The sequence below is a fragment of the Natrarchaeobius oligotrophus genome, from assembly GCF_003841465.1.
GTDB lineage: Archaea > Halobacteriota > Halobacteria > Halobacteriales > Natrialbaceae > Natrarchaeobius > Natrarchaeobius oligotrophus.
In genome coordinates, this window is record NZ_REFZ01000019.1 from 1 (window position 1) to 56,163 (window position 56,163).

55 protein-coding genes and 2 pseudogenes (1 of these 57 only partly in view) are annotated in these 56,163 nt (G+C 65.9%); 26 read left to right on the forward strand and 31 right to left on the reverse strand.

From position 1 onward, the window contains the following. The 3 genes and pseudogenes from EA472_RS23090 to EA472_RS18530 form a co-directional block, all read left to right on the forward strand. A pseudogene (locus tag EA472_RS23090) lies at nt 1-128 on the forward strand (CoA transferase); the annotation flags it as partial. Between the two features lie 2 nt (nt 129-130). Next, nucleotides 131-1,006, forward strand: a pseudogene (locus EA472_RS18525) (helix-hairpin-helix domain-containing protein); the annotation flags it as partial. Between the two features lie 976 nt (nt 1,007-1,982). Continuing rightward, nucleotides 1,983-2,255: a hypothetical protein gene (locus EA472_RS18530; protein ID WP_243637900.1), complete on the forward strand. Its 273-nt coding sequence runs from the start codon at nt 1,983-1,985 to the stop codon at nt 2,253-2,255. Nucleotides 2,256-2,359: 104 nt separating this feature from the next. Here the strand turns inward: EA472_RS18530 and EA472_RS18535 are convergent, their stop codons facing one another. Then, entirely contained in the window at nt 2,360-2,968 is a 609-nt protein-coding gene (locus EA472_RS18535) for an IMPACT family protein (protein WP_124192995.1), read from the reverse strand. A 287-nt stretch (nt 2,969-3,255) separates the two neighbouring features. On the opposite strand from EA472_RS18535, the gene EA472_RS18540 reads away from it, so the two are divergent. Beyond that, the gene (locus tag EA472_RS18540; RefSeq protein ID WP_124192996.1) at nt 3,256-3,651 is read left to right on the forward strand and encodes a DUF7522 family protein; all 396 of its coding nucleotides are present in this window, start codon (nt 3,256-3,258) and stop codon (nt 3,649-3,651) included. Between the two features lie 9 nt (nt 3,652-3,660). Here the strand turns inward: EA472_RS18540 and EA472_RS18545 are convergent, their stop codons facing one another. Further along, nucleotides 3,661-4,164 carry an amino acid-binding protein gene (locus EA472_RS18545; RefSeq protein WP_124192997.1) on the reverse strand — a complete coding sequence of 168 codons (504 nt, stop codon included), beginning with the start codon at nt 4,162-4,164 and terminating at the stop codon, nt 3,661-3,663. Between the two features lie 140 nt (nt 4,165-4,304). On the opposite strand from EA472_RS18545, the gene EA472_RS18550 reads away from it, so the two are divergent. Next, complete coding sequence (locus tag EA472_RS18550) at nt 4,305-5,090, forward strand: hypothetical protein (protein WP_124192998.1); 786 nt, start codon at nt 4,305-4,307, stop codon at nt 5,088-5,090. Between the two features lie 72 nt (nt 5,091-5,162). On the opposite strand, the gene hisB is transcribed toward EA472_RS18550, so the two are convergent. Beyond that, entirely contained in the window at nt 5,163-5,750 is a 588-nt protein-coding gene (gene hisB / locus EA472_RS18555) for an imidazoleglycerol-phosphate dehydratase HisB (protein ID WP_124192999.1), read from the reverse strand. Between the two features lie 341 nt (nt 5,751-6,091). Between hisB and EA472_RS18560 the strand changes: the two genes are divergently transcribed. Together EA472_RS18560 and EA472_RS18565 are read left to right on the forward strand one after the other, a co-directional pair. Continuing rightward, nucleotides 6,092-6,358 (forward strand): hypothetical protein, encoded by a 267-nt coding sequence (locus EA472_RS18560; RefSeq protein ID WP_124193000.1) that lies wholly within the window; start codon nt 6,092-6,094, stop codon nt 6,356-6,358. A gap of 190 nt (nt 6,359-6,548) precedes the next feature. Beyond that, the gene (locus EA472_RS18565) at nt 6,549-8,078 is read left to right on the forward strand and encodes a TrkH family potassium uptake protein (protein ID WP_124193001.1); all 1,530 of its coding nucleotides are present in this window, start codon (nt 6,549-6,551) and stop codon (nt 8,076-8,078) included. Nucleotides 8,079-8,097: 19 nt separating this feature from the next. Here EA472_RS18565 and hisA read toward each other — a convergent pair whose 3' ends face one another. Next, nucleotides 8,098-8,838, reverse strand: coding sequence for a 1-(5-phosphoribosyl)-5-[(5-phosphoribosylamino)methylideneamino]imidazole-4-carboxamide isomerase (gene hisA, locus EA472_RS18570; RefSeq protein WP_124193002.1), 741 nt, complete (start codon nt 8,836-8,838; stop codon nt 8,098-8,100). Between the two features lie 196 nt (nt 8,839-9,034). Here hisA and EA472_RS18575 point away from each other — a divergent pair, with 196 nt between their 5' ends. The 9 genes from EA472_RS18575 (at nt 9,035) to EA472_RS18615 (ending at nt 19,815) form a co-directional block, all read left to right on the forward strand. After that, on the forward strand, nt 9,035-10,891 hold the full coding sequence (locus tag EA472_RS18575) for an SLC13 family permease (protein WP_124193003.1): 1,857 nt from the start codon (nt 9,035-9,037) through the stop codon (nt 10,889-10,891). A 284-nt stretch (nt 10,892-11,175) separates the two neighbouring features. After that, the gene (locus EA472_RS18580; protein WP_124193004.1) at nt 11,176-11,652 is read left to right on the forward strand and encodes a hypothetical protein; all 477 of its coding nucleotides are present in this window, start codon (nt 11,176-11,178) and stop codon (nt 11,650-11,652) included. Nucleotides 11,653-11,814: 162 nt separating this feature from the next. Next, nucleotides 11,815-12,996: an inorganic phosphate transporter gene (locus tag EA472_RS18585; protein ID WP_124193005.1), complete on the forward strand. Its 1,182-nt coding sequence runs from the start codon at nt 11,815-11,817 to the stop codon at nt 12,994-12,996. A gap of 127 nt (nt 12,997-13,123) precedes the next feature. Then, nucleotides 13,124-13,546: a universal stress protein gene (locus tag EA472_RS18590; protein WP_124193006.1), complete on the forward strand. Its 423-nt coding sequence runs from the start codon at nt 13,124-13,126 to the stop codon at nt 13,544-13,546. A gap of 314 nt (nt 13,547-13,860) precedes the next feature. Then, nucleotides 13,861-15,039 carry an inorganic phosphate transporter gene (locus EA472_RS18595; protein ID WP_124193007.1) on the forward strand — a complete coding sequence of 393 codons (1,179 nt, stop codon included), beginning with the start codon at nt 13,861-13,863 and terminating at the stop codon, nt 15,037-15,039. Between the two features lie 37 nt (nt 15,040-15,076). Next, nucleotides 15,077-15,505, forward strand: a complete 429-nt coding sequence (locus EA472_RS18600; RefSeq protein WP_124193008.1) for a universal stress protein — start codon at nt 15,077-15,079, stop codon at nt 15,503-15,505. Nucleotides 15,506-15,715: 210 nt separating this feature from the next. Beyond that, a complete protein-coding gene (locus tag EA472_RS18605) occupies nt 15,716-17,245 on the forward strand; it encodes a sulfatase-like hydrolase/transferase (RefSeq protein WP_124193009.1) in 1,530 nt (509 codons plus the stop codon). A 100-nt stretch (nt 17,246-17,345) separates the two neighbouring features. Continuing rightward, the gene (locus EA472_RS18610; protein WP_124193010.1) at nt 17,346-17,762 is read left to right on the forward strand and encodes a hypothetical protein; all 417 of its coding nucleotides are present in this window, start codon (nt 17,346-17,348) and stop codon (nt 17,760-17,762) included. Between the two features lie 181 nt (nt 17,763-17,943). Beyond that, nucleotides 17,944-19,815: a PINc/VapC family ATPase gene (locus EA472_RS18615; RefSeq protein WP_124193011.1), complete on the forward strand. Its 1,872-nt coding sequence runs from the start codon at nt 17,944-17,946 to the stop codon at nt 19,813-19,815. Nucleotides 19,816-19,891: 76 nt separating this feature from the next. Here EA472_RS18615 and EA472_RS18620 read toward each other — a convergent pair whose 3' ends face one another. Further along, the gene (locus EA472_RS18620; RefSeq protein WP_124193012.1) at nt 19,892-21,148 is read right to left on the reverse strand and encodes an outer membrane protein assembly factor BamB family protein; all 1,257 of its coding nucleotides are present in this window, start codon (nt 21,146-21,148) and stop codon (nt 19,892-19,894) included. Then, complete coding sequence (locus EA472_RS18625; protein ID WP_243637901.1) at nt 21,145-22,230, reverse strand: M48 family metalloprotease; 1,086 nt, start codon at nt 22,228-22,230, stop codon at nt 21,145-21,147. The genes EA472_RS18620 and EA472_RS18625 overlap by 4 nt, the downstream gene beginning before the upstream one ends. Before the next feature lie 196 nt (nt 22,231-22,426). Here EA472_RS18625 and EA472_RS18630 point away from each other — a divergent pair, with 196 nt between their 5' ends. Then, nucleotides 22,427-23,329, forward strand: coding sequence for an NAD+ synthase (locus EA472_RS18630; protein ID WP_124193051.1), 903 nt, complete (start codon nt 22,427-22,429; stop codon nt 23,327-23,329). Between the two features lie 130 nt (nt 23,330-23,459). Here EA472_RS18630 and EA472_RS18635 read toward each other — a convergent pair whose 3' ends face one another. The 6 genes from EA472_RS18635 to EA472_RS18660 form a co-directional block, all read right to left on the reverse strand. Next, nucleotides 23,460-23,873, reverse strand: a complete 414-nt coding sequence (locus EA472_RS18635; protein WP_124193013.1) for a hypothetical protein — start codon at nt 23,871-23,873, stop codon at nt 23,460-23,462. A 162-nt stretch (nt 23,874-24,035) separates the two neighbouring features. Beyond that, the gene (locus EA472_RS18640) at nt 24,036-24,329 is read right to left on the reverse strand and encodes a MarR family transcriptional regulator (protein ID WP_124193014.1); all 294 of its coding nucleotides are present in this window, start codon (nt 24,327-24,329) and stop codon (nt 24,036-24,038) included. A gap of 181 nt (nt 24,330-24,510) precedes the next feature. After that, nucleotides 24,511-25,701: a DUF5305 domain-containing protein gene (locus EA472_RS18645; protein ID WP_124193052.1), complete on the reverse strand. Its 1,191-nt coding sequence runs from the start codon at nt 25,699-25,701 to the stop codon at nt 24,511-24,513. Nucleotides 25,702-25,869: 168 nt separating this feature from the next. Beyond that, nucleotides 25,870-27,039, reverse strand: a complete 1,170-nt coding sequence (locus EA472_RS18650) for a signal peptidase I (RefSeq protein WP_124193015.1) — start codon at nt 27,037-27,039, stop codon at nt 25,870-25,872. A 121-nt stretch (nt 27,040-27,160) separates the two neighbouring features. Further along, nucleotides 27,161-28,063 carry a CARDB domain-containing protein gene (locus EA472_RS18655; protein ID WP_124193016.1) on the reverse strand — a complete coding sequence of 301 codons (903 nt, stop codon included), beginning with the start codon at nt 28,061-28,063 and terminating at the stop codon, nt 27,161-27,163. Between the two features lie 132 nt (nt 28,064-28,195). Then, nucleotides 28,196-28,762 (reverse strand): hypothetical protein, encoded by a 567-nt coding sequence (locus tag EA472_RS18660; RefSeq protein WP_124193017.1) that lies wholly within the window; start codon nt 28,760-28,762, stop codon nt 28,196-28,198. Nucleotides 28,763-29,020: 258 nt separating this feature from the next. On the opposite strand from EA472_RS18660, the gene EA472_RS18665 reads away from it, so the two are divergent. Then, entirely contained in the window at nt 29,021-29,578 is a 558-nt protein-coding gene (locus tag EA472_RS18665) for a DUF7344 domain-containing protein (protein ID WP_124193018.1), read from the forward strand. Nucleotides 29,579-29,620: 42 nt separating this feature from the next. On the opposite strand, the gene EA472_RS18670 is transcribed toward EA472_RS18665, so the two are convergent. Continuing rightward, a complete protein-coding gene (locus EA472_RS18670) occupies nt 29,621-30,817 on the reverse strand; it encodes a hypothetical protein (RefSeq protein ID WP_124193019.1) in 1,197 nt (398 codons plus the stop codon). Nucleotides 30,818-31,022: 205 nt separating this feature from the next. On the opposite strand from EA472_RS18670, the gene EA472_RS18675 reads away from it, so the two are divergent. Together EA472_RS18675 and EA472_RS18680 are read left to right on the forward strand one after the other, a co-directional pair. Then, complete coding sequence (locus EA472_RS18675; protein ID WP_124193020.1) at nt 31,023-31,346, forward strand: EMC6-like membrane protein; 324 nt, start codon at nt 31,023-31,025, stop codon at nt 31,344-31,346. A 1-nt stretch (nt 31,347) separates the two neighbouring features. Then, nucleotides 31,348-33,183 carry a ribosome biogenesis/translation initiation ATPase RLI gene (locus EA472_RS18680; protein WP_124193021.1) on the forward strand — a complete coding sequence of 612 codons (1,836 nt, stop codon included), beginning with the start codon at nt 31,348-31,350 and terminating at the stop codon, nt 33,181-33,183. Here the strand turns inward: EA472_RS18680 and EA472_RS18685 are convergent. The 3 genes from EA472_RS18685 to EA472_RS18695 form a co-directional block, all read right to left on the reverse strand. After that, nucleotides 33,171-33,962, reverse strand: a complete 792-nt coding sequence (locus EA472_RS18685; RefSeq protein WP_124193022.1) for a hypothetical protein — start codon at nt 33,960-33,962, stop codon at nt 33,171-33,173. The two genes, EA472_RS18680 and EA472_RS18685, sit on opposite strands and share 13 nt — an antisense overlap. A 50-nt stretch (nt 33,963-34,012) precedes the next feature. Next, nucleotides 34,013-34,669 carry a class I SAM-dependent methyltransferase gene (locus tag EA472_RS18690; protein ID WP_124193023.1) on the reverse strand — a complete coding sequence of 219 codons (657 nt, stop codon included), beginning with the start codon at nt 34,667-34,669 and terminating at the stop codon, nt 34,013-34,015. A gap of 70 nt (nt 34,670-34,739) precedes the next feature. Then, a complete protein-coding gene (locus EA472_RS18695; RefSeq protein WP_124193024.1) occupies nt 34,740-35,261 on the reverse strand; it encodes an archaemetzincin family Zn-dependent metalloprotease in 522 nt (173 codons plus the stop codon). A gap of 39 nt (nt 35,262-35,300) precedes the next feature. Here EA472_RS18695 and EA472_RS18700 point away from each other — a divergent pair, with 39 nt between their 5' ends. The 3 genes from EA472_RS18700 (at nt 35,301) to EA472_RS18710 (ending at nt 37,403) form a co-directional block, all read left to right on the forward strand. After that, entirely contained in the window at nt 35,301-35,714 is a 414-nt protein-coding gene (locus tag EA472_RS18700; RefSeq protein WP_207891187.1) for a UPF0146 family protein, read from the forward strand. A 118-nt stretch (nt 35,715-35,832) separates the two neighbouring features. Beyond that, nucleotides 35,833-36,462 carry a metalloprotease family protein gene (locus EA472_RS18705; RefSeq protein WP_124193025.1) on the forward strand — a complete coding sequence of 210 codons (630 nt, stop codon included), beginning with the start codon at nt 35,833-35,835 and terminating at the stop codon, nt 36,460-36,462. 65 nt (nt 36,463-36,527) lie between these two features. After that, nucleotides 36,528-37,403, forward strand: a complete 876-nt coding sequence (locus EA472_RS18710) for a TIGR01548 family HAD-type hydrolase (RefSeq protein WP_124193026.1) — start codon at nt 36,528-36,530, stop codon at nt 37,401-37,403. Nucleotides 37,404-37,421: 18 nt separating this feature from the next. Here the strand turns inward: EA472_RS18710 and EA472_RS18715 are convergent, their stop codons facing one another. Beyond that, nucleotides 37,422-38,207: an SDR family oxidoreductase gene (locus EA472_RS18715; RefSeq protein ID WP_124193027.1), complete on the reverse strand. Its 786-nt coding sequence runs from the start codon at nt 38,205-38,207 to the stop codon at nt 37,422-37,424. Nucleotides 38,208-38,350: 143 nt separating this feature from the next. Next, nucleotides 38,351-38,809, reverse strand: a complete 459-nt coding sequence (locus EA472_RS18720) for a Tfx family DNA-binding protein (protein ID WP_124193028.1) — start codon at nt 38,807-38,809, stop codon at nt 38,351-38,353. Between the two features lie 189 nt (nt 38,810-38,998). Between EA472_RS18720 and EA472_RS18725 the strand changes: the two genes are divergently transcribed. Both EA472_RS18725 and EA472_RS18730 read left to right on the forward strand, forming a co-directional pair. After that, nucleotides 38,999-40,963, forward strand: coding sequence for a molybdopterin biosynthesis protein (locus EA472_RS18725; RefSeq protein WP_124193029.1), 1,965 nt, complete (start codon nt 38,999-39,001; stop codon nt 40,961-40,963). Nucleotides 40,964-41,046: 83 nt separating this feature from the next. Then, complete coding sequence (locus EA472_RS18730; protein WP_124193030.1) at nt 41,047-41,706, forward strand: helix-turn-helix domain-containing protein; 660 nt, start codon at nt 41,047-41,049, stop codon at nt 41,704-41,706. Between the two features lie 77 nt (nt 41,707-41,783). Here EA472_RS18730 and EA472_RS18735 read toward each other — a convergent pair whose 3' ends face one another. The 11 genes from EA472_RS18735 to EA472_RS18785 all read right to left on the reverse strand — a co-directional run bounded on the left by EA472_RS18735 (nt 41,784) and on the right by EA472_RS18785 (nt 52,566). Continuing rightward, a complete protein-coding gene (locus EA472_RS18735; protein ID WP_124193031.1) occupies nt 41,784-43,025 on the reverse strand; it encodes an MBL fold metallo-hydrolase in 1,242 nt (413 codons plus the stop codon). A 455-nt stretch (nt 43,026-43,480) separates the two neighbouring features. Then, nucleotides 43,481-44,653 (reverse strand): M20 family metallopeptidase, encoded by a 1,173-nt coding sequence (locus tag EA472_RS18740; RefSeq protein WP_124193032.1) that lies wholly within the window; start codon nt 44,651-44,653, stop codon nt 43,481-43,483. Between the two features lie 51 nt (nt 44,654-44,704). Then, nucleotides 44,705-45,955, reverse strand: coding sequence for a Zn-dependent hydrolase (locus EA472_RS18745; RefSeq protein ID WP_124193033.1), 1,251 nt, complete (start codon nt 45,953-45,955; stop codon nt 44,705-44,707). Between the two features lie 228 nt (nt 45,956-46,183). Next, complete coding sequence (locus EA472_RS18750) at nt 46,184-47,128, reverse strand: nitrilase family protein (protein WP_124193034.1); 945 nt, start codon at nt 47,126-47,128, stop codon at nt 46,184-46,186. A 268-nt stretch (nt 47,129-47,396) separates the two neighbouring features. Next, nucleotides 47,397-48,830 carry a sodium:solute symporter family transporter gene (locus EA472_RS18755; RefSeq protein ID WP_124193035.1) on the reverse strand — a complete coding sequence of 478 codons (1,434 nt, stop codon included), beginning with the start codon at nt 48,828-48,830 and terminating at the stop codon, nt 47,397-47,399. A gap of 608 nt (nt 48,831-49,438) precedes the next feature. Then, nucleotides 49,439-49,615 (reverse strand): hypothetical protein, encoded by a 177-nt coding sequence (locus EA472_RS22640; RefSeq protein ID WP_165874941.1) that lies wholly within the window; start codon nt 49,613-49,615, stop codon nt 49,439-49,441. A gap of 672 nt (nt 49,616-50,287) precedes the next feature. Beyond that, nucleotides 50,288-50,725, reverse strand: a complete 438-nt coding sequence (locus tag EA472_RS18770) for a PIN domain-containing protein (RefSeq protein WP_124193037.1) — start codon at nt 50,723-50,725, stop codon at nt 50,288-50,290. Then, on the reverse strand, nt 50,722-51,027 hold the full coding sequence (locus EA472_RS18775) for an AbrB/MazE/SpoVT family DNA-binding domain-containing protein (protein WP_124193038.1): 306 nt from the start codon (nt 51,025-51,027) through the stop codon (nt 50,722-50,724). The genes EA472_RS18770 and EA472_RS18775 overlap by 4 nt, the downstream gene beginning before the upstream one ends. A gap of 360 nt (nt 51,028-51,387) precedes the next feature. Continuing rightward, the gene (locus EA472_RS22645) at nt 51,388-51,564 is read right to left on the reverse strand and encodes a hypothetical protein (RefSeq protein ID WP_165874942.1); all 177 of its coding nucleotides are present in this window, start codon (nt 51,562-51,564) and stop codon (nt 51,388-51,390) included. Between the two features lie 322 nt (nt 51,565-51,886). Next, the gene (locus EA472_RS18780; RefSeq protein ID WP_124193039.1) at nt 51,887-52,309 is read right to left on the reverse strand and encodes a type II toxin-antitoxin system VapC family toxin; all 423 of its coding nucleotides are present in this window, start codon (nt 52,307-52,309) and stop codon (nt 51,887-51,889) included. Continuing rightward, nucleotides 52,309-52,566 carry a hypothetical protein gene (locus tag EA472_RS18785; protein ID WP_124193040.1) on the reverse strand — a complete coding sequence of 86 codons (258 nt, stop codon included), beginning with the start codon at nt 52,564-52,566 and terminating at the stop codon, nt 52,309-52,311. Before EA472_RS18785 ends, EA472_RS18780 begins: the two co-directional genes overlap by 1 nt. Nucleotides 52,567-52,675: 109 nt before the next feature. Here EA472_RS18785 and EA472_RS18790 point away from each other — a divergent pair, with 109 nt between their 5' ends. After that, entirely contained in the window at nt 52,676-53,629 is a 954-nt protein-coding gene (locus EA472_RS18790) for an AAA family ATPase (protein WP_124193041.1), read from the forward strand. A gap of 27 nt (nt 53,630-53,656) precedes the next feature. On the opposite strand, the gene EA472_RS18795 is transcribed toward EA472_RS18790, so the two are convergent. Beyond that, nucleotides 53,657-55,351 (reverse strand): hypothetical protein, encoded by a 1,695-nt coding sequence (locus EA472_RS18795; protein ID WP_124193042.1) that lies wholly within the window; start codon nt 55,349-55,351, stop codon nt 53,657-53,659. Beyond that, a protein-coding gene (locus EA472_RS18800; RefSeq protein WP_124193043.1) for a DUF58 domain-containing protein crosses the window boundary here: on the reverse strand, nt 55,348-56,163 show its 3' portion. The gene runs 519 nt beyond the window's last position; only the last 816 of its 1,335 coding nucleotides appear in the window; its start codon lies off the right edge, out of view; it ends in the stop codon at nt 55,348-55,350. Before EA472_RS18800 ends, EA472_RS18795 begins: the two co-directional genes overlap by 4 nt.

Below are 56,163 nucleotides of genomic sequence, written 5' to 3' on the forward strand. Positions count from 1 at the left end.
CCCCGGTCCAGACGACCGACGACATCTTCGACGATCCTCACGTTCACACACGAGGAATGCTGGTTGCCGTCGACCAGCCCGGTGCCGACGCCGACGTCGAAATCGCGGGCAATCCGATCAAGATGACGGCGAACGCGGCGGCGTCCCCGCGGTGCTCGCGGCCTTCCTCGTGCAGTACTACGCCGAGCGCGAGCTCCCCGACGCCCTCCTGTTGCCCGAACGCCACGGCGACGACGAGGTGGCCGCCTGGCTCGAGGCCGAAGGCGTCGCGGTTCGGGTCCCCGGCGCGGGCCGGGAGGCGAAACTCGTCGAACTCGCGCTGAAGAACGCTCGGCGGAACGTCGGCGGCCGCGACGAGTGCGGGATGCTCGCCGACGCCCTCGAGATCGACGCCGCCAGCCGGATCGAGGGCTTCGACGTGAGCCACGCCCAGGGGAAGGCCGCGGTCGGCAGCAACGTGACGTTCGTCGACGGCAGCGCCGAAACGGCCGACTACCGCCGGAAGAAGCTCCTCGAGCAGAACGACGACTACGACAACATGCGCGAACTCCTCGCGTGGCGCGCGCGCCGGGCCGTCGAGGGTCGCGACGACCGCCCCGATCCCGACCTGCTGGTGATCGACGGCGGCGAGGGCCAGCTCGAGGCCGCCCGGACGGCGCTTTCCGACGTCGGCTGGGACGTGCCCGCGATCGCGCTCGCGAAGGCCGAAGAGCGGGTGATCACGCCCGACCGCGAGTTCGCCTGGCCGTCGGACGCCCCCCACCTGCACCTCCTCCAGCGCGTGCGCGACGAGGCCCACCGCTTTGCGGTGCAGTACCACCGGACGGTCCGCGACGAGGTGAAGACGGTCCTCGACGACGTCCCCGGCGTCGGCCCCGAGACGCGAAAGCGGCTGCTCGGGCGCTTCGGCAGCGTCGAGAACGTCCGCGAGGCGTCGATCGAGGACCTCACGAGCGTCCCCGGCGTCGGGACGAAGACCGCCGAGACGATCCACTCGAGGTTGTGAGAGGGACCGGTACAACGCATTAACGCTCCCCACGACGCACTTCTCGAGACTATAGAACGGTCGTGCATTCGAGTGAGAAGATCCCGACTGGTGGCTCGAGCCGTCCTGACGGACCGATCCCCGTAAGCGAACCGCCGTGCGACACGACGGTGCGAGGCTGCGACGATCCGCCCGTGCTCGCACGTCCGTTCTCCCCGGCGCGCGCTGGCTCGCGGCGAGCGATCGCGAGGCGCGAGGCGACATCGCGCGAGGGTGAGCGACCGCAGGGAGCGACCGGCTGGGGAGGACGAGGCTGCTCCCCGTGTTTCGTGCGAGCAGAACGCTCGAGCGGACGATACCTCGACTCCTCCAGCCATTACTTTGACTTTCGAAGTATTTGTGGATCCGTCTCTGCCGGCTCCGTTGTACCCCGATCCGTAGCCTTCGTAAGACGAAGGACGCGTGAGCCACAACTGAGCCTCTCGAGCCAATACTTTGATTTTCGAAGTAATAGATGGTGGCGCTTCTACTACCGATTTCACCCGATATTTCTCTACTCGAGTATCCTCGAGTCCCCGGAAAATCCGTCGGCCGTGATCGCGAACTCGAGTCTTCGGTCCGACATCGCCAACAATTATTCACTCATTCATCGGAAATTATAATAGCCATTACGTGGAATTCTACGATGGAAGTCAGTTCCAACGAGCCGCGAGGGCGTGCGCTGAAACGCCCCGGGTGCGGGAACACCCGAAGCTGGCTTCCAAGCTCATCCGGCTTCGAAAGCCATGTTTGCATTCCTGCTCGCGAGATATAAACGTCTCGCACGACGAGCGTACCGTTCACGAACCAGAAGCGACCGCCAGCGAACCGAAACGCCGCCTCGAGCTGCGACGCCTCGAGCGTCCACGGGGACGCCTCGAGTCACCACGACGCGGTTTCGAACGGCCTCGAAGCGGTCCCGGTCCCCCACAACGCCGTCTCGAGCGCCCGCCCTCGCGTGGCGTCGCGTCCCGCTCGAGCCGCCGCGTTCGTTCCGCTCGACGAATCCGCCTCGAGCCGTGAGGTCTCGATGACGGGCTGTTTCTGGGCGGACGACCCCTTCGAATCCGTCGATCCTGGCGGGGCCGACGAGGACGGCCCGACGCGCTGTCCCCGCTGTGGGACCCCCATCGCCATCGTCTCGAGTACCGGCCCGACCACCCACGTCGCCACCCCCTGTGGCTGTCGGGTCCCCGGCGACGTCCTCGAGCACGACGGCGACGAACCGTAGCGGACCGCTGCCGATTTTTCGACGGCCGGCGCTGGAGGGTCGACTACCAGCCCGCTCGAGCGGCCGACTCCCCACCTCGCTCGAGCGGCAGACTCCCCATCCGTTCACTCGAGGTCGACTCGGCCGCTGGTCGCGCTGTTGAGCCGATCCCGAAGCGACGCGCTCTCCGCGAGCGGGACGCGAACGGAAAAGGAGACGTCGGCCCCGTACTCGGCTTCGAACTCGTAGCCCTCGCTCTCGAGGACGGACCGAACCGTCCCCGAGTCGTCGTACTCGACGGTGACCGAGACGGTCTCGTGTGGGCGGCGCTCGACGATACCCGCCGCCTCGATCGCCTCCTTCGTCGCCCGCGAGTACGCCCGGACGAGGCCGCCGACGCCTAGGTTGGTGCCGCCGTAGTAGCGGGTGACGACGACCGCGCAGTTTTCGAGCTCCCGCTGGACGAGCACGTTCAGCGCCGGCTTTCCGGCCGATCCCGACGGCTCGCCGTCGTCGCTCGAGTACTCCCGCAGGAACTCGCCGTCGTCGCCGGCGCGCACCCGGTAGGCGGGGACGTTGTGGGTGGCGTCGTCGTACTCCTCGCGGACGGCGTCGACGAACGCCTCGGCGTCGTCGACCGAGTCGACCGGCCGGACGCGGCCGAGGAACTCCGAGCCCCGGACGACGAACTCGGCCGTCGCCGGCTCCGCGACGGTGCGGAAGGTTCGGCTCACGGCGACCGACCACCCGGAGCTTCGCCGCCGCTCGAGCGCTCCCGCGGGAGGTCGCCGCCGGGTCCCGCGCCGACGCCGCGTTCGACCATATCCGGGCTACTCCGTCCGGCGAAAAGAGCGCATCGGTCGCCTCGTCCGTCCACTACGGTCGCTCCGTCCACCCGTCTGCGGTCGCCCCGTCCGATCCGCTGCGGTCGCTCCGTCCAGCCCGACCGCGGTTTGCCCGCCCATCCACCGCGGTCGCCGCATCCGCTACGCTATTTACCCCGGGTGTGCTACTGTGGGGCATGAAATCCGAGTCACTCGAGCGGGCGTTCGAGGAGGAACTCCGCAGCGCCTGTCGAACGACCGTCGGCGACGAACTCCGCAGCATCACCTACTTCACCGAGGACCTGGTCGAACAGCTGTACCTCCGGTCGGGCCTCGAGCAGACGGCCGACCTCGTCGGCTTCGCGGATCACGAACGGCTGGGCTTTCGCTCGCAGTCGGCCTACCGGAACACGCAACTCGGGGAGTACGGGGCGACGATCCGGATGTTCGAAAACGGCTACCTGACGCGCGTGATCCGGGGCGACCACGGCGTCTGGGTCACGACGGACGACCTCTCGATGGAGCGATTCGAGGAGCTGTCGAGCACGCTCGCGACGATCCTCGACGACAACGACGTTCCGCGGGTCGAGTGAGAGGACCGCTCACTGAATCTCGATCTTGCGGACGAACTCGAGGTTGCGAATCTGGGTGATCGCCTCGCCGGGCAGCTTCTGGTCGGTGATGAGGTAGAGCCGGGGCTCGTCGGTGAACTCCGGGTCTTCGCTGATCGTCTGGCGAATCGAGACGTCGTTGTCGGCCAGCGTGCCGGTGACGCCGGCGACGATCCCCTTTTGCTCGGCGTCGTCGACCGCGATCGAGAGCACGGTCAGATCCAGCACGGGCGCGAGGTCCATCAGACTCGGCACCTGCGAGATGTTCTGGAAAATTCGCCGGAGTTCGGGATCCTCGAGGATGACGTCCGTCGTCGAGTCGACGACGCGGCGGTCGACGCCGATCTCGCGGGCGATCCCCGTGTTCGGAATCTCGATGCCGCCCGATACGACCCTGCCGTCGTCGTTGACGGAGAAGCCGCGCTCGAGCAACAGTCGAATCACCGCCTGCTGGCTCGGCGATCCCTCGAACTTCTCCATGATCTCGTCGAACATTCGTTCGGATCTACGCGCGCTCGAGTATAACTGCGGTGATCGCCGCTCTCCGTCGTGGCGATCGCCGCCGACACCTCTCGTCGCTCGAGCGCTCGTCCGTCTGACTGACGTTTTTAGGCACCGGCGTACTACCGCCGAGCATGCGCGAACTTCGAAGCTGTGACTTCTGTGACGCCGAGGCCGTCGGTGCCTTCGAGGCCGTTCCGGCGGAACTCGACCCCGCCGACGGCGAGCGACGACGCGTCGTCCTCTGTTTGGACTGTCGGAACCGACTCGAGACGCTGCTCGAACCGCTGCTCGCCCGGTTGGGCGTCGACGCCGACGGCGAGTCGTCCGGAACCGTGGTCGCGTCGGCGGGCGACTCGACGGAACGGCCCGAGCGGACGGGCAGTTCGAACGCGACCGTGTCGTCACCCGACGCCGATCGCTCGGCCGGAGCGTCCTCGAGCGGGGGGATCACGTTCGACGACGATTCCGCGGCCGACGCGACGACGGAGTCGTCGGAAGGCGGCGATCCGACGACTGAGACGACCGAAACCGACTCGTCGCCGACCGCCGCGGATCGATCGACGGCGGCGACCGACGAGTTCGCGGCCGGCCGCTCGTCGGACGCGACGGAGACGATCGAGAGCGTCCGTCCGGATGCGACGGACGAAACAGACGACGAGCGCGACGAAAACGGGGCCGCCGACGCTCGAGCGTCGGCGTCGACCGCGGCCGCGTCGACCCCCGATCGTCCGCCGCGGGCGTACGCGAAAGGCGTCCGATTGCTTCGAAACCGAGACTTCCCGATGGAACGTGACGCCGTCGAACAGCTGATCGCGGGCGCGTACGACCTCGAGGCCGAGGACGCCGGCGCGATCGTCGACCACGCGATCGAGAACGGCGAGTTCGCCGACCGAAACGGAACGCTCCACCGGCCCTGACGTCCGTCCACGGCGGTCGCTGCCCGCGCTCGTCTCCGGAAAACCCGCGATCCCTCCGGCGGAGCGACGTCCCTACAGCGTCCCCTTCGTGCTCGGCGTTCCCGTCCGGCGCTCGTCGATCCTGGTCGCGTCGTCGAGCGCCCGCGCGAGCGCCTTGAACAGCGCCTCGACCTCGTGGTGGGCGTTCTCGCCGTCGACCTCGACGTGCAGCGTCAGTCCGGCGTTCATCGCCAGCGACTCGCCGAAGTGTCTGGCCATGTCGCTCGTGAACTCGCCGATCTGCTCCTGGGAGAACGTCCCCTCGAAGTACCACCGCGGACGGCCGCTGACGTCGACGACGGCCCCGGCGACGGCTTCGTCCAGGGGGACGCGCCGGTCCGCGTACCGGACGATTCCCGATCGGTCGCCGAGCGCCTCGTCGATGGCCGCTCCGAGGACGATGGCGACGTCCTCGACCGTGTGGTGGTCGTCGATCTCGAGGTCGCCGTCGCAGTCGACCTCGAGGTCGAACAGGCCGTGTTTGGCGAACGACGTCAGCATGTGATCGAAGAAGCCGATCCCGGTGTCGACTGCGGCCGTCCCGTCGCCGTCGATCGTCACGGCACACTCGATCGACGTCTCGCCCGTCTCGCGCGTCACGGTCGCCGTTCGCTCGCTCATGCTCGAGCGAAGGCCCTCCCGGTACAAGGTGATTGCGCTCGGCGGTCGCTCCCGATTCGACGCCGGCCGGGACGGCCGATTCCGACGCGTGCCGACTCCGCTCGCCGCCGATTGTTCACCGAACCGATACGAATCGACGCGCGCGTTTTGCAGATTCGGAAACGAATCCGATCGAAAGTCCCAGAAGGTTTTATAAAACGTTTACTCGAATCTAGAACGGTCTCGAAACGTCGGTTACTGCACCCTACCGGGGTAAAACGGGTCGAAACGGAACCAATATTCGTCCGATTATATGATGGATGCGACGAATGTCGTTCGTACTGAAGAGGTGATTCGATTCGATGTCCAACCACTCCCCGCTCCCGAACGAATCCATCGGTCCCTCGAGCCCTGATGCGGACCGTGAATCCGAGGGACGCCGTCCCGGTCGCTCGCTGAAAGGCCCCGCCCAGTTCCTCTCGTTCTGGGTCGCCATCGCGCTGCCGTTCGTCCATCTCCCCCTGCTGGCGCAGGGTCTCGGCGATCCGTCCGTGACGCTCACGTTCGTCACCCTCCTCGGGATCAACGCGGTCGCGCTCTACGCCGGCCACGGCTACAATCGGGAGTGACCGCTCCACGGCGCGCAACCAGCGACCGCCCCCGGCCGGGTGCACTCGAGAACTCGCCTTCCTTCGAACGCCACCGATTTCGCCCTCGATGCCCCTCGACTCCGTCGCCTCGATGCCGATCCGGCACTTCTCGGCGACCGATCGTCTCCGAATCGGTTATTTCGCTCCCGCACTCAGGATGAACTGATCGATGAGGATTCGCGTCGACTGGCGCTCGAGTTGCAGTCTCACCGGAACGGTGCTGAAGTGGCTCGCCGTAGCGCTCGCCGTTCCGCTCGGACTCTCGCTGCTCGACGGCGACGATCCGGTCCCGTTTCTCGCCGCCATCGCCGTCACGATCGCGGTCGGGATCGGCCTCGAGCGACTCAGCACCGACCGCGAGCTCGGCCAGCGCGAGTCGTTTCTGATGGTCGCGCTCACCTGGCTCGGCGTCGCCGCCGTCGGCGCGGTTCCGTTTTTCGTCGCGGGCCTTGGTGCGGGCGGGAATTCGGCGTTCTCCGGGCTCGTCGACGGTCCCGTCAACGCGATGTTCGAGAGCACGAGCGGGCTGACGACGACCGGCGCGACGATCATGAACGGCTGGGACTTCGAGAACCAGTCGCGAGCCATCCTGCTCTGGCGACAGCTCATCCAGTGGCTCGGCGGGCTGGGAATCCTGGTCGTCGCGATCGGGCTCCTCTCGCACCTGATGGTCGGGGGTGCCCAGCTCATGGAGACCGAATCCCAGACGAGAAACGTCCGGAAGCTCCGACCGCACATCTCCGAGACGGCCCGGCTCATCTGGGGGCTCTACGTCGGCATCACGCTCCTTGCGATCGCCGTCTTTTACGGCCTTCACCTGGTCGGACTCGCGCCCAACATGTCGCTGTTCAACGCCGTCTCGCACGCGTTCACGGCCGTCGCGACGGCCGGCTTCTCGCCCGAACCGCAGAGCGTCGGCGCGTTCGAACCCATCGTCCAGTGGTCGATCATGCCCTTCATGATCGTCGGCTCGACGAACTTCGTCCTCCTCTATTACGTCACGCAGGGCGAGTTCGATCGCCCGCTGGGCTCCGAGGAGTTTCGGTTTTACCTGGGCACGCTCGCGTTCTTCGGCGCGATCGTCGTCGCTATCCTCGCGTTCGACCCCGAGATCGACAAGGGCCTCGAGCCGACGATCCGCCACGGCCTGTTCAACGTGGTCTCGCTGGTGACGACGACCGGCTACGCCTCGACGGACTTCGACCTCTGGACGCCCGGCGCGAAACACGTGCTCTTTCTCTGTATGTTCCTCGGCGGGATGGCCGGCAGCACGACCTGTTCGATCAAGTCGCTGCGGTGGTTGATCGTCCTCAAAGCGTTCCGCAGAAACCTCTTCACCTCGGTCCACCCCGAGGCGGTCCGCCCGATCCGCCTCGGCGACGGCGTCGTCGCCGAGGAGACGATCAACGACGTCTTCGGCTACGTCATGCTGGCGCTCGTCATCTTCTTTTTGCTCACCGTCTTCCTCGTCGTCGACGCCGCTCGAGCCGGCGAGTTCGTCGGCGAGTTCGAGGCCCTCGGTGCGGCCGCGTCGATCTTCCTCAACATCGGCCCCGCGTTCGGCATGGCCGGGCCGATGGACAACTACGCCGGCTTTACCACCGCCTCGCGGACCGTGATGATCGTGATGATGTGGATCGGCCGCATCGAGATCGTTCCTGTGCTCGTGCTGTTGACGCCCGCGTTCTGGCGTTCGTAACTCGTTACAGCAGTCCGTCTCACTCGATCGCGGCCCGCGCCTCCTCGAGCGTGAACTTCCCCTCGTACAGCGCGCTGCCGACCACGACGGCGGCGGCACCGGCCTCCTCGAGCGCCCGGACGTCGTCGAGCGTCGCGACGCCGCCGCTTGCGATCACGGGAATCTCGGTCGCCTCGACGAGCTCCCGAACCGGATCCGTCGCGACCCCCTCGAGCCGGCCTTCGACGTCGACGTTGGTAAAGAGGATCGCGGCCGCGCCAAGCTCTTCGTATCGCTCGGCGGCGTCGACGGGCGAGACTCCCGCACCTTCGGTCCAGCCCTCGACGACGACCTCGCCGTCTTTCGCGTCGAGGCTGACGACCACGCTCTCGGGGTGGTCGTCGCTGATCTCCGCGACGATCTCCGGGTTTTCGACCGCCGCGGTGCCGAGGATGACCCGGTCGATGCCGCGCTCGAGCAGGTCGACCGCGTCGGCGACGGTTCGGATGCCCCCGCCCAGTTGCGTCCGGGCGTCGACGGCCTCGGCGACGGCGTCGATGGCGGCGGCGTTCTCGCGTCGGCCTTCGAACGCGCCGTCGAGGTCGATCAAATGGAGCGTCTCGGCCCCCGCGTCGATCCACCGCCGCGCCGCCTCCACGGGGTCGCCGTAGGTCGTTTCCGTGCCGCGTTCGCCCTGGACGAGCTGGACGACCTCGCCGTCCTGTACGTCGACCGCCGGGATCACTTCGAACGTCTCGTCGGCTCCGTCGCTCGCGTTCATACTGGTCCGCGCGAGCGCGACTCGAGTAAAGGCGACGGTTCGTCGCCGCACGAAACCGAACGGTTCGAGCGGCGCGAAGGGGGACGATTCGCGACGGCGCGACCCACCGACGGTTCGTCGCGCGAACGATCATCGACTCGACACTGTCCGCGTTCGGTACAGAATACATACGTGTCGGGACGGTGTGATCCGCGTCATGGCGGTGAGCCTGGTCCTCGCCCAGGAGCCCGCGACCCAACCCGAACTGACGACGGACGTCCTGGTCGTCCTCGGCGTCGTCGCGCTCGCGCTCGTCTTCTTTCTCACCGAGCGGCTGCCGATCGACGTCACCGCGATCTTGCTGATCGTGATCCTGATCCTGCTCGAGCCCTGGACGGGGATCGACCCGGCCACCGGCATCTCGGGGTTTTCGAGCGACGCGACGATCACCGTCCTCGCGCTGCTCATCCTCAGCGGCGGCGTCAGTCGGACCGGCGTCGTCCAGGAACTCGGTCGACGGATGGCAGCGTTCGCGGGAACCAGCATCCGAAAGCAGCTGTTCGCGACGATCGTCGTCACGAGCCCCGTGTCGGGCGTTCTGAACAACACGCCGGTCGTCGCGCTGTTGGTGCCGGTCGTCACCGACGTCGCGAACCGCGGAAACACCTCGCCCTCGAAGCTGCTCATCCCGCTCTCGTACGCCTCGCAGGTCGGCGGCATGCTCACGCTCATCGGCACGTCGACGAACATCCTCGCGAGCGACGTCAGCGCCAGACTCGGAGCCGAGTATCCCGAACTCCACCGGTTTTCGATGTTCGAGTTCACCCAGCTCGGCGCGATCGTCGTGATCGTCGGCGCGCTCTACCTGATCTTCGTCGGCCACTACCTCTTGCCCGAGCGCGTGCCGCCGCGGGCGGACTACCTCGCGGAGTACGAGGTCGGCGATTACGTCGCCGAAGTCGCCGTGGTCCCCGGCTCGCCGCTGGCCGAAGCGACCGTCGGCGACGCGACAGCGTCGCTGGGGGCGGACGTCGACGTCGTCCAGATCGTCCGCGACGCCGATCGGTCGATCGCGCCGCGACAGGTGAGCCGGCTCCGAGAGGGCGACGTGCTCGTCGTGCGCACCGACAGGGACGCGATCGCGACGCTCGAGGATGCGACCGGCGTCGAACTCGTCGGCGACCCCCGGTCGGGTACGGATCTCGAGACGGAGGGGGAGGGTGGCGTGATCACGGAGATCGTCGTCTCGCTCGATTCGCGGCTCGTCGGCGAGCACCTCGATCCCGGGACCTTTCGCGAGGAGTTCGGCGCGGCCGTACTCGGGATGCGTCGCCACGGCGAACTCGTCGAGGAGCGACTCGTGGGCCGCCGGCTCGACGTCGGCGACACGCTGCTCGTCCAGGCACCCCAGGAGACGCTCGATCGGCTCTCGCGGCGCGACGACGTGATCGTCGCCCGCGAACCGCCTCGACCCGGGTACCGGGCGGACAAGGCCCCGATCGCGATCGCCATCATGATCGGCGTCGTCGCGGTCGCCGCCCTCGAGCTCTATCCGATTCTCGTCTCGGCGCTGGCGGGCGTCGTCGCGATGGTCGTCACCGGCGTGCTCGAGCCGAACGAGCTGTACGACGCCGTCGAGTGGGACATCATCTTCCTGCTCGCGGGGGTGATTCCGCTCGGCATCGCCCTCGAGCAGTCGGGCGGAGCGTCGTATCTCGCGTGGCTCGTCGTCTCGACGGCGGGGTTCCTGCCGACGATCGTCGTCCTGTGGCTGTTCTACATCGCCACGGGGTTGATCACCGAGATGATCAGCAACAACGCGAGCGTCGTGCTGTTGATCCCCGTCGCGGCGGCCGCGGCGGCCGGAATCGGAGCGAACCCGTTCGCCTTCGTGATGGCGGTCACGTTCGCCGCGAGCACCGCCTTTCTGGGCCCGATCGGCTACCAGACGAACCTGTTCGTCTACGGGCCCGGCGGCTACCGCTTCACCGACTACTTTCGGGTCGGCGCGCCGCTACAGTTCGTGCTGTCGATCGTGACCGTGCTCGGGATCGCGTTCTTCTGGGGCATCTGAACGGCGGTCGAACGAGAGAATCCTTCCGAGCGCGGCGTCGACGGCGGTGGACGCGACGCGAGGTCGCACCCGCGCGACGGTGCCTCGTCCCTTCTCCCGCGTCACGATCATCGGACCAGTAGACGAGATGCGAGAGACCTACTCCGGATCATCGCGGAAAGACGGAGACCGGAGCGTCCCAAACTGATTTCACGCAGTACGATAAACTGAAACCACGTCATGAATGCGGATATCGATCGTGTCCGAAACGCAGCCGCGATCGTATCGGAGGGGCTCCTCGAGCGATGAACCCGCGTCGCATCGACGCGATCATCGATCTCGCCTACGGCGTCCTGATTTTCGTCTCGATCGTCCTGATCGTCTCGGTCGGAACGCTGGTCGGGTTAGCGTTCGGACTGGGCGTGCTGGTGGCTTACGGGCTACACGTCGTCTGGAAGATGGCCCGGTTCGATCCGGAGTGGATGACGACGACCGTCGAGGAGACGGTCGAGGAAACCGTCGGCGAACAGGTCCAGCAGGTCGAGGAGACCGTCGAGCGGACGGTCGGCGAACAGATCGAGGAGACGGTCGAGGAAACCGTCGGCGAACAGGTCCAGCAGGTCGAACGAACCGTCGAGCAGACGGTCGGCGAACAGGTCGATGCGGTCCAGGAACAGATCGAGACCGTCGATCGACGGATCGATCGCCGGCCGCGCGAGGACGAACTCGAGGAACTACTCGGGGAAACGGTGACAGATGAGAAAGAGACGTCCGACGGGTGACACCGACGGCGTTCGACGGCCGCCGTTCGACCCGCGATCGAGCGGGGGAAGACGCCCGGCGCTCGATCGGAACCTCGCGGAGTCCCGGCCGACTTCGAACCGAGCGCCCCGGACGGCGCGAACCGATCCCCCTGAATACCGGCGTCCGCCTCGCGTCCACGGATGATTTCGACGCTGCTCCTCGTCGGTATCCTCGTCGCGATCTTCGTCGGCTACAACATCGGCGGCGCGACGACCGGTCCCGCCTTCGGGCCGGCCGTCGGAGCCGACGCCATCTCGAAGACGGCGGCCGGTGCGCTGATGTCGATCTTCTTTTTCGTCGGTGCGTGGACGATCGGTCGGCGGGTCGTCGACACCCTCGGCCGGGACCTCGTTTACGATCCCGCCGTCTTCACGCTCGAGGCGAGCGTCGCCGTCCTCTTTTTCATCGGCGTCGCGCTGTTCATCGGGAACTTCTTCGGCGTCCCCGCGTCGACGTCGATGACGGCCGTCGGATCGATCGCGGGCCTCGCTCTCGCGGCCGGCGAACTCAACTGGGCGGTCATGGGCGAGATCGCGATCTGGTGGCTCGTCTCGCCGTTCATCGGCTTCTGGGTCTCGCTGGTCATCGGCCGGTACTTCTACGCCTCGCTCAATCGGCGGCTCGCGATGGATCGAAGCGAGGGGCCGCCGTTCGAGGTCGATCGTTCCGGGATCGTTCCGATGCCGACCCTGAGCGACACCGCGAACGTGCGCGAAGCCGCCGGCGTGGTGTTGGTGATCGTCATCGGCTGTCTGATGGCGTTCAGTTCGGGAACGTCGAACATCGCGAACGCGGTCGCGCCGCTGGTCGGCAGCGGCGAACTCGAGATGAACCCCGCGATTATCCTCGGCTGTCTCGCGGTCGGCATCGGGACGTTCACGATCGCGCGCCGGACCCTCGAGACGATGGGCAACGAACTCACGGAGCTGCCGCTGACGGCGGCGATCGTCACCGCGACGGTCAGCGCCTCGCTGGTCATCTTCCTCTCCGCGATCGGCATCCCCGCGAGTTTCGTCATCATCGCGACGATGTGTATCATCGGCCTCGGCTGGGGCCGGGCGACCCGCCCGATAACGGTCGGCGAAGCCGTCCGCGGCGAGGAGTCGCCGCCGGTTTCGGTCGGTGCGCTGTCCGACGACCGAGAGGGCGAAGAACTGCCGCCGATCGGCGACGAGGAAGAACCCGAACGGATCCCGAAAGCGTCGGATCTCTTCGACCCGGCGACGACGGCCCGCGTGGTTCTCATGCAGAACGTCGTCCCGGCCGTCGCGACGATCGGCGCGTACGCGACGTTCCGATTCGTGCCGATCTTCGGGCTCTGAGACGGTCTACCGTACCGATCTCCCCGACACGACCGCGGCTCGTCCGTGTCGCGTGGCGACGGTTTACACCGGTCCGTACGAATCGACCCACCATCGCGCTTATTCCCGTCGACGTTGGAGGTCGCGTATGGTCGACGCCGTACTCGTTCCCATGGACGGCTCCGAAATGAGCGAACGCGCCCTCGAGTACGCGCTCGAAGTGTTTCCGGACGCCGACATTACCGCCCTCCACGTCGTCGGCGAACCGTCGCCGATGTGGGCGCGGGCGACCGGCATCGCGCTCGCCGACGATATCGAAGCGTCGGCCCGCGAACACGCCGAGGAGGTGTTCGAACGCGCGCGCGAAATCGCGGCGGACGCCGACGACGTCGAACTCGACACTCGGGTCGCCCTCGGACATCCGGTTCGCGCCATCGTCGATCGTGCCGCCGATTACGAGACGGTCGTGATCGGCAGCCACGGCGGCAACGTCGCGGACCGAATTTTCGTCGGCAACGTCGCGGAGAAGGTGTTTCGGCGGTCCCCGGTACCGGTCGTCGTCGTCCGGTGACCCGGCGGTCACGGCCCACCGTCGTCCCGGACGTCACGTCTCGAGATCCCTCGAGTAGAGATCGTTCGATGACCGCTTCCGGCGACTCACGTCCGACTCGAGAACGGTGTGAACGTCAGCCCCGTTCGTGAAGCGCTCGTCGTTCGAGTGTCGATCGCAGTGTCCCGTTCCGATCAGCAGTGGACGGACTGTAGCGCGGGTCGTGTCTCACGTTCGGCGTGGGCGGTGATCGAATACGGAACCGAGAATATACTGTGAGTGATTTATCAGGGATCCCTGTACTTATTTCACCAACAACGATATACTATTCGCCGATGGTCGAAACGGTGCTGTTGGTCGGAGTCGTCGCCTCGATTTTCGTCGGGTTCAACATCGGCGGTTCGTCGACGGGGATCACGTGGGGCCCGTCCGTCGGCGCGGGGATCGTCAAGAAGACGACCGCGGCGGCGATCATGACGTTTTTCGTCTTCCTCGGCGGGTGGACCGTCGGTCGAAACGTGATGGATACGCTCAGCGAGGGGATCATCACGATCGATCTCACGCTGGCGGCGGGCGTCGCCGTCCTCTTTTTCATCGGGCTCGGAATCCTCGTCGCCAACGTCTTCGGCGTCCCCGTCCCGACGTCGATGACGACCGTCGGTGCGATCGCCGGACTGGGGCTGGCGACCGACACCCTCAACTACGAGACGATCGCCGAGATCATCTCGTGGTGGATCGTGACGCCGATCATCGGCTTCTGGATCGGCGCGGTTATCGGGCGCTACGTCTACACCGAAGTCGACCAGCGGATAGGGATCGAAACGTCCGACGGGCCGTTGCTGACGCTCGAGTACGAGGGAACGGTGCCGAAACCGGCGCTCGGTCCGAACACGACGCGACGGGAGCTCGCCACCACGGTAGTCGTCCTCGCCGTCGGCTGTTACATGGCGTTCAGCGCCGGCGCGAGCAACGTTCCGAACGCCGCAGCGCCGCTCGTCGGCGGTGTCGGCGGTCTGGATCGGGACATCGCGATCGTCGTCGCCACGCTCGCGATCGGCCTCGGCGGGTTCACGATCGCCCGCCGAACGATGGAGTCCGTCGGCGGCGAACTGAGCGAAATTCCGCTGCTCGCGGCCCTGTTCGTCATGGTGACGGCGTCCACGATCACGACCATCCTCTCCTGGATCGGGATCCCGATCAGTCTCGTGATGGCGACGGTGATGACGATCGTCGGCATCGGCTGGGGGCGGGCGACGCGTCCGATCACCGTCCGCGAGGCCGTCACCCGCGACGTGGACGACCAGGAGATCGTTCCGGGCGCGATCACGGCCGAGGAGATGAAGGGGGAACCCGCGCCGCCGATCGGCGAGGAAGAGCCCCAGGAGATCCTCGACGCGGGCGACCTCTTCAACCCGCGGGCGGTCATCAAGTACGTCTCGATGTGGATCATCGGGCCGTCGATGTCGACGCTGCTCGCCTACGGCTTTTTCACGCTCGTTCCGGGGGTCGCCTGACACGGAATTTAGGTACCCGGAGGCCGTCTTTCCCGGTGTGCTCTCGACACTCCTCGTTCCGATGGACGACTCCGAACACGCCGAACACGCCCTCGAGTACGCCCTCGACACCCACCCCGACGCCGACGTCACCGTCCTCCACGTCGTCGGCGTCCCGTCGATGATGATGGGCGACGCGGTCGGGCTCTCTCTCGAGGACGACATCAACGAAGCGGCCGCCGAGCGCGCCGAACCCGTCTTCGATCGCGCTCGAGCGGTCGCCGACGAACGGGATCGAGCGCTCGAGACGATCGTCGGCGTCGGTCACCCGGCCCGGAATATCGTCGACCGGGCCGACGGGTACGACACGATCGTCCTCGGCAGCCACGGCGAGGACTGGAACCGCGCGACCCACCGGTTTCTCGTCGGAAACGTCGCGGAGACGGTGGTTCGCCGTGCGACGGTTCCGGTCGTCGTCGTTCGCTAACTTCCGGCGCCGAACTCCCTCGGTCCGCCGAGCGTCGTTTCACCGCCAGCCGTTGTACCGATGATCCGACGACCGGCCAGCGCTCGAGGCAACGGCGATGACCGACGCTCGAGGCCGCTTCGCCGCCGGTCGGTCGACGTGAACCGCCCTCAGCAGGGGTGTCGTCGGCTGGGTCCCACCATTAACTACGGCGACGGTGTACGACGCCCGATGGCCGACACCCACGTGCGTCCGAACGTCCTGTTCGTGCTCACCGACCAGGAACGGTACGACGTCTCCGCTCCCGACGGACCGCCGGTGAAAACCGACGCGATGGACGCTCTCTCGAGCGACGGGATGCGGTTTACGCGGGCGTTCACGCCGATCAGCATCTGCTCGAGCGCTCGCGCGTCGCTGCTGACGGGGCAGTTCCCCCACGGTCACGGCATGCTGAACAACTGCCACGAGGCCGACGCGATCCGGGCGAACCTGCCGTCGGACGTGCCGACGTTTTCGGAACTGCTCGCCGAGAACGGCTACGACTGTACCTACACCGGCAAGTGGCACGTCGGCCGCGACCGAACCCCCGAGGAGTACGGCTTCTCGTACCTCGGTGGCAGCGACACCCACCACGACGACATCGACGAGGCGTTCGAGGAGTACCGGCGCGAGCGAGGCGTTCCGCTCGGCTCGGTCGACCTCGAGGAGGTGCTCTACACCGGCGACGATCCCCGCGACGACGACGGAACCTTCGTCGCCGCGAAGACGTCGATCGACGTCGAGGCGACTCGAGCCTGGTTCCTGGCGGAGCGGACGATCGAGGCGATCGAGGCGCACGCCGATGACGGAGGCGAGTTCGACGGCGTGGACGGGGACGGACCGTTCTTCCACCGCGCGGACTTCTACGGCCCCCACCATCCCTACGTCGTCCCCGAGCCGTACGCCTCGATGTACGATCCGAGCGAGATCGAGTCGCCGGCGAGCTACGCGGAGACGTTCGACGGGAAACCGCGGGTCCACGAGAACTACCTCGCCTATCGCGGCGTCGCCGACTTCGACTGGGAGCTGTGGGCCGAGGCCGTCGCGAAGTACTGGGGGTTCGTCACGCTGATCGACGATCAACTCGGCCGGATCCTCGAGGCGCTCGAAGAGCACGGCCTGGCCGACGAGACGGTCGTCGTCCACGCCTCGGACCACGGCGACTTCGTCGGCGGCCACCGGCAGTTCAACAAGGGACCGCTGATGTACGACGACACCTACCGAATCCCGCTGCAGGTTCGTTGGCCGGGCGTCGTCGATCCCGGCTCGGTCTGCGAGCACCCCGTCCACCTGCACGACCTCGCGCCGACGTTCCTCGAACTGGCCGACGTGGCGGCTCCGGAAACGTTCGACGCCCGCAGCCTCGTCCCCCTGCTCGAGGGCGACGAGGACGGTCACGGCAGGGACGGATCCGGTCGCGACGACGGCGACTGGCCCGACTCCGTTTTCGCCCAGTACCACGGCGACGAGTTCGGCCTCTACAGCCAGCGGATGGTGCGGACGGCGCGGTACAAGTACGTCTACAACGGGCCCGACGTCGACGAACTGTACGATCTCGAGGCGGATTCCGGCGAACTCCAGAACCTGATCGACCACCCCGACTACGAGCGCGTGCGACGGGAGATGCGCAAACGACTGATCGAGTGGATGGACGAGACGGCCGATCCGAACCGGGGCTGGGTGCCCGACGTGCTGCTGCGGGCGTCGCGCGACGGCGGCTGAGGCGGGGATGCGAGGCCGACCCGCCGCGGGACGAAGCAGTTACGGGGCCGAACGCGGTATCTTCACCCATGATCGTCGACGCCGACTGGAGGGACGACCGATGACGAGTGACGCCGGACAACCCGACGACGCCGGGATCGATCCGGAACGGTGCGACGAGATCGCGGACGCGACCGAGGACCTCGTGATCGAACTCCGCGACGAGCCGGTTACCGAATCGCGCCTCGAGGGGTTGTTCGACGAGGCGACCACGAGCGATCCGCGCATCTGGAACACCGTGACGGCGTTCATCGACGTCGAGGACGGCGAGGCCGTCGTCACGGACGAGTCGAAACTGGCGGAAGGAAAGTGGGCCCCGGAGATCGTCGAGGACTGCGATACGATGGTGACGATCGACGTCCAGCCCGGACTGATGCCCGACGACTTCGCGTACCTCGTCGGCAGGGAGCTAACCGACCGGATCGAGGAGTTCCGCGAGCGAGCGGAAGCCGCACGCGACGACCGATGGCGTGAGTGATACGGAGTACCGTACCGGTGCACCCGCCGTCCGGGTCGCGGGTGCGCCGGAACTGACGTACGGTAAACCGTATGACGGCTCGTCCGCATCGGATCACGTTGCGTAGCCCGACGCCGGGAACGCGACTCGCGAGGCGGAATCGACCACGTGGTATATAAAAGCTGTATCCCCTAGTGGCCGTATGAACGTCGTGCCGGACACGAGCGTGGTCATCGACGGCCGCGTGTCGGCGATGATCGAAGACGGGCAGTTCGAGGGAGCGACGATTTCGGTTCCCGAAGCCGTCGTCGCGGAACTCGAGGCGCAGGCCAACGACGGCATCGAGACGGGTTGGGACGGCTTAGAAGAGCTGAAACGGCTGGCCGAACTCGCCGACGAGGCGACCATCGACCTGGTGTACGTGGGCGAGCGCCCCGACGCCATCGAGCGGGGCCACGCCTCCGAGGGCGAGATCGACGCGCTCATCCGCGACCTCGCGGAGGACCTCGAGGCGACGTTCGTGACGAGCGACATCGTCCAGGCCGAGGTGGCGAAGGCGAAGGGACTCGACGTCAGACACGTCTCGCCCGAAACCCGCCGCGTCGGAACGCTCGCCGTCGAGGAGTTCTTCGACGACGAGACGATGAGCGTCCACCTCAAGACCGACGCCGTCCCGCGAGCCAAACGCGGCGAACTCGGCTCGATGCACTACGAGGAGATCGCCGACGAGCCCCTCGATGAGGAGAGGATGGACGAGTACGCCCGCGAGGTCGTCGACGGCGCGAAGGAAGCGCCCGACGGATTCATCGAACTCTCGGAGCCGGGGATGAAGATCGTCCAGTTTCGGGACTACCGGATCGCAATCGGCCGGCCGCCGTTTTCCGACGGGATCGAGATCACCGCCGTCCGTCCGATCGCCCAGACGGACCTCGAGGACTACGAGAACGCCCGGGAGCTGAAGGATCGGTTGCTCGAGCGCCAGCGCGGCGTTCTCATTTCGGGTGCGCCCGGTGCCGGGAAGTCGACGTTCGCCCAGGCCGTCGCTCGCTTCATCTCGGATCACGATTACGCGGTCAAGACGATGGAGAAACCGCGTGACCTCCAGGTCGGTCCCGACATCACCCAGTACACCGAACTGAGCGGCCAGATGGCCAAGACCGCCGACGCGCTGTTGATGGTCCGGCCGGATTACACCATCTACGACGAGGTCAGAAAGACCGACGACTTCGAGGTCTTCGCGGACATGCGGCTGGCGGGCGTCGGGATGATCGGCGTCGTCCACGCGACCCGACCGATCGACGCCCTCCAGCGGCTGGTCGGTCGCGTCGAACTCGGGATGATTCCGCAGGTGGTCGACACGGTCGTCTACATCGAGGCCGGATCGGTCCACACGGTGTACGACGTCCGAACGGAGGTGAAAGTTCCCGCCGGCCTCACCGAGGAGGACCTCGCCCGCCCCGTGATCCAGGTGACGAACTTCGAGACGAACGAGCCGGAGTACGAGATCTACACCTTCAACCGTCAGGTCGTCACCGTCCCGCTAAAAGACGACGACGGCGGACCCGGAACCGACACCGGCGTCGACCGAATCGCCAAACAGGAGATCGAACGCGAGATCCGCTCGATCGCACGCGGCTACGTCGACGTCCAGCTCAAGAGCCAGAACAAAGCCGTCGTCTACGTCGAGGAAGACGACATCTCGAGCGTCATCGGGAAAGGAGGCGGCCGCATCACCGACGTCGAAAACCGGCTGGGGATCGACATCGACGTTCGCACGCACGACGAGAACCCCCACCGCGGGGCCGGCGGCGGAAGCGCGAGCGCGAACGGCGGTGGCGGCGGCCAGGAGGCCGCCGGACAGATGGTCTCCCCGGAGATCACCTCCCGCCACATCGTCATCCCGGTCGACGGCAACCACGGCGAAACCGTCGAGATCCAGGCCGACGGCGACTACCTCTTCACCGCGACGGTGAGCCGCGGGGGCGAGATTCAGGTCTCGCGGGGAAGCGCGATCGCCGACGAGCTCGAGGCGGCGATCGATCGGAAAGCGCCGATCAGCGTCGTGCCGTCGTAATCGGTTCCCTCCCTTCTCGAGCGGTTCGTTTTCGGTGGCTATCGTAGTCGACGTCCGACGGCTCGAGCGGTGGGTATCACAGCCGATGCGCGATCGTGTACCGCCGACCCGGCCGCCGCCGGAACCCGTAGAGCGTGCCGTCGGCGATCACGACGAGTCGGTCGCCGACGAGACGCAGGTCGCCGGCGCAGCCGAGTTCCTCGAGCGGCGGCACGTGCCACCACGGTTCGCCCTCGTGCGTGATCGCGACCAGTCCGCAATCGGTCGCTCCGGGACCGGTTCCGCGGCCGTAGACGCCGTCGGCGTCTGCGACCGGCGGCTCCCGGAACGAGTAGTCGTCGCGGGACCAGACGCGCCGGCCCTCGTCGACGTCGACCGCCTCGAGCGTTCCGTCCGCGTAGTGGTAGAGTCGGTCGCGCTCCTCGACGACCAGCGGCGTCGCGCGCGCCGTCGGTCCCTCGAGTTCGACGACGAACGCGGGGTCGTCCCCGTCGAAGAACGCCAGAATTTCGTCGTCGACGCCGACGACGGCGGTCGATCCGCTCGTCTCGAGCCAGCCGGGCGGGGCCGGGATCGACGCGGCGGTTCGGACGTCGCCGTCGGCGGTGACGCCGTACAGCACGGGTTCGCGGTCCGCTCCGGTCCCGCCGGCATCGTCGTTCGTCCCATCGGATTCGTCGGCATCCGTTCCTTCGTCGGTACCGATCGCCCACACCCGCCCGGATCCGACGGCGACGTCGACGATCCGGCGTCCGCCGAACGCCTCGCGCCCGAGGTCGAACCGCGTCGCTCCGTCGTCGGCGTCGAACGCGACGAGCCCGTCGGCGTGAACGCCCGCGACCAGGGCGTCATCCGCGATCAGCGAGCGGTCGGCTCCGTCCCAGTCGGTCCGCCATCGCCGTCGGACGTCCGTGCCGGCGTCCCACTCGTCGGTTGCGGGTTCGCGCTCGAGCGCCGTCACCCGCCCGTCTTCGAGGGGGACGTACGCCCGACCGTCGGCGACCGCCGGCTCGCCCGCGTACTGGGTCTCGGCGGCGCCGCTCCAGATTCGCGTTCCCTTCGAGTCGTAGACGGTGACGTAGGCGTCCTCCACCTCGACGAACCCGGTTCCGTGTTCGACGACTCGCCCGTTCCGATTGCGAATCCTGAACAGCGACGCGTCGTCGACGAGCCACCGTTCGTCGCTGGTGCGGGTGAATCCCGGACTGCCGCCGGCGTCGTCGCGCCAGTCCAGTTCGCCGCCGGCGGGCTGGTAGCCACAGCCGGCGAGCCCCGTCGCGAGGACCGTACCGGTCGACGCCAGGAGTCGTCGGCGGGAGACGGAGTCGGTCATCCACGAGCCACCTCGGAGGGGACGTCGGTCTCGCGAGCGAGTTCGCGAAGACGGTCGATCCGGTCTTCGGTCGGCGGGTGGGTGTCCGGAAAGATGTCGGTGCTGACCAGCTCCTTTGAGCCGAACGCGCGAGCTTCGAGCGGGGCGACGTAGAGCGCTTCGGTGCCGCCGTCGAGCTTTCGGAGGTCCCGGTCGGGGAGTTCGGGCATCGTCTCGTCGAGCGTCTCGAGCGCGCTCGCGAGGGCGGCGGGCGAGCCGGTGATCGCGGCCGCGGCGCGATCCGCGGCGTACTCGCGGTGGCGCGAGAGAACTCGGTAGAGCAGGACGCTCGCGGCCCAGAACATCGCGGAGACGGCGAGCGTGACGACGGCGCAGACGACGATGACGACGATCGCGACCGCCAGCCCCCGTCCGTCGCTGTTTCCGCTACGCGAACTCCCGCCGCCGGCACCGAGCAGCCGGTAGAGGCCGTAGAGAACGTAGAAGGCGGCGATCGCGAGATAGTAGGTGATCGTCGGGAGCAACCACGCGACAGTCATCAGGTTCGCGTCCCGGTTTTTCACGTGGGCGAGTTCGTGCGCCAACACGGCCTCGAGTTCGTCGTCCTCGAGGCGCTCTATGAGTCCGGTCGTGACGACCACCGTTCCCGTCGCACCGGGATCGTCCCCGCGGAGTCCGCGGATCGATCCGCCGGCGACGGCGAACGCGTTGGGGACCTCGCTGGAAACGACGGCGAGATCGGGTTTCGACGCGTCGACCTGGGCCGCGAGTCTGGTGAGCGTCGCGTGGAGGTCCGGGTACTCGTCGCTGGAGACGACGCGCGCGCCGACCGACCCGAGCGCCGTTCGCGGGCCGTACCGGTACTGGAGGGCCAGTCCGGCCAGCACGACGACGGTGAGAACGATCGGATCGACGTAGAACTCCCCGTGATACGGCCGTTCGGTGGCCCACTCGAGAAGCGCGATGCCGAGGGTGTTCGCGAGAAACAGGAACGTGTAGACGAAGACGAACGGGAGGAGGACGATCAGTCCGAGCGCGGCGATCATCCGCCGCCGAAGCGTGCGGTCTGGGTGGAGGGACATAGGGGACGCGAACCGATCGTTCACACCGTGGAAGGTGACAGAATATAATTGTATCCATCGAAGCGTTTCGGGACGGCGAGACCGATCCGGTCACGCGACTGACGCCCACACGGTTGGCTACTAGCTGTTTAAGGAATACGTATATTTTGAGGACAAATGTTTTACTATCTCGTTTCAAGCACTCGGATGAGTGAAAGTGTGCGTGCATAAGCGTTCATCCGTCTACCAGAATGGCGACAACGAGAAACGATCGTTCAGGACGGATCGCCGGCATCTCGAGCGAGTGCGCGAACGGATCGCCGGCCACCTTCGGGCGACGGTCGACGATGCGGGTGCCAACGGCGTCGTCGTCGGAATGAGCGGCGGAATCGACTCGACGCTGACCGCGACGCTAGCCGTCGAGGCGCTCGGCGGCGACAGCGTCGTCGGACTCGGCATGCCCGTTCACAAGACCGAACGTCCTCACGCCGTCGAGGCCCGGACGATCGCGGAAGGGCTCGGAATCGAGTTCCACGAGATCCACCTGCGTCCCCTGCTCGAGGCGTTCGAGGAGGCGTTCACCAGCCGCTTCGAGTCGCCGGCGGACGGAACGCGACCGAACGAGCGAAATCGCGCGCTCGGAAACGCCGTGGCGCGGTTGCGAATGCTCTGTGCGTACTACGTGTCGAACCGCCAGTCGCGGCTCGTCCTCGGGACCGCGAACCGGTCGGAGCTGTTGCTCGGGTACTTCACCAAATTCGGCGACGGCGGGGTCGACGTCAATCCGATCGGAGATCTCTACAAGACCGAGGTGCGAGCGCTCGCGAGACGCGTCGGCGTTCCGCGGCGCATCGTCTCCAAGGAGCCGACGGCGGGATTCTGGGCCGGACAGACCGACGCCGACGAACTCGGGGTCTCCTACGAGCGCGTCGACCCGTTTCTGGCCCGCGTCGTCGACGACTGCCAGCCGATCGACGACGCCATCGACGGCCTCGAGATCGACCGCGAGACGGCGTCAGACGTGGCCGACCTCGTCGTCGAAACCGCCCACAAACGGAGTCCGCCGCCGACACCGGGGATCGACGGGCGATCCGATCTCGGCGGCCGGTTCGACTCTTGAGACGGCGACCGAGCGGAGTCGACGCGCCCGGGGCCGGGTCGTCTCGAGCGCCGACTGTGAGACGCCGGTTGTGAGCCGTAGCTCGGCGACGGAGAGGACGGCTACCCGTCGTGCGGGCGCGAGGATTCGGTCACAGCCCGTCCTCGTTTCGGTACAGTTCCGGATTCCGCCACCAGAACAGCCCCCACGAGAGCAGGAAACCGGCGACCATCGCGACGACGTCCTGTACGAGCCGGCTGAGTCCGAAATCGAGTATCGCGACGAGCGCGAGCGACGAGCCGACCACGGCACCCACGACGATGAAGACGACGTCGCCGAAGATCCGTTCCCGTCTGTGCTCCCAGTACTGCTGTCGATGCTCGTCGTACCAGACGCCGACGTAGATCAACACGAGCGACATCGCGGTGATAATCGTGACGACGTGATACTCCTCCGCGAGCCCCGCGGGTCCGAGGACGAACACGTTCACCAGGTTGGCGACGATGGTCATCGCGAACAGCCCCACCAGCAACCACCCCCAGCGCGGTAATCGTTCCTTGTCCATGCGTGTGCACGGTCACCGCGTCGAGATAATGGTGCCGTTCTCGACCGGAGAAGGGGCGACAGTGGCGGCCACACGATCCGTACTGGATTCGCACCGTCCGGTACCGGTCATCGTGACGATCGAGAAAACGCGACGCCGATCGGCGGCGGGGCCTCGAGCGAACTATTCGGCGCAGCAGGCGTCCTTTTTCGCGGGCTTCTCGACGCCGTTGCCGTCGGCCGCGACCGGCTCACAGAGCCGGTAGAGACTCTGTCTGGCGTCCGCAAAGTAGATGTCCTCGTCGACGATCCCGATCTCCTCGAGACGCTCGAGTGCGTACCGAACCGTTCTGGCCGAGAGCATCGATTCCTCGACGATCTGTTTCTGGGTCAGCGGTCCGTCGTACTCGAGGACTTTGAAGACGAGTTTCGCGCTCGGTGGCAGGTCTTCGATTTCCTCCCCGTCGGTCTCTCCCATGTTACGAATCGAAATCCCCCAGCAGCATAAAAGTTGAGCCTTACTCGAGACGAATCTACTTAAATACTACTTTTATAATATTGCAAAATATGGTCACAGGCCTCAATGGTCGGGATCACTCCATTTGACTGGCCGGTCAGAATTCGAACGTGACAGTCAGTCGGCCGAAGGAGAGCGATCACTACAGGCGCTCCCAGACGTCTTCGTCGTCGTCGAACCCGCCGGCGTCCTCGGGGTCGCCGAACTCGTCGCTTCCTTCGAACTCCGAGAGTTCGCCCGGTGGAAGAACCTGTTCGGCGTCGACGACCGACTGCCCGTCGGAGAGGTCCATCTCCGGCCAGGTCGTCTGCTCCCAGAGGCCGCGCTCGCTGTAGTAGTAGACGACGTCGCCGTTGACGACGGCGAACAGTCCCCGCTGGCGGTCGTGAACCACCCGCTCGTTGGTATCGATCGCCACGTCGACGACGTCCTCGAGCGTATCGAGGGCGATGTGGTGATTCCCGATCCACATCGGAATCGAACCGCGCGAGATCCACTCCGCGTAGCGACGTTCGTGGACGGCGCGACGGGCGGACTCGACGTCGGCGGGCGATCGGTGGGCGACGAACGCGGCGCCCGCCAGCGCGAGCGTTCCGATCAGCGAGAGCAGGCCGATCACCAGCGGACTCTGCTGGTGGGTCGTCCGCTCCGTCCCGATCCTGTGCGTGTGCGGGGTCGAGTCGGAGAGTGGCTCGTCCGCGACTAGCCAGTAGGCGTCGTCGCTCAACTGAAGGGGCGTCGAGACGTTCTGCGTTCCCTGGTGCGTTCCGGTGTCGTACTCGACGTCGAGGTGAAGTTCGAGCGTGATCGACCCGACGCCGGCGATCGCCTCCTCGAGGCGGTGCAATCTGTCGTGGTACGACCGAACGTCGATCGTCGTCGACGACGTCGCGGCGCCGTCCTCGACGGACGCGGTCGCGTCCAGCTCCTCGTGGGTTTCGCTCCAGAACGTCTCGCCGTCGCGGTCCGCCACGAATCGGAGCGTGAGCCGGTGGGTGACGGTGACGTCGTCGACCGGCGCGCCGGCGGTTTCGTTTGCCACCCTGGTTTCGGGAGCGACCACGAGCTCCGGCGTGGCGTTCAGCAGGTAGACCGGACTGTCCGAGAGTTCGTCCCCGGCGCTCCAGAGGCCGGTGTCTTCGACGACCGTCGCGCTCGTGTGTACCTCCGACGTGACGGATTCCTGGGCGTACTGCGGCGAGGTTTCGGTCTCCGGATTCGCGACGACCCAGCCGGTCGCTGCCAGCGCGAGGATTCCGATCACGACGAGTGCGACGACGACTGTTCGTCCGTGTCGGGCGAGCAACAGATCGAGACGCGGATTGTCGATCACTCGTTCATCCCCCACCGCCCTGCCGACGTTGTGTACCCGTCACCGATTCAGTATGCCGCCGAAAACGTCGGCAAGACAACGCATATATCGAGCCAGGGATGCGACGAATATAACAATACTGGTTCGGCGACCGTCGCGAGAGTGGGATGAGACAGCGGTCGAACGTGCTCACAGCCACTTTCTGAGTTTGCGCTCGAGTCTCTTCGAGAGCGAAACGTGGTCGCCGGCGGACCGCAGTCTGAAGTCGGCCGTTCCGAAAAGCGCGATCACCAGGACGACGACGCCACCGACGACGACGGCGTTTACCGCGGCGATCGCGGCGAGCGGGTGGATCGCGTGAAGCGAGACGAGCAGGGACGGCGGTAAGACGGCGAGGTAGCGGTGTTCCTCGACGTGACGCGTGTACTGGCCGGTTTCGTGGGGTGCCGTGAGCGACACCGTCGCCTCGGCGGTGGATCTGACGCCGACCGTCTGCCACGACGGGTCGACGGCTGCGGTTTCGCTTCCGGTCTCGTAAACGACGACGACGGGAACGTAGCCGGCGTTGTCGATCGTTCGCGTGAGTTCCGCCGATTCGCCCGGCGCGAGCACCTGCGGATCGTCCGTCGGCGAATCGGTGCTCACGATACCGTACTCCGTCGTTCCCGACGGAATCACCATCGCGGCGGTCGCGAACGTCACGAGGACGAGTAACACGAGCCCGAGCGCGACCCAGAACCCCACGACGTTTTCGCGTCGGCGCGATCGGGTCGTTTGCCGGCCAGCGGGACCGAATCGATCGAGCAGTATCCCGAACCCGAACATCGCAATTCCGACCGCGACGAACATCGCGCCGATCCCGTCCGAATCGACGGTCGTGGTCAGCCCGAGAATGCTGGAAACGTCTTCGTACACCGTTCCGACGACGTCCTGGGCTGTCATTACGACGGTTCCGAGGTGTGGAATCGTGACGACCTCGCCGTTCACCTGGAGCGCCGTCGCCACGATCTGTGCGTCGGAGACGGGCGGCTCGTCGCCGTCCTGATCCGTGAAGGGGTTTGCGTCTCCGGCCGTCACGTAGCCCTCTTCGGTCTCGTCGACGACGCGGTGGGTCGTCAGTCCGCCGTCGTGGAGTTCTCGAGCGTCGTAGACGACGACGTCGCCGACCTCGACGTCGCCCGAGACGGCGCTCGGAACCGCGATGAACCCGTCGCCTGCCGCCATCGTCGGCTCCATGCTCCCGGTCGCGACGTACCCCAGCAGAATCGGTTGCCCGAGCAGGCTTCCGACCAGCAGCGAGATCACGACCACGGCCGCGAGAAGACCGATCGCCCGCTGAAGGTGCGTTCGCGCAGTCATCGGTGGAATCCGGCGTGCGTCATTGTCGGGAGCGATTCGCGTCCGCGAAGTGTGGGGAGCGAAACGGTATAAAGATTCGAGAAACCGACTCGTCGAACGCGACGTGCTACCGACCGATCCATCAGATCCGCCGCCTGGCGACCGAGAAGACGAACAGCAGCCCGACGGCCGCGGGCGGAGCGAGCGCCGCGGTCGTCGACGCCGCGAGTTCCCGGTTTACCACCACGTGTGAGGGCGGCTCCTCGACGGTGACGGTGCCGGCGGAAGCGCCGTCGACGCTCACCCCGTAGGAACCGGGTTCGTCCGCGTACCACTCGAACGCGACCGTCTCGCTTTCGTTCGGTGCGAGCGTGACGGATCTGCTGTCGACGACGACGTCGTCGATCGCCAGTCCGACCACGTGTGACTCGGTCGCGTTACCGGCGTTCTCGTAGGTGGCGGTCACCGCGACCGGCTCGTCTAGCTGGATCGTCGACGAGGATAGCTCGAGACTCCGTTGCTCGATCGATCCTTCCGGAACGTCCCCGTCGCCCTTTCGGACGGATTCGTTCGTCTCGTCGTCCGACGGACTGCTATCGTGGTCGTCATCGTCCTGCTCGTCGTCTTCGTACGTCACGTGAACGGTGAACGTCTCGGAGCCGTCGGTTGCGTCTCGAGTGTCGATCGAGACGCCGACCGCCGCGACGTCGCCCGCGTCGAGCGCGAGCGGATTCGAGCCGTTCACTTTCGCGTTCGGATCACCGTCCCCGTAGAACGCGAGTCCGTCGACGTCGGTTTCGATCCAGACCGACTCGATCGTCTCGTCCGTCGCCGTTATCGCGAACACCTCGTCGGTCTCGGTGACGGCCCGGTCGTTGAGCCGATCGAAGTCCAGCGACAGCTCCCCGCCGTCGACGGACGCGTACGGCGACGTCGACTCTAGCGCGATCGGACCAGCCGTATCGCTCTGGACCGAAACCGCCGCGGTCGGCACTGCGAGCACCAGGGCGAGCGCCGCGATTCCGACGAGCAGGCGTGTGTTCATGTGAGGCGTTCGGTTCCTCCGTTTTCCGGTTCAAATTTCAGACGGAGCTAACGGAGGCGTGATACGAACGGGGGTGTCACACCGGTTCGGCGGCTCGACGAGCGAAGCGCTACCCGAACGCGTCGTACCCGATTACGACGCGTCGGTCGCCGTGAAGGTCATCTCGTCGAGTACGTCATCTCCGTCGTTCAACGTCGCCTGCGTGGTGTCGATCACGAGGTCGACCGTAACCTCGTCTCCGTCTCCGAGTTCCCATTCGTTGCCGGATTCGGTGTCTCCGATCAGGTCGTCTTCATCGCTGACGCCCGTCGGCGTGTCGGTGCTCGCACTCTCGTTGAACTCGAGGCTGAAGATCGATCGTGCGGTGGCGTCGTCGACGTCCCCGCCGGACGCGAGCGTGACGCCGAGTTCGATCTGCTGACCGCCGTTGTTCTCGATCTCGATCGCTTCGTCGACCCTGGTCGTCCCGTTGAGGTTGATGTTGTTCTGGTCGATTCCCAGCGTTCCGCCGTCTTCGTCGATCAGCTGCGAATCGGTGTCGCCGCGGAGCGTCAGCAGCGCCGACGAGTCGTCGGCGACCGAGATGTCTGCCGTTCTCGTGGCTTCCACCTGGCTGAACGCGCCAGTTCCGATTGCTGCGCCACCGCCGGCGACGATCGTTCCGAGTCCGAGTAACACGTTGCGTCTGTTCATTCTCATGGGTTCAGTCTCACGATCCGAACCGTCGATCGGCGACCCGATCCGGCTCGGTTCTCACTCGAACACCAGACAGTCCAGCATCTTTGTATTAGGCAGCCAGAAGGTCCGAACGGTCGGCGAGAAGACGTTCAAGCCGGTCTTGAACGGAGAATACCCGCGACGAGCCGAACCGGTTCGGGAGCGTCGCCGACGCCCCTCCCGCGAAGTCAGCAAACTTATGTGTCGACCGGGCGTCACTGTCGCTCGTGAGGGGGATCGATGGCGACGCTCGAGGGCGACACTGACTCGAGCGACGAGGCGCGTCCGAAGCGCGGCGAGATTTTCGACCTCCTGAGTAACCACCGACGTCGGTACGCCGTCCACTACTGCAAGCGCGAGGACGGACCGGTCACCCTCGGCGAGCTGGCCGAGCAGGTCGCGGCCTGGGAACTCGACAAGGAGGTGTCGGAGATCACCTCGGCGGAGCGAAAACGCGCGTACACCTCGTTACAGCAGACGCACCTGCCGACGCTCGAGCGCGCCGGCATGGTCGAGTTCGACGACCGGACGATCGAGCTGACCGACGACGCCGCCGACCTCGAGGTGTACCTCGACGTCGTTCCCGGCGACTCGGTCCCGTGGGGGGTGTACTACCTCGGCCTCTCCGTCCTCGGGTTCGTCGTGTTGGGCGGCGTCGCGCTCGAGATCGTGCCGACCGAGACGGTTCCTCCTCTTGGATGGGCGGCGATCGTCCTCGGGCTGTTCGCCGTTTCGGCGGTCGCGCACGCCTTCTCGAGCCGACGGATGCGGCTTGGCGAGATCGAACGGCCGCCGTGATCACGGAGACCGCGCGGGACGTCCACATCGAGAGAAACGCCGTCACTCCTCGCGGACGTACGGCGGCGGATCCTCGCCGTCGGCGACGGTCGTCACGGTGCCCGAATCGACCGGAATGCCACTCTCGGTCAACACCTCGACGGTGATCTCGTACGGATCGCCGCTCGTTCCACCTTGACCGCCACCGCCGCCCTGGCCGCCACCTCCACCCTGGCCGCCACCTCCGCCACCGCCACTTTCTGGATAAGACACGGATCCGGTCGGCTCGTCTTCGCTTGTGACCGTCTGATCGGACCAGGAGTGATTCTGATTGTCGAACGTCACCTCGACCCATCCGAAGTTTTCGGTGTTCGAGAGTTCGTACTCGACATCGAACTGGGCGTAATCCTGCTCCAGACTCGAGTTGTCGGTTACCGTGAACGTCTCGAGCACCGGATCGTCGTCGTCGCCGAAGTCGTCGTCGTCATCGTCGCTTTCGCCGTCGGCGACTCTGGTGGTTTGCTCGAAGATAACCGAACCCTGCTCTTCGTCGAACACCTCGAACGTGAACTCGTAGGTGTCTCCCTCGGCGCCGCCGTCGTGTCCGCTCGAGGGATACGAGATCACGCCCTCGGGATCCGTGACGGTGAACGACTCGCTCAGATTGTGGTCGTCTTCGCTTACGTTTTCGACGAATAGCTCCAGCCGGTCGAAGTCGGGAACGTCACGAACCTGGTACTGGACGTCGAACTCGACGTTCGTGTTCCGCGTCCGATCGACGATGCTGCGGTTGAGCGTCGGGATCGCGGTTCGACGCCGCAGATCGACCGACAGCGACTCGCCGTCGGTCGCGGTCACGTCGAACGCCAGCGCGTCCGGTCCCCCGTCCCGTGCGGGATCGATCGTCGCCGTGACGGTCGTCGACCCGCCAGGCTGAAGCGACGTCTCCGCCGGCGAGACGGACTCCGATCCGAGCGCATCGACCAGCTCGATCGTGACGTCGAGAGCCCGCTCGGCGTTGTTGGTGACGTCGACGAGCGGTTCGTCCGGCAAGCCGACGCCGACCAGCGGGGCGACGTCGAGACCGAGCAACGCGCCCCCGTCCGACCCGACGCCGACCGACGCGCCTCGAGTCGCCGCCGTCCGGGAGAACGCACCGGATTCGGTGAGCATGAGTCCGGTGCCGACGACGACGAAACCGCCGGCGACGACGCTCCGGCGCGTGATCGGCTTCCCCCCGCTCCGTCGACGATTTCCCATCGGATCGAGTACGAATAAGTTCTCGAGTGAAATAAGTAATCTGGTCGAACAGTGTTTTCGAAGGATATAGACGGGAATAAAAGGCAGATCGGGGATGACAGTCTCCTGTCTCCTCGACGGTCGGGTACGGGGCGGCGGACAGGACGTCGGAACGCCACGGAGCCAACCCGAACGGCTTTTCAACACCGCCACCCGAGGTCACAGTATGTCGACCGAATCGATTAGCGATCGGCGCGAGCACATCCGCTCGATCAGCGTAACCGCGCTGTCGGCGTTGCTCGGCGTCGGGGCGGCGCTGGCTTCCGCGTCGGTCACCGGCCACCTCGAGCCGGCCGAGGCGGCGACCCAGACGACGCCGCTGTTGCTCGTCTTCGGCGCGATCCTCGTGCAGTTCGTCCTCTTCGATTTCACGAGCATCTACGGCGAGGACGAGTTCGGGATCAAACACTACCTGTTCATCACGTTCATGACGTTCTCGTTCTGGTTCGTGGTGTGGGGAATCCTACTCACTGCGGAGTACACGGCATAACATGGCCGACGACAGCATCGCCGTCGTAGACCTCGATCGGTGTCAGCCCGACCGGTGTAACTACGAGTGCAAGAACTACTGTCCGCCGAACCGGACGGGAAAGGAGTGCATCACCCTTCGCGGCGACGACGCCGCCGAGGGCCAGCCCGAACAGATCCACATCTCCGAGGAGATCTGTCTCGGCGAAACCTGTGGCATCTGCGTCGAGAAGTGTCCGTTCGACGCGATCGAGATCATCAACCTGCCGAGCGAACTCCAGGACGATCCCGCCCACCGGTACGGCGAGAACGCCTTCTCGCTGTACGGTCTCCCCGCCCCCCAGGAGGGACAGGTGACGGGTATCCTGGGACCGAACGGAATCGGGAAGACGACCGCCGTCCGAATCCTCGCGGGCGAACTCGAGCCGAATCTCGGTCGCCACGAGGAGTCGCCGGGCTGGGACGAGGTGCTCGAAGCCTACCGCGGCACGGAGCTCCAGGACTACATCGCTGACGTTCGCGACGGGGCGGTCACCGTCGCCAGAAAACCGCAGTACGTCGACCAGATACCCGAGAGCTTCGACGGCAACACCCGCGAACTGCTCGAGCGAACCGACGAGCGCGGCGAACTCGACTCGCTCGTTTCCCGGCTCTCGATCGACCCCGTCATGGAGCAGTCGATCGACGACCTCTCGGGCGGCGAACTCCAGCGGGTCGCGCTCGCGGCGACGCTCGCCCGCGATACGGACTTTTACTTCCTGGACGAGATCACCCCGTATCTCGACATCGGCCAGCGCGTGACGGCCGCGCGACTGATCCGGGAGCTCGCGGAGGAAGAAAACCGCTCGATGCTGGTCGTCGAACACGACCTGGCGATCCTCGACCTGCTCGCGGACACGCTCCACGTCGCCTACGGTGAGCCCGGCGCCTACGGCGTCATTACCCCGCCCAAGTCCGTCCGCAACGGTATCAACGAGTACCTCGCGGGCTACCTCGACAACGAGAACATGCGGATCCGACCGGATCCGATCGAGTTCGAGGAACACGCCCCGCGAACCGAGACCCACGGCGACACGCTCGTCGAGTACCCCGACCTCACGAAGAGCTACGGCGACGGCGAGTTCGCCCTCGAGGTCGACGGCGGCGCGATTCGATGGAACGAGGTGCTCGGGATCGTCGGCCCGAACGGGATCGGAAAGTCGACGTTCGCGAAGCTCCTGACCGGAAACCTCGAGCCCGACAGCGTCGCCGGATCGGCCGAGTCCGCGGATCTCGATCTGAATCTCGAGATCTCGTACAAACCCCAGTACGTGACGATCGACCAGCACATGCGCGTCGACGCCTTCCTCTCGTCGATCACGGACCAGTTCGGCTCCTCGTACTGGAACACCGAGATCGCGGGGCCGCTGCAACTCGAGCGGATCATGGAACAGAACCTCTCGGATCTCTCGGGCGGCGAACGCCAGCGAGTGGCGATCGCGGCCTGTCTCTCCGACTCCGCGGACCTCTACCTGCTCGACGAGCCCTCGGCCCACCTCGACGTCGAACAGCGCGTGCAGGCGACGAGCGCCATCCGCCGGTACGCCGAACAGCAGGACGCCACCGTGTTGGTCATCGACCACGACATCTACATGATCGACCTGCTCGCCGACCGGCTGATGGTCTTCGACGGCGAGCCGGCCGTCCACGGACGCGCAGGCACGCCACAGTCGATGCGAGACGGCATGAACGAGTTCCTCGCCAACCTCGAGGTCACGTTCCGCCGCGACGAGCGAACCTCGCGCCCGCGGATCAACAAGCCCGACTCACAGCTCGATCGCCAGCAAAAAAGCGACGGCGAGTACTACTACGCGCCCTGATCGTCGCCCGATAGGAGAGCGAGTCCGATCAGCGCGAGGACGAATCCGCCGAGCGCGTAGCCGACGAGCGCGCTCGAGACGGCCAGTTCGCCCGTCGTCGCCAGCGCGACGCCGACGGCCGACAGCAGCGGTGCGACGAGAATCGAGAGCCACGCGGCCGCCGTCGTCGCGTCGATCCCGCTCGAACGGTCGTTCTCGAGCGATCGGCGCTCGAGCGGATCGACCAGTCGCCACTCGGGATCGTCGGTTCGCTCGAGGCGGTACCGACCGCCCGACAGCGACGAGAGCAGGGCGTCGCTCGCGGCCCGGACCGACGACTCCCACCACTCTTCGTCGGCGTCGGGCTCGAGATCCGCTCGAGCCAGGTAGACGGGTTCGCCCACGACGTGATCGATCGACGCCGCGTCGTAGCCGACGTCCTCGACCAGCCGCGCGAGCAGGAACTCGCGCGACCAGGGTATCGGCTTCTCGAGCGCGAACGAGGCGGTTTCGCCGTGAGGGAGGGAAACCGAGAGCCGAACCGTCGTCGCGTCGACGGCGGTCACGTCGGTCACTCGCCCCTCGACGTAGCCCTCCGGGGTCGTCATCACGTCGATTCGCCCGAGTTCGTCCGCCAGCTCGCGTTCCGGCGAGGAGACGTCGCGGTCGTTCCGACGACCGCGGCGGTCCGCGCCGTCGATCGATCGGTCCGCGGAACTCCCGCGCGTGATCTCGATTTCGATCTCGCCGTCGCTGGTCTCGCGGTCGCACTCGTCGCGTTCGTCCGGGTCGTCGGTCACGGTGGTGCTCGCCTCGGACCTACGGGCGCGAGCGAGGTAAGTCGTTCCCGTTACCGGTCTCCTGGCGTCGCCCGGACGACGGCGAACAGTCCGTCGCCGTGACCGGGCCGAACGCCCGACGAGACGTCCGGATCGTCCCCGATGGCTCCCGGATCGTCGACGATCGTCTGGACGCGGCGTTCGATCTCGAACCCCGCGTTCGCGAGCGCGGCGGACGCCTCGTCGGCGGTCAGAAACTCGGCGCGGGCGTAGAACGGGCTCTCGTCTTTGTGCTTCTGGTACACCTGCCCGATCGGACTCGAGCGGTCGAGGACCGCGAGGACGAGCGTCCCGTCGGCGGCGAGGACGCGCCGGGCTTCCGCCAGCGTCCGCTCGAGATCGTCGACGAACGAGAGGACGGTGACGAACGCGACGAGATCGAGCGTTCCAGTTCCGACCGGAAGGAGTTCGGCGACGCCGCGGATCGGATCGACGCCGCGCTCTCGAGCGCGTTCGAGCGGCGCTCGAGCGGGATCGATCCCGACTCCGATTCCGAGCGTGCCGGCGAAGCGTCCGGTTCCGACGCCGACCTCGAGGGCGCGTTCGGCGTCGAAGTCGTCCGGAAGCGCTCGCTCGAGCGCCGCACGCTCGAGCCGATAGGCGCCCGCGTGAGCGTCGTACCACTCGTCGTACGCGTCCGTGTGAGTTTCGAAGGGTGCGTGTGACATCGATCCGGAACCACGAAGACGAGACTGAAAGTACCGGTACCTAATCGTTACGCCCCGAGCGTGAGTCGGATCAGCTAATCAGTCGCTGACAGCTTCCGCAGAGAAACTCCTCTTTGATGTCGACCTCCCTCACCGTCGGCGAGAAGTTCATCACGCAGCGGTTGTTGTCGCAGTGTTCGAGGCCGTAGGTGTGGCCGATCTCGTGGACGATCTCCTTGCGGACGCGGTTTTCGAAGATTTCGCTCGCGCTCTTGTTCGAGAAGCCGCCGTCGCTCGAGGTCTGCAGCCGGTAGGTCGAGACCACGCTTCCGCTGCCGTCGAGGTAAGCCAGACCGAAGACGTAGTTTCGACGCCGATAGAAGAGGTCGTGTGGGGTGATGGCGATGTTCTTGTCGCCGCGACCGACGCGCTCTGCGAGCTGGATGAACGTCTCCGCCGAGTACTGATTTCGACCGGAATCGTACGCGCCGTTTGGAACCGACTGCGAGTCGTTGATCGAAACCTCGCAGTCGTAGACCGACCGCAACGCCGAGGAGGCCGCCCGCTTGACCTCCGCGGGGACGTTGCCGACCGGCACGATGTCGACGAGCATAGCAAGGGCTATGGTCGCGGACGCTATAAACGTCCCGCCGTGTCCCACTCTCGCCGGAACGCACCGCCAATGCTCGAGTTCCTCCTCGAGTACGACCGCGTCGTCGAGGTCGGCGTCGGTCGGCGAACCGACCTGGCGGCGGCGCTCGTCGCGAGCGGCGTCGACGTCACCGCGACCGACGTCCACCGACGCGACGTCCCCGACGGCGTCCGGTTCGTCCGCGACGACGTCGTCGATCCCGACCCGTCGGTGTACGCCGACGCCGACGCCGTCTACGCGCGCAACTTGCCGCCGGAGCTCCACCGGCCGGCGCTCGAGGCGGCTCGAGCCGCCGACGCCGAGTTCCTGTTTACGACGCTGGGTGGCGATCAACCCGCGGTGCCGGTCGAGCGACGAACGGTTCGGGATGGGACGGTGTACGTGGCACGGACGGATCCGTCCGGTCGGGAGTGAAGTGGACAGGAGAGCGCGTGAGTCAGGGTGAGACGGACAGGAGAGCGCGTGAGTCGAGGGGCGAACGCGCGAGCGAGACGCGAACCGTTTATCGGGATCCGGAACAGTTCGGATAGCGATGGTCTCGGAGCACGCGTCGTTCGTCCTCGTCGCGGTAGTCGCCGCCGTCGCGCTCGCGACGGTCTTCGTCGGCATCGGGTACGTGTTCTGGCTCTGTGGCCGGCTCTTTGCCCTCCCGGGCGTCGTCGTTCACGAACTGGCCCACAAAACGGCCTGCGACCTCGCGGGCGTTCACGTCGCCGAGGTCGTCTACTTTCGACTCGGCGATCCGGCGGGGTACGTCGTCCACGAGCGACCGACGCGCTACAGCGCCTCGTTCGCGATCGGCGTCGCCCCGTTTCTCGCCAACACCGTCGTCTCGTTCGCGGCGTTTCTCGCCCTCGGGGTACTCGTCTCGCGGATCGGCGATCCTCGAGCGGTCGCCGCCGAGACGGTCGCCGCCGGCGTCGCGCTCGGCTGGCTCGGCCTCTCGGTCGGGATGGCCGCGTTTCCGAGCACCGGAGACGCGAGCGAACTCTGGAACCGGTCGCGGTCCGAGTGGCGACGGTCCCCGTCCGTCCTGCTCGGCGTTCCGGTCGTGGCGCTCATCTACGTCGCGAACCTGCTGTCGCGGCTGTGGGCTCACGTGCTGTACGCGCTCGCGCTCGGAGCGTTCGCGTTCGCCGCCGTCGGCCTCGGTCCGTTCTGAACGCCGTCGGTCCGTTCCGATCCGAATTCGACCGCTTTTATCACCTGCGGGCCGTTTGGGGGAGTATGAACGCAGACGCCGTCGTGCTCGACGTCGACGGCGTGCTCGTCGACGTCGCCGGCTCCTACCGCCGGGCGATCCTCGAGTCGATCGAGCGCGTCTACGATCGGACGATCCGCAGGGAAGACATCCAGCAGTTCAAGAACGCGGGCGGGTTCAACAACGACTGGGAACTGACGTACGCGGCCGCGCTGTACGTGCTCGCGACCGCGGAAGGCTACGGCGAGTCGATCGACGAGTTCACCGACGCGATCGCCGCCGAAGGCGGGGGACTCGAGGCGGCCGAGACCGTCGTCCGGAACGGACTCGGCGCGCGGGCGACCCAGCGCGTGCTCGAGCGGTGGGATCGCGAGCGTCTCCGGGACGTCTTCCAGCAGCTGTATCTCGGTGCGGAGCTCTACCGCGGGATCGAGGGCGGCGAGCCGGACCTCGAGACGCGCGGGTTCATCCACGACGAGCCGGTGTTGCTCGAGGCCGAAACGCGCGACCTCCTCCTCGAGAACTACGACGTCGGGATCCTGACCGGACGGCCGGAGGCCGAGGCGGGGATCGCTCTCGATCGCGTCTCGCTCGAGGCGGAGCTGCCGCTCGACCACCGGTTCACGATGGACGACTGGGAGGAAGGGAAACCGCATCCGAAGGCGCTGACGACGCTCGCCGAGCGGTTCGACGCCGAGACGGTCGTTTTCGTGGGCGACACCCTCGACGACGTCCGGACGGCGGTCAACGCGAGCGAGGTCGACCCGGGCCGAACGTACCACGGCGTCGGCGTCCTGACCGGCGGACTCACGGGCGAGGAGGGCCGGGAGACGTTCGCCGCCGACGGCGCGACGACGGTGCTGGAATCGGTGAACGAGCTGCCGGACGCGCTCGCGGAGTGACGGAGCCACCGCGCAGCGCTAGCTCCGGAGCAAGCCGCCGTCGATCGCCAGCTGAGCGCCGTTGACGTAGCTCGAGCGGGGACTCGAGAGGAAGGCGACAGCCTCGCCGAGTTCGCGCGGCTCGCCGATGCGATCCATCGGGATGTCGTCCGCGAGCTCCGCCAGCCCCTCGTCGTAGTCGTCGTAGACGCCGGCGTCGATGCGCTCGTCGACGAGCGCCTCGATGCGCGGCGTCTCGATCGTTCCCGGCAACACCGCGTTCGCCCTGATCTCGGGGGCGAACTCCCGCGAAACGGTCTTGACGAGACCGATCACCGCCCGTCGAACCGCGTTCGACAGCAACAACCCGTCGGCCACCTCTCGGACCGTCCGGGAGGTGATACACGTGATCGTCCCGCGGTCGGACTCGAGCAGGTGCGGGTGGGCCTCCTCGATCGCCCAGACGACGCCCATCACGAGCACGTCGTACGCCCGGTACCAGTCCTGTTCGTCGGTCTCGAGGAACGTCGCGCTCGGCGGCCCGCCGGCGGAGGTGACCAGGTGATCGAGGCCGCCGAAGGCGTCGACGGTCTCGGTGACGAGCCGCGAGACGTCGTCGGGATCCGTGACGTCCGCCTGCAGGGCGAGCACCTCGCCGTCGCCGGTTTCGGCGAGCTCCGCTCGGGCCGCCTCGAGGCGATCTTCCGTTCGACCGCAGATCGTGACGTTCGCGTCCTCCGCCGCCAGCGCGCGGGCGCTCGCGAGTCCGAGCCCGCTCGAGGAGGCGGTGACCAGCCCAGCGTCGCCGTCGAGTTCGAGGTCCATGATGGGCTCGACGGCACCGAGAACCAAATCTTCGGGGGGCGGTTTCGAGGGGACCGATGATCGGGACGATCTCTCGTGTCCCGAGCGAGTTCGGGCTACGCTCGCCGTCTTCGACGGCTTCGAAGTCGGCGACTGCGACGCCGTCACTCCTGGTGGCGAACGCGAACCATGCCGTCCGACGTCACGCCGACGATCAGCGGGATCGCGACCTCGCGTCCGGAGACGGCCGATCCCGCGGCGTCGCTGACGACTTTCATCAGGTCCGGGGCGGTGTAGTCGACCTTGACGCCGGCCTCGTCGCAGGCCTCGTAGACGAGCTGGGGGACGTCGTAGAGGTCGGTCCCCTCCGGGACGCGGACGCGAACCGGCGCTCGCAGCGCCTCGGCGAACGCGACCGTCTCGCGAGCCTTCTCGAGGTTCTCGCGGGCGCTGGCCTCGACGGAGGAGACGTTCGCCCGGGAGGTTCCGAGCGCGTCCGCGATGTCGGCCTGTGAGACGTCGCGTTCGCGTAGCGCGAGCACCTGGGCCTGCCGGTGTGTCAGCACGCTCGTCTCCGCGTCGAAGCCGATCTCCTGGAGCAACTCCTCGATCTCGTCGATCACGCGGATCGCCTCCGGCCGGAAGCGAGCGGGGTGGTTCGGACTCGCGTGTTCATACGTCGACAGTATCCGGAGGAGGGATCAAAGCTTCCCCGGTCCGTTCGCCGATTCGACGATCCGAAAACCGTGAGTCGTCCCCGAACCGCGGGCCGACGTGGCCGACGTTTTTACGCTCCCGCCCGAAGTGGCGGTATGGACCGAAAGGAGTTTCGCGACCTCGCTCCCCCGGCGGAGGCACACGAGGCCATCGCGTCGCTGTCGCTCGAGGCCGGGATCGAGCGCGTCTCGCTCGAGGACGCCCGCGGACGGGTGCTCGTCGCCCGCCTCGACGCCGAACTCGACGTGCCCGGCTTCGACAGGGCCACGCTCGACGGCTACGCCCTGCGGGCGCGGGACACGTTCAGCGCGGACGAAGCCGATCCCGCGCGGCTCGCGGTCGTCGGCGAGGTTCACGCCGGCGAGGAGCCCGCGGTCGAACTCGAGGGGGGTCAGGCCGTCGAGATCTCGACGGGCGCGGTGATGCCCCGCGGCGCGGACGCGATGGCTCCGGTCGAACGAACCGACGACGACGGCGACGACGTCCTGGTTCGGACGAGCGTCGCGCCCGGCGACAACGTCATGTTCGCCGGTGCCGACGTCGCCGCGGGCGAGCGCGCGCTCGGGCCCGGAACGACGATCACGCCGCGGGACGTCGGGCTCCTGTCGGCGCTCGGGATCGACGAGGTTCCCGTTCGCAAGCGCCCCCGCGTCGGCATCGTCTCGACGGGCGACGAACTCGTCCGCCCCGGCGAGGACGTCGACAGCGCCCGCGGGGAGATCTACGACGTCAACAGCTACACGATCGCGGCGGGCGTCGAGGACGCGGGGGGCGAGGCCGTCCTCTACCCGCACGCTGGCGACGACCGCGAGGAGATGGAACGGATTCTCCGGGAGGCCGCGAGCGAGTGCGACCTCGTGCTCTCGTCCGGTTCGACCAGCGCGAGCGCGGTCGACGTGATCTACCGCGTGATCGAGGAGGGCGGCGAACTGTTGCTCCACGGCGTGCGCGTCAAACCCGGAAAGCCGATGCTCGTGGGCCGGCTCGAGGACTCGGCGTACGTCGGCCTCCCCGGCTACCCCGTCTCCGCGATGATGGTCTTTCGAACGTTCGTCGCGCCGGCGATCAGGGAAGCCGCCGGCGTTCCCGAGCCGGAGGCGGCGACCGTCACCGGGCGGCTGGCGCGTCGCGAACGCTACGGCGAGGGTCGACTTCGCCTCATGCCCGTCGGGCTCGTCGAGCCAGGACCGCCTTCGACGGCCTCGAGCGGCGGTGATAGAGCCGACGGCGACGGAGCGGCGACCCCCGACGCCGACACGGAACGCGCGCCGCTCGTCTACCCCGTCGACAAGGGCAGCGGCGCGACGACGAGCCTCGCGGAGGCCGACGGCGTCGTCGAGGTGCCGCCGGACGTCGACTACCTCGAGGCGGGCGAACCCGTCGACGTCCGGCTCTTCTCGCCCGACGTTCGTCCGCCGTCGGTACTCGGCGTCGGCGAGGACGATCCGACCGTGAACCGACTGCTCGATCGCCTCGAGAACCCGCGGTACCTCTCGGTCGGATCTCGGCCGGCGCTCCGGCGGCTGCGCGAGGGCGTCCCGGACGTCGCGGTCGTCGCCGGCCCGCTCGGCGACGACGCCGGGGAGATCGCCGTCTCCGTCCCGGGAACCGACTCGGACGCGGGCGAGCCGGTCGATCTCGGGAGCTGGGAACGCGAGTGGGGACTGCTCGTCCGTCCCGGCAATCCGGACGACGTCGACGGTGTGGCCGCCCTGATCGACCGCGACCTCCGGTTCGTCAACCGGACGACCGACTCCGGACTGCGCACGAGTCTGGACCGAACGCTCGCGGACCGGGCGGCCGAGCGGGACACCGACCGGCGCGACCTCGAGCGGTCGATCGACGGCTACGACGTCGGGCTGCGCGCCCACGAGAGTCCCGCCCGGCGAGTGCTGGCGGGCGAGGCGGACGCGGGACTCGGGCTCGCGGAAACCGCGGACAGGCTCGAACTCGAGTTCGTCCCGCTCGGTCGACAGCTCGTTCGGCTGCTGGCCAACCCGGACCGCGTCGACAGAGACGGCGTCCGCCACCTCGAGCGGGCCCTGGCCGACGACGCGTAGTTCGGCGCGACGAACGTCAGATTTCGCGACGGTCAGGATCGTCTGAACAGCGGTTTTTAGGGTGCGACGGTGTACGTGCCGTGATGTCGACGATAGCCGAACTCCGGTTCCCAGTTCCGGACACGACACTCGAGACGGCGTTCGAGCACGCTCCCGACGCGACGTTCGAACTGGAGTCGTCGGTGTCGAAGACTCGCCCCTGTCTCTGGGTCGCGGGCGTCGATCGCGACCGGACGGCGTCGGCGTTCGAGGCGGACCCGACCGTCGAGGCGTACGAACTCGTCGTCGAGACGCAGTCTCGGCTGTTATTCGACGTGCGGTTCGCCGACGGTTCCGGAATCGATCAGTTGTGCGATCCGCTGCTCGTCGACGGCGGGTCGCTGCTCGAGGCCTGGGCGTCCGACGGCTGGTGGCAGGTACGCGTCCGGTTTCCCGACCGCGACGCGCTCTGTAACGCGTACGATCGGCTCGTCGACCGCGACGTCAACGCGGACCTCCGACGGGTGACCGACGTCTCCGAGACCGCCGACCCCGACACGCGGCTGACCCCACAGCAACGCGAGGCGCTCGAGGCCGCACTCGAGTACGGCTACTTCGAGATTCCCCGGCGCATCTCCATGGAGGAGCTGGCCGCGGAACTCGGCATCTCCCACCAGGCGCTGTCCGAACGGTTCCGGCGGGCCTACGAGACGCTCGTCGACGAGGAGCTACAGCCGGCCGGCGAGCGCTCGACGGCCGAGTGAGTGCTCGACCGATCTCGAGACGAAACCGCTCGCATTCACGACGGCCGTGCGCACTGTTGGCGTCGGTTTCCGGAGAGTCATCCCAGTTCGCACGTCGCTCCCAGGTCGGGTGCACTCGCGTCGTACCCGTCCGCACGGAGTTCCTCGGCGAACGCCTCGCACCGATCGCCGTGGTTGACCAGCACCGTCTCGTCTCGATAGCGCTCGAGGAACGAGCGCAGCCCCGTCCGGTCCGCGTGCGCGGAGAAGTCGAACTGTTCGACCCGGGCGCTGACGCGCATCATCCGGCCGTCGATCTCGGCGCTGCCGGTCTCGAGGAGGTCCCGGCCGGGCGTCCCCTCGACCTGGTAGCCGGTCATCGCGATCGCATTCGCCGGATGGTCCCGCACCGCGGGGACGTAGGTCATCGCGGGCCCGCCGTGGAGCATCCCGCTCGTGGTGACGATGACCGTGTTCTGTTCGGCGATGCGCGTGCGCTGGCCGTCGCGGCCGTCGACGAAGCGGGCGTTGCCCTTCGCCCGTCGGAGGAGGTCCGGATCGCGGAGAAATTTGCGATTCTCCTCGCGCAACAGAAGTTCCGCGACGCGCGTGCCCATCCCGTCGACGTAACACTCGAGGTCGTGGCGCTCGCAGATGCACAGCACCTCCTGGGTGCGTCCGATCGCGAACGCGGGGACGACGACGGTGCCGCCCTCCCAGAGCGTCCGCTCGAGGAGGTCGACGAACGCGCGTTCGATCTCCTCGCGCGGGTCGCGCGTGGTGTCGGCGTACGTGCTCTCACAGATCACCGCGTCGGCGTCCGGCCTGGCGGTCGTCCCCGACAGCAGCCGCTGCTCTTCGGTGTGAAAGTCGCCGGTGTAGAGCAGTCGCGTCTCCCCGTCGTCGATCAGGACGTGGGCGCTGCCGGGAACGTGGCCCGCGTCGAAGAAGGTGATCTCGTAGCCGACGGCCTCGAACGGCTCGCGGTAGCCGTGGGTCTCCGAGACCTGCGTGAGCCGCGCGAGTTCGGCCCGCGTGAACGGGCAGTCGTAGGTTCCCCCGTGGAGTTTCAGCGTGTCGCGAGCCAGCAACATGGCGAGGTCCCGCGTCGGCGGCGTCCAGTGGACCGGCGGACGGGCGTCGCCCGACAGCAGCGACGGGATCGAGCCGACGTGATCCAGGTGGCCGTGGCTGACGACGACCGCCTCCGGATCGACGTCGCCGATCGGAAACGACGGCGGGTTGCCCGAGTCCATCCCGAAATCGAGTAGGAGCCGGCCGTCGACGAGGATCGCGCTTCGGCCGATCTCTCGAGCCCCGCCGAGAAACTGGACGTCCATTAGGCGACGGATACTCGGTCGTGCCGTTTGACAACGTCGATTGCTCGGCGTTCGAGGCGGAGATTGGCGACCTCGCGTTTGCCTCTCGCGTCGAAGCCGAGCGCTCACGATCCTCGGTATGAAGCGTCCGACGGCGGTGACCGCTACTGCTTGCCTCGAGTTCGATCCGGATCCGACCGCACTGTGGCGGGGCGTCGTCTGCAAAGCGGATCGAACCGGCGACGAACACGAAAACGACGTCACGCTGGAGTTGACAAGGGCGTCCCTGGTCGTTCGACGTCGACGCGGATCACCGGGACGGCGACGGCAGGTACCAGCTCTCACGGAGTTCGAGCGCTCCCGGCGACGAGCCGACGCAATTCGGGCGATCGGTACACGTCAAGAGGTGGTCACCGAACGTAGCGTGATCGGTTTTTCCGCCCGTCGAACAGTCAGGACGTTTTCCGACGGTTGCGTTACGCGTCGGATCCACCGCCGAGAACGTCCCGCCCCGCCTCGAGGACGATCTCGAGTCCCGCGACCGCGTCCTCGAGATCGACGTGCTCGTCGTACGTGTGCGCCTGAGCGAGGTCACCCGGTCCCCACGTAATGGCCTGCATTTCCGCGTCGTTCACGAAATTCCGGACGTCGGTGGAGGCTTCGATACCCCACGGATCCGTCGGCGCGTCGGCGATCGCCTCGGAGTGCTCCCGGAAAATGGCAGCTAACGGACTATCCGGATCGATCGCCGCCGATTCGTACGTTCGGGTCCGTTCCCACGCCGTTTCGATGCCGTGTCTCGCTTCGACGTCGACCAGCAGTTCGTCGATCTCCCGATCGATTTGTTCGACGGTTTCGTCCGGAAGAAACCGCCGATCGACCGTGATCGTGGCAGCTTCCGGAACGACGTTCTCTTTCGTTCCGGCTTCGAGTCCCGTCACCGTCGCGTACGCCTGGCCGACTAGCTCGTCGGTCCGTTCCCTGATAGCGTCGTCGTACTCGACGAGCGCATCGAGAACGGGCCGTGATCGAACGATCGCGTTCTTCCCTTGATCCGGCCGACTCGCGTGGGACGGTTCTCCGTCGACGCGAATCTCGTACCACGCGAGTCCCTTCTCGCTCGTCGCGGTTCGGAACCCGGTCGGCTCCAGGACGACGCCGTAGTTCCCGTCGTATCCGCGCTCTAGCAGCGTTTTCGTTCCCGGTTCGGCCGTTTCTTCCCCGATAGCAGCGTGGAAGACGATCGATCCCGAGAGATCGCCCGATTCGATCTCGTCGGCAAACTGCGCCGTCGCGAGCATTCCGATCGCGACGCCCGTTTTCATATCGGCGCTCCCACGACCGTACAGCCGGCCCTCCTCGATCGTCGGCACGTACGGATCGTGGTCCCACTGCTCGCGATCCCCGGCGGGGACGACGTCGATGTGTCCGTTCAGGATGAGTTCCGGAGAGCCCTCGCCAACTCCGACGCCGACCTGGGGTCGATCGGGATCGGGTTCGAAGACCAGTTTCGCGCCGATATCACGTTCGGCGAACCAGCCTCGAATGTACTCCGCACATTCGCGCTCGTTTCCGGGCGGGTTCTCCGTTTCGATCGAAACCAGGTCGGTAACGAGCGCCTCCAATTCCGTCCGCCTATTCTCCGTCATGCGTGGTCGTATTCCTTCGGTCGAACGTCGTCTCGGCGTTTACGAACCCACTCATCGATCGCTTCGAGCGACTCGGTCGGTCGCAAGCTGAAACGCCGCGTTCGCGAGCGTGTTTGCTGCCGCGTAGCAATCGTCCCAACTCGTATACTCCTCTGGCGAATGGCTCTTTCCGCCCTCGCTGACCGCGAAGACCATACTCGCGTCCGTGACGGATGCGAGATGTGTCGCGTCGTGTCCAGCGCCGGAGATCAACCGTTTGCTGTCGTACTCGAGTTCGTCGGCGGCCGACTGGACGGCGTCGATACACCGATCCGCGAACTCGACGCTCGGGGCCCGCATCGTCTCTTCGTACTCGAGGTCGACGCCTTCGCGTGAGGCAGCGTGCTCCGCCTCTCGGACGACCGTTTCGAACGCCCGCTCGACGACGGCGTCGTCGGGATCGCGGAACCCCCACGTTATCCTCACCTCGCCGGGAATGACGTTCACCGAGTTCGGATCGACGTCGAGGTAGCCGACGGTCCCGACGGTCCGTTCGCCGAGCGTTCCCGGAATCCGTCGGACCTGCGTGATGACGTCAGCGGCCGCGACGAGCGCGTCGCTTCGGTGATTCATCGGCGTCGGTCCGGAGTGATCCGCCTCCCCCGTGAACGTCACTTCACCCCACGTGAATCCGACGATACCGGTGACGACGCCGACGTCAGCCTCCGCCGTCTCGAGCGACGGGCCCTGTTCGACGTGCAACTCGAGATACGCTTCGTACTCTTTCTGGGGGCTTGCGGGAGCCCCGCCTTTGTACCCGATCCGCTCGAGTTCGTCCGCAACCGTCTCGCCGTCGGCATCGGCTTTTTCGTACTCGTCAGCGATATCGTGCGCTCCCGCCCAGACCCCGCTTCCTTGCATCGCCGGCTGGAACCGTGATCCCTCCTCGTTCGTCCAGTTGACGATCTCGATCGGATGGTTCGGCGTGATAGCACGCTCGTCGAGCGTCAAAACGAACTCGAGCGCGGCCACGATGCCGAGCGCACCATCGTATTGTCCCCCATTGGGCTGTGAATCGAGATGTGAACCGAGCAGTACCGTCGAAGCGTTCGGATCGCTTCCTTCGAGCCGCCCGAACGTATTCCCGAACTCGTCGATGCGAACGTCGAGTCCGGCGACGTCCAGTTTCTCGAGAAACCAATCTCGGACCTCTCGGTCAGCGTCGGACAACGCGAGACGATCCAATCCACCGTCTTCGGTCGCACCGATCGCTGCCTGCTCTCGCATCAGGCGAACGAGTCGTTCACGATCTATCTCGATCATGTTGGATACCGTCTTTCAACAGTATTAAAAATACTGCAGATATATTGGATCTGAGTTCTGCATTTCTACTGTACTATAGATCTGAGTTAAGAGCTATTCCGTCGTCAGTGACGAACTGCCGTCCCGCCCGACCGCTTGCCGATCGACCGACCGAGACCGTCTATCGGCGCGTCCAGTAGCGTTCGGCGGGATGACTCCGACGGTACTTCGTGGCGGTCGCCGATTCCGTTAAAACGGATGCGGCGTATCGTCGTATCCCAGCAATTCGTCGTAAAGGTCGGTTCGTCTGTCGCGAGGCACGACGTTCAGCTCGTTCCAGTTTTTCTCCGTCCGCGAAGCCATCAAATTACAGTCTTTAGCGATCAGTATCTCCTCATCTTCCTGGCTAGCCGGTCCAGCAACCGATCTTCCGGTCGGGTCGACGATAATGCTCTTTCCGAGAAACGGTTGGTCGCGCTCTACGCCGATTCGATCGGCACACGCGAACCAAACCGTATTCACGTGCGCGTTCGAAATGGCGAGATGATTCGCACGAGCGAGTTCGTTTCGTTCTAGCGTAGCGGACTGTTCGTCGGCCGTAATGGGGACCCAATTCGTCGGCTCCGCGACGATATCGACCCCTTTTTGGGCCTGGATTCGCGTAATCTCCGGGAACCACTGATCGTAGCAGACTTGCATTCCGATCCGTCCGATCTTCGTATCGAACACTTCGATCTCGTCGCCGGATTCGAACCAGAGCTTTTCTTCGTTCCAGAGATGGAGCTTCCGATGCGTTCCGACGTATCCGTCAGGGCCGAGTAGCACTGCCGAATTATAGAGTACGCCATCGTCCACTTCGGCGTATCCGCCGACGATGTAGATCTCCTCCTCTTCGGCGATTTCTATCCACCGTCGAGCCGTTTCGCCGGACGGAATCGGTTCCGCCGACGAATATGCTTCGCCACGAGAATTGAAAACGTACCCGGAGTTCGCCAATTCAGGTAAGACGATGAAGTCCCCTCCCCGATCGACGGCATCCCGAATACGTTCACAGGATCGATCTCTATTCCGTTCTACGTCACCGACTACTGGTTCGAATTGAATGCAGGCAATAGTCACCGTCGACTCTCGTCCAGAAACTCTCTCATCTATAGTTTGGCTGCCGATATCTTTAGTGACCTCTCTGGATGTCATACACTATCATTTCACGTCCCTCTCCAAATATGTATCGACACTCCATATTTTTGATACGCAACGTTAGCGCCCATTCACCACTGTATCGGCACCTCGATCCATTTCTGGACCGCTTGAAGAAATCCCTCCGTGAAGGGGCGTATCGATTACCAGATTTCCTTTCGCTTGAACTCTATTATAGTGTAGCAGATAATTATGGTACTGACGAGCGCTGCACCCGTAATTCCCAGTCCGACGATGAACACGAACAGCTCTTGGCTCGCTTGCATTAGTCACTCACCTCCTCGTAGCGCGTGCCGGCGTCGTGGAGTTGCCGCCAATCGAACGTGGACGGCTGGAGGAGCGATCCGACGAACGTGACGATGAACGAAATCCAGCCGCTCGCCACGATCCCCTGAAGATCGCCGATAGTGAAGTAGACCGCGTAGCCGACGACCGTCGCGGAGATCACTGCCGCGAAAACGACATCCGGATTCGTTTTCTCCCACCAGAGACCGAGCACGATGGGGAACACGAAGGCAGCATTGATCACGCCCAGGAAGATCAGCATTTCGAGCATAGTGAGTATTTGTGGAAGGCTAAACAATAACCCCGCGAGCCCGACCACGATGGTCAAATATTTTCCGTACTGAAGCAGTTCGTTATCGGACGGACGGTCGTCTTTGACTCGCGGAACGAGATCGTTCATCAACAACGTCGCTAACGCGTTGATACTGGCAGCCGTCGTAGACGCAAGCGCCGTCCACACGGCTACCAAAAAGAGCCAGCCGGCAGCGTCTCCGCCGTAGATCTGTGCAACCAGCGGCGCTACCTGGTTCGGGTGTACGGGCTCTTCACCGAACCCGATAGCGACGAACGCCAGACTCGCGACCGCAAGCGGGACGAGCATCCATCCGATGCCGCTCAACAGAAACGTCTTCACGACGTCCTCGCGACGGATCGCATAGGCACGCTGCCAAAACGTGTTATCCATAAACACTTCACCGATCAAGAACACCGCCCCCGCAAACATGAACAGGAGAGCCGTTTCGTTCAATAGATCGAGCCGTTCGGGTGCCAACTCGGCCATTCCGTTGTAGGTTGGCGCGAAGCCGACGTTGAAATAGACGAGTGGGGGAATAACGATCGCAACGACGAGGATCAACAGAACCTGGAAATACGCAACGCCAGCAACGCTTCGAAATCCACCGTAGTACGAGTACGCAATCACCACGCCGAACGTCAGCATAACCGACAGATAGTACGGAATATCGAACACTTGCTCGAGGAGAACGCCGCCCCCGATTCCTTGAGTGACGATCAGCCCGATTACGTACACGATGAGAAGCGAGATAAACAGGTAGTAGTTCTTCGAGTCGAATCTCCGACCGTAATAGTCGCCGACGGTCTTTCCGTGGGGAATTACTTGATGTATCCGTTTCGAAAAGAGTCCGAAAATGACGACGGCGATTCCGCCGCCGAATCCGTAGGCGAGTGCGCCCGTGATCCCCCAGTTAAATGCGCTCTCCGGTGCCGCTAACATCGTATTGCCGGTAATCCAGAACGCGAGCAAGGAAGTCATGCCGAATGCGACGCCGAGTTTTCCACTACCGACGATATACTCATCGGCGGCAGAAACCTTTCTGGAGAAGTACAATCCAGCCAGTATAAAAAGGACACCGAGAACGACGACGATCCCGATATTAATCCACGGGAGGCTCATATTTCGCCCCGTTCCTCTGGTGTGTCACTAACCGGTTCTCTGGTACCGTACACACCAAAGAACGGTGCCACGACCAATATCGTGAGGATCGCTAACAGTACGAGCGCCGCGTACGTCCATAGCATGAGCGACATGGTCACTAGTGACATAATACTCCGACTTATAATTTCCGGGTATGAGGGAGTTTAGTCGAATTACGTGGATCTAAGGCCGCATTATCGGGAACAAATTCTCCTGTAGTACATATCTTTGAAAGGAGTCCAGTATCGGTTTAGCACGAGCCTCTCGTGTCGCACGTAGTCGATCTCACTGCGTGGCGTTGATCGCGTGTTCGTGCGGTTCTCTCTCCCGGCGTTCGCAGTCGTTCACCTCGAAGCTGGAACGCTCTGAGAGACTGTGTGAGTTCATCGAGATTGAGACTACTGATCGGCAAGCCGTCATCGAATCTCGTCGATCACCTCCACCTCGAGCGACCCAGTTTCGATCACAACCCGATACCTCCGTACTCGAGGCGAACCGTGCCGTCGGCGTCGGACTCGAGCAGCGAGACGAGCACGTCGGGGCCGACAGGTTCGTCCAGCGGCGGGAATGAAATCCCGCGACGGCCCTCACGGGCCGCGACACGAACGAGTGCCCCAGCGCAGGCTCGAGGTCTCGCGATCGGGAACGAATTCGACGATCGTCGTCTCGAATGCGGATTCGCAGTCGGGGCAGGCGATCGTGCCGTCTGTCTGCTCCGTTCGAACGTCGGTGCCACAGTCGCAGTGAATGGTGAGTCGTGTCATGCGTAGCTCCGTCTCGAGATCCGACGTAACGGAGCACAACCCAGTTACAACCAGCACGCTGTGACACTGGCTCGGTGGGGCCGGGGCGTCAGACTGGTTCGGCGACACGTCGGCAGGTCTTTATTTCGCCGCCGACAATCGTGAGTTGCCTCCGCTACGCGGAGGTCGCAGTGAGCCGGAGTCCTTGCCACCAAGCAGAGTACTCCGGCTCTTTGCGCACTTTACGTGCGCGACTATACGTTATTCAACCAACGTAAAGAACGTTAGGATACTAACCGTTGGTGTGCTGGGGTAATGGAGTCGATAGCGTTTCGAAGGACGCTCGAGTTCGCCTTTCTCGTCTCCGACGAGGCGACGTCGGTTACCCCTCGGCCGCGCCAACGGTGGGGCCTCGAGGGATTCCGTCGCCCACCCGCTCACCGGAGTTGGGATGGGGAAGAATCGTTCTGCTATCGTGGCAATGGGGAGTAGCCACGTCCTCCCCAGCCGATTCGCCCCCTCCGGTCGCTCATCCCTCGCGCAGGTTCGTCGAGCGGTCTCGTCGTCACTCGGCCGCTCGACGGCGCGCGCCACCGCTGGTCGGAGGAGCACAGTGGGACCGGTTTATCCTCACCCGTCGTATCGAAGTAGAGAGCCTACGTAGCGGTGTGAGTGCTGTTCTATGGCACCTTACTAAACACCATCCTCGCGAAACCGAATCAAATCGACGTCGATCGGGAGCGTCTCGAAGTCGTCGTCGGCACCGGCGATCAGCGTCGCACCCGTCTCGTGGGCGAGTGCAACGCCGTGAGCGTCCGCAAACGAGATGTGTCCATCTGCTTTTACTTCGCCAGCAAGTCGCCAGTCAGCACGTTCGATCTGAATCCCCCACCGCTCGAGTGCACGGAGATCGCGATCGGCAGTTCGGAGTGAGGCCGTCGTCGGCTCGTCGTCGATACCCTCGAAGCGAGCAACGAGATAGAGTACTTCACCAGCGTTGGTTTCTGCCAGCAGTCCTTCGACGGCCCCGTCACGAACGTCTGCAAGATACTCTTCGACGACACTCCGACCCGGTTCGTCGTAAAGGTAGGCGATGATCGCTTCGGTGTCGAAGACGTACCGGTCGCTCATTTATCCTCCGAGTCAGTCGGTCGGAGTCGGTCGGCACGGCCATCCTCACGCCGGCGTTCCTCGCGTTTCAGCTCGCGAACCCGATCGAGCACGTCGCCACGCTCGCGGTCAGTATCGGCGTGAATCCCGCCTAACTCTTCGAGCGACGGAATCGGTTCGACGACGATTCGCTCGTCTTCCTCGTACACGAACACCTCACCAGGGGTGTCGATCCCGAACTTCTCTCGGAGCGCCTTCGGGATCGTCGCCTGTCCCTTCTGCGAGACGCGTACGACCTTTGGCTCTCGAGTATTACTCGACATATTATGTTGTACGACAACCTCTATGTACTACTAACTGACGGTGGGACGATGACAGATCCGTCTGATCGCGACCATCCGGACGGTCAGTGATCAGTTCGGGAACGACTCGCATTTTCGCCGGATAGTCACAGAACGGACGTGCGAACAGCTCTATGACCCCTCACACCGAGACTATCGATCGACAAGCCGTCATCGAACCTCGTCGATCACCTCCACCTCGAGCGACCCAGCTTCGATCACGAACCGATACCTCCGTACTCGAGGCGAACCGTGCCGTCGGCGTCGGACTCGAGCAGCGAGACGAACACGTCGGGGTCGACAGGTTCGTCCAGCGGCGGGAGTGTCGTCCCGCGACGGCCCTTACGGGCCGCGACACGAACGAGTGCCGTAGCGCAGGCTCGAGGGCTCGCGATCGGGAACGAATTCGACGATCGTCGTCTCGAATGCGGATTCGCAGTCGGGGCAGGCGATCGTGCCGTCGGTTTGCTCCGTTCGGACGTCGGTACCGCAGTCGCAGTGGATGGTGAGTCGTGTCATGCGTAGCTCCGTCTCGAGATCCGACGTAACGGAGCACAACCCAGTTGCACAACCAGCACTCCGTGACACTGGCTCGGTGGAGCCGGGGCGTCAGACTGGTTCGGCGACACGTCGGCAGGTCTTTATTTCGCCGCCGACAATCGTGAGTTGCCTCCGCTACGCGGAGGTCGTAGTGAGCCGGAGTGTTGGTAGGAGCCTCAGGCTCCGGCTCATGCGCACTTTACGTGCGCGACTATTACTTGTGCAACCAACGTGATGGGAGTTAGGATTTTAACTATTCCCGTTCAGAGCAAGCCGCAGCAGTCGTCAAGCAGTCGGACGTTCACGAAGTGTACGTCCGAATATGCTCCGCTAACTCGAGGTAGTCTCCGTGGAGATCATCGAGTAACTTCCCATCAGCGGTGTACGCTACCGAGTCGAGCTTTTGAGCGAGCGCAATGTACGACGCGTCGTAGAGAGTGATATCGAGATCGGTTGCGACTTCTGCGACGGGTCCACTGTTATCGAAAGGGATGAGATCGATACCGTATTCTGGAAGTGATTTTGAGGCTTCTTGCAGACGCGGGCCATCGTAGTGGCCGCTGTATTTGAGCGCGTTTACCGCCTCAAATGGCATGAGCGCCGGAGCGACCAGGTCGAACTCCCCGTCGAGATAATCGTCACGGAGCGCACGAGCCGCTTCGTAGTGCTGTTCGGGAATGTACCACTTCACGACGACGCTCGTGTCGACGACGATCTCGGACATCAGTTGGAATTGGCCCCGTATCGCTTCTCTCGCCACTCGCGGACGGTGTCCGCCGTATTTTCGTCTCTTACGTCCGCTTCGTCGATCTCGTTGCTCAATCGCTCGCTCGTCGCTACCGCGTGCCCGATGCTGCGCGATTCCAACCGCTCGATCTCCTCTTCGATATTGGATCTGAGTACGGCACTCCAGTTGATTTCACCGTGCTCATCCATCTTTTCTTTTAAGCCGTCCGGGACTCGGAAACTGACGGTCGCCATACTGTATTACATGCAATACTGAGTAAAAAGTAGTTCGGTGGTCGTTCCCGAATCCGCTCCTCGAGAACGGGCCGGACCATATATGGGCGTCGGGAAAATGGACGGTCCTATGAACGTTGCCGAAGCCGCCGGGGCGTGTTCGGCCGTAATCGAGGAGGTCCGGACCGCCGTCGTCGGCGACCGCGAGCGCTTCGAGACGATCCTGACCGCCGTTCTCGGGGGCGGACACGTCCTGATCGAGGACGTTCCCGGCACCGGAAAGACGCTGACGGCGCGGTCGCTCGCGACGGCGCTCGGCCTCGAGTTCGGCCGGATCCAGTTTACGCCCGACTTGCTGCCCGCGGACATCACGGGAACGCACGTCTACGACGAACGCGACGGCACGTTCGAGTTCGAGGCCGGCCCGATCTTCGCGAACGTCGTCCTCGCCGACGAGATCAACCGCGCGCCGCCGAAGACCCAGGCCGCCCTCCTCGAGGCGATGGGCGAGCGGCAGGTGTCGGTCGGCGGCGAGACGCGCGCGCTCCCGGAGCCGTTTTTCGTCGTGGCGACGCAGAACCCGGTCGAGCAGGAGGGAACCTTTCCGCTGCCGGAGGCCCAGGTCGACCGGTTCATGATCGAGACGGCGATGGGATACCCCGACCGCGACGGCGCGCTCGAGTTGCTCGACCGCCGCGCCGATCGGCGCTCGAGAACGCCGGGGGTCTCCCGCGTCGTCGATCGGGAGACGGTTCTGTCGTTGCAGTCGGTTCCGGAAACGGTCTCCGTCGAACGCGAACTCAGGGAGTACGTCGTCGACGTCTGCCGGGCCACCCGCGACGACGAGCGGGTCGCCGTCGGCGTCTCGCCGCGGGGAATCCAGCGGCTGTTCGAGGCCGCTCGAGCCCGCGCCGTCGTCGTCGGTCGGGAGTACGTTGCCCCGGAGGACGTCCACGCGGTCGTCCATCCGGTGCTCGATCACCGGATCGTGCTCACGACCGAGGCGGACGTCCGCGGCGTAGACCGCCGCTCCGTCGTCGCGACCGCGCTGAACGGCGTCCCGGTTCCGGCGATGGGGAAGTGAGGCGACCGCTGGCCGAACGGACGCGAATCAGGCTCGAAGCGACCACGCGACGACCACGACGGCGAGCACCCCGACCGCGACGACGATCGCGGCGGACGTCCGATCCGCGACGACGGGATCGGTCGCGATCCACCGCGAGAGCGCGATCGTCGCGCCGGCGACGGCCGCTCCCGACAGCAGCGTTCCCGTGACGTGGACGAGTTCGACTCGGAGCGTCGGCGACTCCCGACCGAGTTCGTAACGGACGCCGTCGGCGTACTCGCCGACGTCCCAGAGCACGAACGCCAGCGCTCCGGCGACGATCGCGAGTTCGATTCGGCCGACGACCGCGAGGCCGACCGCCAGCGCGAACGCGCTCCCGGCCGCGAGCGCCCCGCCGATCGCCCGTTCCGGCAACAGCCTGAGCACCCGCAACGCGGTCACCGTCGACAGGAGCCCCGAGAGCGAACACAGCGCGACGACCAGAAGCGCCGCAACCAGCGCGGACCGGGGGAACGCACCGATCGATCCGACCAGCGACGGCGGGGCCGTCCCCTCGAGCGCCGCCGCGAGGTCGACGCCGGAGCCGACCGTCGAGAGCGCGAGTGCGATCACGACCGCGACGGTCGCCGCGCCGATCGCAGGCGCACAGAGGCGCGCGCCCACGACCGCGACGTTTCGGCGGCGGGTCCGACGAACCCACTCGAGCGCCGACACCGAAATCGACAGCGCGAGCACCGCCAGCAAGACGAGCCGGAGCGACGAGGCGGTCGCGACGGCTGCGAACGCGGAGCCGATCGGCGCGGGCAGTTCGCTCGCGACGGCCGCAGGCGTCACCGGAACGTCCGCGAACCGATCGGTGGCCGACGGCGTTACGAACGCGACGAGGACGATCACGACGGCGAACCGAGCCGCGTGCGAACAGCCCCGTCGGACCTCCCCCATCGCGTTCTCGAGCGTCTCGCGGCGATCCGGCGGAACGAGCCGCTCGAACGCGACGAACTCGAGGGTGACGGTGCCGGCGGTCGCGGCGACGAACAGGAGGGCGGCGAACCAGACGACCGCCCAGGTGCCGTCGGCGACGACCAGCGCGTCCCAGGCGACGCCGAAGACGCTCGAGGCCGCCTCGCCGGCGCGTGCTCGTGCCGTCGAGTCGGGAAACAGCCGAACTGCGACGACGGCGACCACGCCGATCGCGGCCAGCGCCGCCCCCGTCGCACCGCGCCACGCGCCGCCGCGTCCGAGTCGGTGCCAGGAGACGAGCCCCGACGCGAGTCCGGCGACGACCAGCGCCCAGACGACGACGCCCGCGAACAGCGAAACGCCGCCGGAGAGCGCGAGCGCGCCGGCCAGCACGGTCGGCAGGACGGTCACTAGCGACGCCGGAACCGCGACCGCGCCGCCGAGCGTCCGAACGCGGGGATCGTCGCTCGCGAGCAGAACGGTCGCGAGCGCGGCGACCAGCCCCGAGGCGATCGCGAGCAGGGCGAGGCCGACGCCGACGAGCGAGGTTCCGACCACGACGGCGAGGACGAGCGTGCAGCCGATCGTGGCGACGTCGCTGGCGGTCGGACGCGCGAGCACCTCGCGGACGCCGACGAGAGCCGAGGCGGCGACCCGCCGAACGGACGCGAACCCCCCGACTCGGGCCGTGCGAGACCGCCCGCTCGTCTCGCCGCTCGGCGGACGGATCGACGCCTCGGCGTCGTCGGCCGCGCGGTCGCCCTCGAGTTCGCCGGTCATCGACTCCACCACCCGGCGGCCGCCGCAGGCGTTCCTCGCGGAGCCGCGGCCCGTCCGCCAAACGCTCGAGCGAGTTCGACCGAGATCGGCTCCGCGAGATCCCAGTCGACGACGGTCGCGCCAACCCCGCGCAGTTCGTCCAGTCGGTTCGCGCGCTCGAGGCTCGCGATCCGGGCACCCGGTGAGACCGTTTGCGGGGTGACGCCGGACGTCACGTCGGGGGAGACGACCGCGACGTCCCGTCCGTGAGTGCGAAGCGTCTCGACGAGTTCGACCGCGCCGCGGTCGGTTAGCGGCGTACAGAGAACGACCTGGGTCCGGCGGGGGAGCCGTCGTTCGAGCTCGACCGCGAGGGAGCCGCCGTCGGCGACGGGGTCGTCGGTGCCAGCCCCGTCGCTCGCGGCGACTCGATCGCCCGCAATCGCGTCCGCAAGTCGCCGCCCCTCTCCGCGGTCGGCGGTCGGCTCGATCCACGTTCCACCCGAAAGCGTCGCCACGCCGGTTCGGTTGCCGTCGTCGAGCGACGCAACGACGCCCCGCGAGGCGGCGTAGAGGGTGAGATCGTAGGAGTCCGGGCCACCACCGAGCGAGTTTCGGTGAACGTCCCGCCGATCGTCGACGACGAACACGATCGTCACGGCCCGCTCTTCGCGGTATTCGACGGTGGCGAGCTCGCCGGTCCGAGCGAACCGGTGCCAGTCGATCCGGTTCGTCGGATCGCCGCGTCGGTACTCCCGCGTCGAAACGAACTCGATTCCGTCGCCGCCGTCGTCGGTCGGCGTTCGGCCGACGAACTGGATGGTCCGCTCCTG

Bases quoted from the DNA above. Each gene is read 5' to 3' on its own strand.
- EA472_RS18540 (WP_124192996.1), top strand. From the start codon at position 3,256: ATGAAATCCGAGTCACTCGAGCGGGCGTTCGAGGAGGAACTCCGCAGC.
- EA472_RS18545 (WP_124192997.1), bottom strand. From the start codon at position 4,164: ATGTTCGACGAGATCATGGAGAAGTTCGAGGGATCGCCGAGCCAGCAG.
- EA472_RS18550 (WP_124192998.1), top strand. From the start codon at position 4,305: ATGCGCGAACTTCGAAGCTGTGACTTCTGTGACGCCGAGGCCGTCGGT.
- hisB (WP_124192999.1), bottom strand. From the start codon at position 5,750: ATGAGCGAGCGAACGGCGACCGTGACGCGCGAGACGGGCGAGACGTCG.
- EA472_RS18560 (WP_124193000.1), top strand. From the start codon at position 6,092: ATGTCCAACCACTCCCCGCTCCCGAACGAATCCATCGGTCCCTCGAGC.
- EA472_RS18565 (WP_124193001.1), top strand. From the start codon at position 6,549: ATGAGGATTCGCGTCGACTGGCGCTCGAGTTGCAGTCTCACCGGAACG.
- hisA (WP_124193002.1), bottom strand. From the start codon at position 8,838: ATGAACGCGAGCGACGGAGCCGACGAGACGTTCGAAGTGATCCCGGCG.
- EA472_RS18575 (WP_124193003.1), top strand. From the start codon at position 9,035: ATGGCGGTGAGCCTGGTCCTCGCCCAGGAGCCCGCGACCCAACCCGAA.
- EA472_RS18580 (WP_124193004.1), top strand. From the start codon at position 11,176: ATGAACCCGCGTCGCATCGACGCGATCATCGATCTCGCCTACGGCGTC.
- EA472_RS18585 (WP_124193005.1), top strand. From the start codon at position 11,815: ATGATTTCGACGCTGCTCCTCGTCGGTATCCTCGTCGCGATCTTCGTC.
- EA472_RS18590 (WP_124193006.1), top strand. From the start codon at position 13,124: ATGGTCGACGCCGTACTCGTTCCCATGGACGGCTCCGAAATGAGCGAA.
- EA472_RS18595 (WP_124193007.1), top strand. From the start codon at position 13,861: ATGGTCGAAACGGTGCTGTTGGTCGGAGTCGTCGCCTCGATTTTCGTC.
- EA472_RS18605 (WP_124193009.1), top strand. From the start codon at position 15,716: ATGGCCGACACCCACGTGCGTCCGAACGTCCTGTTCGTGCTCACCGAC.
- EA472_RS18610 (WP_124193010.1), top strand. From the start codon at position 17,346: ATGACGAGTGACGCCGGACAACCCGACGACGCCGGGATCGATCCGGAA.
- EA472_RS18615 (WP_124193011.1), top strand. From the start codon at position 17,944: ATGAACGTCGTGCCGGACACGAGCGTGGTCATCGACGGCCGCGTGTCG.
- EA472_RS18620 (WP_124193012.1), bottom strand. From the start codon at position 21,148: ATGACCGACTCCGTCTCCCGCCGACGACTCCTGGCGTCGACCGGTACG.
- EA472_RS18625 (WP_243637901.1), bottom strand. From the start codon at position 22,230: ATGTCCCTCCACCCAGACCGCACGCTTCGGCGGCGGATGATCGCCGCG.
- EA472_RS18635 (WP_124193013.1), bottom strand. From the start codon at position 23,873: ATGGACAAGGAACGATTACCGCGCTGGGGGTGGTTGCTGGTGGGGCTG.
- EA472_RS18640 (WP_124193014.1), bottom strand. From the start codon at position 24,329: ATGGGAGAGACCGACGGGGAGGAAATCGAAGACCTGCCACCGAGCGCG.
- EA472_RS18650 (WP_124193015.1), bottom strand. From the start codon at position 27,039: ATGACTGCGCGAACGCACCTTCAGCGGGCGATCGGTCTTCTCGCGGCC.
- EA472_RS18655 (WP_124193016.1), bottom strand. From the start codon at position 28,063: ATGAACACACGCCTGCTCGTCGGAATCGCGGCGCTCGCCCTGGTGCTC.
- EA472_RS18660 (WP_124193017.1), bottom strand. From the start codon at position 28,762: ATGAGAATGAACAGACGCAACGTGTTACTCGGACTCGGAACGATCGTC.
- EA472_RS18665 (WP_124193018.1), top strand. From the start codon at position 29,021: ATGGCGACGCTCGAGGGCGACACTGACTCGAGCGACGAGGCGCGTCCG.
- EA472_RS18670 (WP_124193019.1), bottom strand. From the start codon at position 30,817: ATGGGAAATCGTCGACGGAGCGGGGGGAAGCCGATCACGCGCCGGAGC.
- EA472_RS18675 (WP_124193020.1), top strand. From the start codon at position 31,023: ATGTCGACCGAATCGATTAGCGATCGGCGCGAGCACATCCGCTCGATC.
- EA472_RS18680 (WP_124193021.1), top strand. From the start codon at position 31,348: ATGGCCGACGACAGCATCGCCGTCGTAGACCTCGATCGGTGTCAGCCC.
- EA472_RS18690 (WP_124193023.1), bottom strand. From the start codon at position 34,669: ATGTCACACGCACCCTTCGAAACTCACACGGACGCGTACGACGAGTGG.
- EA472_RS18695 (WP_124193024.1), bottom strand. From the start codon at position 35,261: ATGCTCGTCGACATCGTGCCGGTCGGCAACGTCCCCGCGGAGGTCAAG.
- EA472_RS18705 (WP_124193025.1), top strand. From the start codon at position 35,833: ATGGTCTCGGAGCACGCGTCGTTCGTCCTCGTCGCGGTAGTCGCCGCC.
- EA472_RS18710 (WP_124193026.1), top strand. From the start codon at position 36,528: ATGAACGCAGACGCCGTCGTGCTCGACGTCGACGGCGTGCTCGTCGAC.
- EA472_RS18715 (WP_124193027.1), bottom strand. From the start codon at position 38,207: ATGGACCTCGAACTCGACGGCGACGCTGGGCTGGTCACCGCCTCCTCG.
- EA472_RS18725 (WP_124193029.1), top strand. From the start codon at position 38,999: ATGGACCGAAAGGAGTTTCGCGACCTCGCTCCCCCGGCGGAGGCACAC.
- EA472_RS18730 (WP_124193030.1), top strand. From the start codon at position 41,047: ATGTCGACGATAGCCGAACTCCGGTTCCCAGTTCCGGACACGACACTC.
- EA472_RS18735 (WP_124193031.1), bottom strand. From the start codon at position 43,025: ATGGACGTCCAGTTTCTCGGCGGGGCTCGAGAGATCGGCCGAAGCGCG.
- EA472_RS18740 (WP_124193032.1), bottom strand. From the start codon at position 44,653: ATGACGGAGAATAGGCGGACGGAATTGGAGGCGCTCGTTACCGACCTG.
- EA472_RS18745 (WP_124193033.1), bottom strand. From the start codon at position 45,955: ATGATCGAGATAGATCGTGAACGACTCGTTCGCCTGATGCGAGAGCAG.
- EA472_RS18750 (WP_124193034.1), bottom strand. From the start codon at position 47,128: ATGACATCCAGAGAGGTCACTAAAGATATCGGCAGCCAAACTATAGAT.
- EA472_RS18755 (WP_124193035.1), bottom strand. From the start codon at position 48,830: ATGAGCCTCCCGTGGATTAATATCGGGATCGTCGTCGTTCTCGGTGTC.
- EA472_RS22640 (WP_165874941.1), bottom strand. From the start codon at position 49,615: ATGACACGACTCACCATTCACTGCGACTGTGGCACCGACGTTCGAACG.
- EA472_RS18770 (WP_124193037.1), bottom strand. From the start codon at position 50,725: ATGAGCGACCGGTACGTCTTCGACACCGAAGCGATCATCGCCTACCTT.
- EA472_RS18775 (WP_124193038.1), bottom strand. From the start codon at position 51,027: ATGTCGAGTAATACTCGAGAGCCAAAGGTCGTACGCGTCTCGCAGAAG.
- EA472_RS22645 (WP_165874942.1), bottom strand. From the start codon at position 51,564: ATGACACGACTCACCATCCACTGCGACTGCGGTACCGACGTCCGAACG.
- EA472_RS18780 (WP_124193039.1), bottom strand. From the start codon at position 52,309: ATGTCCGAGATCGTCGTCGACACGAGCGTCGTCGTGAAGTGGTACATT.
- EA472_RS18785 (WP_124193040.1), bottom strand. From the start codon at position 52,566: ATGGCGACCGTCAGTTTCCGAGTCCCGGACGGCTTAAAAGAAAAGATG.
- EA472_RS18790 (WP_124193041.1), top strand. From the start codon at position 52,676: ATGAACGTTGCCGAAGCCGCCGGGGCGTGTTCGGCCGTAATCGAGGAG.
- EA472_RS18795 (WP_124193042.1), bottom strand. From the start codon at position 55,351: ATGACCGGCGAACTCGAGGGCGACCGCGCGGCCGACGACGCCGAGGCG.